Annotated in this window: 50 protein-coding genes, 1 tRNA gene and 3 pseudogenes (1 of these 54 running past the window's edge); 25 read left to right on the forward strand and 29 right to left on the reverse strand. The window is 40.9% G+C overall.

Annotated features, from left to right (window positions below):
- From FE394_RS04835 to FE394_RS04865, 7 genes are all read right to left on the reverse strand, one after another.
- The coding region (locus FE394_RS04835; RefSeq protein ID WP_319925275.1) for a hypothetical protein at positions 1-1,039 on the reverse strand (1,039 nt) is incomplete at its 3' end.
- 396 nt (positions 1,040-1,435) lie between these two features.
- Positions 1,436-1,849: a hypothetical protein gene (locus FE394_RS04840; protein ID WP_000361846.1), complete on the reverse strand. Its 414-nt coding sequence runs from the start codon at positions 1,847-1,849 to the stop codon at positions 1,436-1,438.
- Positions 1,850-1,946: 97 nt separating this feature from the next.
- Entirely contained in the window at positions 1,947-2,345 is a 399-nt protein-coding gene (locus FE394_RS04845; RefSeq protein WP_001052044.1) for a hypothetical protein, read from the reverse strand.
- Positions 2,346-3,977, reverse strand: coding sequence for a DNA-binding protein (locus FE394_RS04850; RefSeq protein ID WP_319925276.1), 1,632 nt, complete (start codon positions 3,975-3,977; stop codon positions 2,346-2,348).
- Positions 3,977-5,287, reverse strand: coding sequence for a tyrosine-type recombinase/integrase (locus tag FE394_RS04855; RefSeq protein ID WP_319925277.1), 1,311 nt, complete (start codon positions 5,285-5,287; stop codon positions 3,977-3,979). The genes FE394_RS04850 and FE394_RS04855 overlap by 1 nt, the downstream gene beginning before the upstream one ends.
- 1 nt (position 5,288) lies before the next feature.
- A complete protein-coding gene (locus FE394_RS04860; protein ID WP_319925278.1) occupies positions 5,289-6,494 on the reverse strand; it encodes a tyrosine-type recombinase/integrase in 1,206 nt (401 codons plus the stop codon).
- A gap of 381 nt (positions 6,495-6,875) precedes the next feature.
- On the reverse strand, positions 6,876-7,079 hold the full coding sequence (locus FE394_RS04865) for a helix-turn-helix transcriptional regulator (protein WP_016190490.1): 204 nt from the start codon (positions 7,077-7,079) through the stop codon (positions 6,876-6,878).
- Between the two features lie 422 nt (positions 7,080-7,501).
- Here FE394_RS04865 and FE394_RS04870 point away from each other — a divergent pair, with 422 nt between their 5' ends.
- Positions 7,502-7,927 carry a hypothetical protein gene (locus tag FE394_RS04870; protein WP_319925279.1) on the forward strand — a complete coding sequence of 142 codons (426 nt, stop codon included), beginning with the start codon at positions 7,502-7,504 and terminating at the stop codon, positions 7,925-7,927.
- Between the two features lie 16 nt (positions 7,928-7,943).
- Here the strand turns inward: FE394_RS04870 and FE394_RS04875 are convergent, their stop codons facing one another.
- The 5 genes from FE394_RS04875 to FE394_RS04895 all read right to left on the reverse strand — a co-directional run bounded on the left by FE394_RS04875 (position 7,944) and on the right by FE394_RS04895 (position 12,465).
- Complete coding sequence (locus FE394_RS04875; protein WP_319925280.1) at positions 7,944-8,900, reverse strand: sce7725 family protein; 957 nt, start codon at positions 8,898-8,900, stop codon at positions 7,944-7,946.
- Between the two features lie 46 nt (positions 8,901-8,946).
- The gene (locus tag FE394_RS04880; RefSeq protein WP_249213344.1) at positions 8,947-9,816 is read right to left on the reverse strand and encodes a sce7726 family protein; all 870 of its coding nucleotides are present in this window, start codon (positions 9,814-9,816) and stop codon (positions 8,947-8,949) included.
- 146 nt (positions 9,817-9,962) lie between these two features.
- Positions 9,963-10,832 (reverse strand): DUF6387 family protein, encoded by an 870-nt coding sequence (locus FE394_RS04885; protein ID WP_319925281.1) that lies wholly within the window; start codon positions 10,830-10,832, stop codon positions 9,963-9,965.
- A gap of 111 nt (positions 10,833-10,943) precedes the next feature.
- Positions 10,944-12,191 carry a tyrosine-type recombinase/integrase gene (locus FE394_RS04890; protein ID WP_319925282.1) on the reverse strand — a complete coding sequence of 416 codons (1,248 nt, stop codon included), beginning with the start codon at positions 12,189-12,191 and terminating at the stop codon, positions 10,944-10,946.
- Between the two features lie 189 nt (positions 12,192-12,380).
- Positions 12,381-12,465, reverse strand: a tRNA-Leu gene (locus FE394_RS04895).
- A gap of 385 nt (positions 12,466-12,850) precedes the next feature.
- Between FE394_RS04895 and ampH the strand changes: the two genes are divergently transcribed.
- Positions 12,851-14,068, forward strand: a complete 1,218-nt coding sequence (gene ampH / locus FE394_RS04900; protein WP_319925283.1) for a D-alanyl-D-alanine-carboxypeptidase/endopeptidase AmpH — start codon at positions 12,851-12,853, stop codon at positions 14,066-14,068.
- A gap of 709 nt (positions 14,069-14,777) precedes the next feature.
- Here ampH and lptG read toward each other — a convergent pair.
- On the reverse strand, positions 14,778-15,881 hold the full coding sequence (gene lptG / locus FE394_RS04905; protein ID WP_319925371.1) for an LPS export ABC transporter permease LptG: 1,104 nt from the start codon (positions 15,879-15,881) through the stop codon (positions 14,778-14,780).
- Positions 15,881-16,981, reverse strand: coding sequence for an LPS export ABC transporter permease LptF (gene lptF, locus FE394_RS04910; RefSeq protein WP_319925284.1), 1,101 nt, complete (start codon positions 16,979-16,981; stop codon positions 15,881-15,883). Before lptF ends, lptG begins: the two co-directional genes overlap by 1 nt.
- Positions 16,982-17,261: 280 nt before the next feature.
- Between lptF and pepA the strand changes: the two genes are divergently transcribed.
- The 3 genes from pepA (at position 17,262) to FE394_RS04925 (ending at position 22,338) form a co-directional block, all read left to right on the forward strand.
- A complete protein-coding gene (pepA, locus tag FE394_RS04915) occupies positions 17,262-18,770 on the forward strand; it encodes a leucyl aminopeptidase (RefSeq protein ID WP_319925285.1) in 1,509 nt (502 codons plus the stop codon).
- 162 nt (positions 18,771-18,932) lie between these two features.
- A complete protein-coding gene (locus tag FE394_RS04920) occupies positions 18,933-19,427 on the forward strand; it encodes a DNA polymerase III subunit chi (RefSeq protein WP_319925286.1) in 495 nt (164 codons plus the stop codon).
- A gap of 13 nt (positions 19,428-19,440) precedes the next feature.
- The gene (locus FE394_RS04925; RefSeq protein ID WP_319925287.1) at positions 19,441-22,338 is read left to right on the forward strand and encodes a valine--tRNA ligase; all 2,898 of its coding nucleotides are present in this window, start codon (positions 19,441-19,443) and stop codon (positions 22,336-22,338) included.
- A 76-nt stretch (positions 22,339-22,414) separates the two neighbouring features.
- Here FE394_RS04925 and FE394_RS04930 read toward each other — a convergent pair whose 3' ends face one another.
- Positions 22,415-22,747: an AzlD domain-containing protein gene (locus FE394_RS04930; RefSeq protein WP_319925288.1), complete on the reverse strand. Its 333-nt coding sequence runs from the start codon at positions 22,745-22,747 to the stop codon at positions 22,415-22,417.
- Positions 22,744-23,451, reverse strand: coding sequence for an AzlC family ABC transporter permease (locus tag FE394_RS04935; protein ID WP_319925289.1), 708 nt, complete (start codon positions 23,449-23,451; stop codon positions 22,744-22,746). The genes FE394_RS04930 and FE394_RS04935 overlap by 4 nt, the downstream gene beginning before the upstream one ends.
- A gap of 313 nt (positions 23,452-23,764) precedes the next feature.
- Between FE394_RS04935 and FE394_RS04940 the strand changes: the two genes are divergently transcribed.
- The 4 genes from FE394_RS04940 to FE394_RS04955 all read left to right on the forward strand — a co-directional run bounded on the left by FE394_RS04940 (position 23,765) and on the right by FE394_RS04955 (position 27,241).
- The gene (locus FE394_RS04940) at positions 23,765-24,538 is read left to right on the forward strand and encodes an amino acid ABC transporter substrate-binding protein (RefSeq protein ID WP_319925290.1); all 774 of its coding nucleotides are present in this window, start codon (positions 23,765-23,767) and stop codon (positions 24,536-24,538) included.
- Positions 24,539-24,974: 436 nt separating this feature from the next.
- Positions 24,975-25,676, forward strand: coding sequence for an amino acid ABC transporter permease (locus FE394_RS04945; RefSeq protein WP_319925291.1), 702 nt, complete (start codon positions 24,975-24,977; stop codon positions 25,674-25,676).
- Positions 25,654-26,418, forward strand: a complete 765-nt coding sequence (locus FE394_RS04950) for an amino acid ABC transporter ATP-binding protein (RefSeq protein ID WP_319925292.1) — start codon at positions 25,654-25,656, stop codon at positions 26,416-26,418. Before FE394_RS04945 ends, FE394_RS04950 begins: the two co-directional genes overlap by 23 nt.
- 49 nt (positions 26,419-26,467) lie before the next feature.
- Entirely contained in the window at positions 26,468-27,241 is a 774-nt protein-coding gene (locus FE394_RS04955; protein WP_319925293.1) for an amino acid ABC transporter substrate-binding protein, read from the forward strand.
- A 182-nt stretch (positions 27,242-27,423) separates the two neighbouring features.
- Here the strand turns inward: FE394_RS04955 and FE394_RS04960 are convergent, their stop codons facing one another.
- The 3 genes and pseudogenes from FE394_RS04960 to FE394_RS04970 form a co-directional block, all read right to left on the reverse strand.
- A complete protein-coding gene (locus FE394_RS04960; RefSeq protein ID WP_319925294.1) occupies positions 27,424-28,110 on the reverse strand; it encodes a GNAT family N-acetyltransferase in 687 nt (228 codons plus the stop codon).
- Between the two features lie 243 nt (positions 28,111-28,353).
- Positions 28,354-28,545: pseudogene (locus tag FE394_RS04965) on the reverse strand (2Fe-2S iron-sulfur cluster binding domain-containing protein); the annotation flags it as partial.
- 454 nt (positions 28,546-28,999) lie between these two features.
- A complete protein-coding gene (locus FE394_RS04970; protein WP_319925295.1) occupies positions 29,000-29,398 on the reverse strand; it encodes a TetR family transcriptional regulator C-terminal domain-containing protein in 399 nt (132 codons plus the stop codon).
- Between the two features lie 22 nt (positions 29,399-29,420).
- Here FE394_RS04970 and FE394_RS04975 point away from each other — a divergent pair.
- A pseudogene (locus FE394_RS04975) lies at positions 29,421-29,696 on the forward strand (hypothetical protein); the annotation flags it as partial.
- A 75-nt stretch (positions 29,697-29,771) separates the two neighbouring features.
- Here the strand turns inward: FE394_RS04975 and FE394_RS04980 are convergent.
- The 5 genes and pseudogenes from FE394_RS04980 to FE394_RS05000 form a co-directional block, all read right to left on the reverse strand.
- Complete coding sequence (locus tag FE394_RS04980; RefSeq protein WP_319925296.1) at positions 29,772-30,737, reverse strand: PDR/VanB family oxidoreductase; 966 nt, start codon at positions 30,735-30,737, stop codon at positions 29,772-29,774.
- Between the two features lie 82 nt (positions 30,738-30,819).
- The gene (locus FE394_RS04985; RefSeq protein ID WP_319925297.1) at positions 30,820-32,268 is read right to left on the reverse strand and encodes an NAD-dependent succinate-semialdehyde dehydrogenase; all 1,449 of its coding nucleotides are present in this window, start codon (positions 32,266-32,268) and stop codon (positions 30,820-30,822) included.
- A 53-nt stretch (positions 32,269-32,321) separates the two neighbouring features.
- Positions 32,322-33,440, reverse strand: coding sequence for an aromatic ring-hydroxylating oxygenase subunit alpha (locus tag FE394_RS04990; protein ID WP_319925298.1), 1,119 nt, complete (start codon positions 33,438-33,440; stop codon positions 32,322-32,324).
- A gap of 13 nt (positions 33,441-33,453) precedes the next feature.
- Positions 33,454-34,998: a BCCT family transporter gene (locus FE394_RS04995; protein ID WP_319925299.1), complete on the reverse strand. Its 1,545-nt coding sequence runs from the start codon at positions 34,996-34,998 to the stop codon at positions 33,454-33,456.
- A gap of 505 nt (positions 34,999-35,503) precedes the next feature.
- Positions 35,504-36,586 (reverse strand): annotated as a pseudogene (locus FE394_RS05000) (tartrate dehydrogenase); the annotation flags it as partial.
- Between the two features lie 104 nt (positions 36,587-36,690).
- Between FE394_RS05000 and FE394_RS05005 the strand changes: the two are divergent.
- Positions 36,691-37,617, forward strand: coding sequence for a LysR substrate-binding domain-containing protein (locus tag FE394_RS05005; RefSeq protein WP_319925300.1), 927 nt, complete (start codon positions 36,691-36,693; stop codon positions 37,615-37,617).
- A gap of 125 nt (positions 37,618-37,742) precedes the next feature.
- Positions 37,743-38,246, forward strand: coding sequence for a GNAT family N-acetyltransferase (locus tag FE394_RS05010; RefSeq protein ID WP_319925301.1), 504 nt, complete (start codon positions 37,743-37,745; stop codon positions 38,244-38,246).
- 87 nt (positions 38,247-38,333) lie between these two features.
- Here the strand turns inward: FE394_RS05010 and rraB are convergent, their stop codons facing one another.
- The gene (gene rraB / locus FE394_RS05015) at positions 38,334-38,759 is read right to left on the reverse strand and encodes a ribonuclease E inhibitor RraB (protein ID WP_319925302.1); all 426 of its coding nucleotides are present in this window, start codon (positions 38,757-38,759) and stop codon (positions 38,334-38,336) included.
- Between the two features lie 233 nt (positions 38,760-38,992).
- Here rraB and argF point away from each other — a divergent pair, with 233 nt between their 5' ends.
- The 4 genes from argF to FE394_RS05035 all read left to right on the forward strand — a co-directional run bounded on the left by argF (position 38,993) and on the right by FE394_RS05035 (position 44,217).
- Entirely contained in the window at positions 38,993-40,006 is a 1,014-nt protein-coding gene (gene argF, locus FE394_RS05020; RefSeq protein ID WP_319925303.1) for an ornithine carbamoyltransferase, read from the forward strand.
- 603 nt (positions 40,007-40,609) lie between these two features.
- Positions 40,610-41,731: a trans-sulfuration enzyme family protein gene (locus FE394_RS05025; protein ID WP_319925372.1), complete on the forward strand. Its 1,122-nt coding sequence runs from the start codon at positions 40,610-40,612 to the stop codon at positions 41,729-41,731.
- Positions 41,732-41,774: 43 nt separating this feature from the next.
- Positions 41,775-43,199 (forward strand): Na+/H+ antiporter NhaC family protein, encoded by a 1,425-nt coding sequence (locus tag FE394_RS05030; protein ID WP_319925304.1) that lies wholly within the window; start codon positions 41,775-41,777, stop codon positions 43,197-43,199.
- Between the two features lie 22 nt (positions 43,200-43,221).
- Positions 43,222-44,217 carry a D-cysteine desulfhydrase gene (locus FE394_RS05035; protein WP_319925305.1) on the forward strand — a complete coding sequence of 332 codons (996 nt, stop codon included), beginning with the start codon at positions 43,222-43,224 and terminating at the stop codon, positions 44,215-44,217.
- A gap of 178 nt (positions 44,218-44,395) precedes the next feature.
- Here FE394_RS05035 and FE394_RS05040 read toward each other — a convergent pair whose 3' ends face one another.
- Together FE394_RS05040 and FE394_RS05045 are read right to left on the reverse strand one after the other, a co-directional pair.
- Entirely contained in the window at positions 44,396-45,019 is a 624-nt protein-coding gene (locus FE394_RS05040) for a LysE family translocator (RefSeq protein ID WP_319925306.1), read from the reverse strand.
- Between the two features lie 19 nt (positions 45,020-45,038).
- Complete coding sequence (locus FE394_RS05045) at positions 45,039-45,593, reverse strand: RNA 2'-phosphotransferase (protein ID WP_319925307.1); 555 nt, start codon at positions 45,591-45,593, stop codon at positions 45,039-45,041.
- Between the two features lie 194 nt (positions 45,594-45,787).
- On the opposite strand from FE394_RS05045, the gene FE394_RS05050 reads away from it, so the two are divergent.
- Positions 45,788-45,952, forward strand: coding sequence for a hypothetical protein (locus tag FE394_RS05050; RefSeq protein ID WP_319925308.1), 165 nt, complete (start codon positions 45,788-45,790; stop codon positions 45,950-45,952).
- Between the two features lie 65 nt (positions 45,953-46,017).
- On the opposite strand, the gene FE394_RS05055 is transcribed toward FE394_RS05050, so the two are convergent.
- Together FE394_RS05055 and FE394_RS05060 are read right to left on the reverse strand one after the other, a co-directional pair.
- Positions 46,018-46,827 (reverse strand): nucleotidyltransferase domain-containing protein, encoded by an 810-nt coding sequence (locus FE394_RS05055; protein ID WP_319925309.1) that lies wholly within the window; start codon positions 46,825-46,827, stop codon positions 46,018-46,020.
- 20 nt (positions 46,828-46,847) lie between these two features.
- Positions 46,848-48,089 carry an RtcB family protein gene (locus tag FE394_RS05060; RefSeq protein WP_319925373.1) on the reverse strand — a complete coding sequence of 414 codons (1,242 nt, stop codon included), beginning with the start codon at positions 48,087-48,089 and terminating at the stop codon, positions 46,848-46,850.
- A gap of 254 nt (positions 48,090-48,343) precedes the next feature.
- Between FE394_RS05060 and rtcR the strand changes: the two genes are divergently transcribed.
- The 8 genes from rtcR to FE394_RS05100 all read left to right on the forward strand — a co-directional run.
- Positions 48,344-49,921 carry an RNA repair transcriptional activator RtcR gene (rtcR, locus tag FE394_RS05065; protein WP_319925374.1) on the forward strand — a complete coding sequence of 526 codons (1,578 nt, stop codon included), beginning with the start codon at positions 48,344-48,346 and terminating at the stop codon, positions 49,919-49,921.
- 12 nt (positions 49,922-49,933) lie between these two features.
- A complete protein-coding gene (gene rnz, locus FE394_RS05070; protein WP_319925310.1) occupies positions 49,934-50,851 on the forward strand; it encodes a ribonuclease Z in 918 nt (305 codons plus the stop codon).
- Between the two features lie 37 nt (positions 50,852-50,888).
- A complete protein-coding gene (locus FE394_RS05075; RefSeq protein ID WP_319925311.1) occupies positions 50,889-51,317 on the forward strand; it encodes a carboxymuconolactone decarboxylase family protein in 429 nt (142 codons plus the stop codon).
- Entirely contained in the window at positions 51,301-51,555 is a 255-nt protein-coding gene (locus FE394_RS05080) for a hypothetical protein (RefSeq protein ID WP_319925312.1), read from the forward strand. Before FE394_RS05075 ends, FE394_RS05080 begins: the two co-directional genes overlap by 17 nt.
- Positions 51,556-51,613: 58 nt before the next feature.
- Positions 51,614-52,555: an aspartate carbamoyltransferase gene (pyrB, locus tag FE394_RS05085; RefSeq protein WP_319925313.1), complete on the forward strand. Its 942-nt coding sequence runs from the start codon at positions 51,614-51,616 to the stop codon at positions 52,553-52,555.
- 314 nt (positions 52,556-52,869) lie between these two features.
- Complete coding sequence (locus FE394_RS05090; RefSeq protein WP_319925314.1) at positions 52,870-54,180, forward strand: DUF4123 domain-containing protein; 1,311 nt, start codon at positions 52,870-52,872, stop codon at positions 54,178-54,180.
- Complete coding sequence (locus tag FE394_RS05095; protein ID WP_319925315.1) at positions 54,177-57,491, forward strand: toxin VasX; 3,315 nt, start codon at positions 54,177-54,179, stop codon at positions 57,489-57,491. The genes FE394_RS05090 and FE394_RS05095 overlap by 4 nt, the downstream gene beginning before the upstream one ends.
- Positions 57,492-57,493: 2 nt before the next feature.
- On the forward strand, positions 57,494-57,671 hold the 5' end (the start) of the coding sequence (locus FE394_RS05100) for a hypothetical protein (protein WP_319925316.1). Its footprint extends 1,718 nt past the window's final position; only the first 178 of its 1,896 coding nucleotides appear in the window; its start codon is at positions 57,494-57,496; its stop codon lies beyond the right edge, outside the window.

The following is a 57,671-nucleotide window of genomic DNA, read 5'->3' on the forward strand; positions in this document are numbered from 1 at the left end:
GCTCTGGCTCTGGCTCTGGCAAAGGAGAACTAAAATCTAATGAAGTTTCAATATTATATTCATGATTTTTATGGTCTATATCAGATAATGAAATGGGTTGTTCATTCAATGATGATACAGACAGATCATTTTCAATGTAATAATTACTATCATTATATGAGCTTTCAAATTTACCCAAGAAAGCCACATATACTAATTTAAAGTGGTTTGTCTTAAATAGAAACTTATCATTTTCATCCGGCATCCCAAAAAAGAAAACCGTCAGGTATTTTTTAGCATTCCTTTTATCTTTAAGTCCCTTATAATACCTATCAGCTTCCTTCCTTTGCTTTTCATATTCTTTCCAAAACACATCCTTCTGACTTTTATTCCAGTCAGAAACATCAATTTCAAGCGTAAATGGTTTTTGGGTCTTCTTATCCCTTGCGAGGAAAGTAATACAATGTTTATCTGAATCTTCATGCAGACGAATATTAGACTGGACTACACCATAATAAATAGCAGGTTTGTAATAACGTATGTTGTTTTTGTAAAAAATAAGTTGAAATGTATCTTTATAAGATCGCGTGCCATATGGAGGGATTGATAGCTGTTCATTATGATTGCTATTATTTATGTAATAGTCAACGACTGGCTTAATACTTGATGAAGATACAGGATGTTCATTACCTTTTTTTTCATCCTTGTGATTTTCATTTTTACTTTTTCGGGCATTTTTAACACCACCTCTTGGTTTCACATCAATATTTAATAGTGATATAACCGGAGCAGGTGGCGAATTATGTTTTCTTTCGTCATTTGAAGTATGATTGTTTTTATATCGTGGATCATGAATACCACACCCATCCTTATGTTTATCACCATATCTAAAATATGATTGATTAACATGTTTCATAGTAAAACTACAAGGTGTGGCTTTAATTTTACATAGCTCGTATGGGCATTCAAAACTCGTTGTCTTAATGTAAAAATCATCCATTCCACGGAGATCATTTCCATGAATGATTTCATCAGTCGAACTATCCTTCGCAATCGTCATATCTTGACCCTATGAAAATCTATGTCCTTCTAAGGATTCTAGCTTTTTCTTATTGACGATCCAATCAAAAAATTGTACTCCAACTTACCAAAATACACTATCAAGTAGAAGTTATTAACTTAAGAGGTAGAATTAGTATTTTTCAAAAAAAATTAAATGTTTGACAGAACGATGCTGAATAATATCGCTAACCTTAGTAAGGTCAGGGGGTTGTTATACACAACTCCCCTCTATTATCGTTTGTTAAAGGTTCTGGGTATGTATGCATAGTAACAGTAAAAGCATCTTAGAGGATGCTTTTAAGCATTAATTAGATTCATAGAATTATAGATTTACGAATCTAATATTAAAATTTAGACTATAGATTAAGTAAGTTCAATGAAAACCATACAAACACTACAACCCATATCTTTTCCTTTTATCCTTTTTCGATAATTCTCTTTTTAGAGTTGAAGCCTCATATTTCCTTTTCTCATTAGCATAGACTTTCTCTGTTCGGCTACCATTACTGACTATAAAGTTAATCAATGAAGAACATACATGCTTCATACGCTCTTTGTTGATCAAATCATCATCCAGTTTATTTATATGACTATAATATGAAAGTAGCAGAAAGGTTAAAACAACCTCCCTGTTGGAGAAGGTCATTTTTTCGATACCACTTTGGTATTTGATATAAAATCCTGCACAAAAAAGATATGATTGTTCTATAATTCTTTGCTCTGAGAAACCTGATTCAGCGAGTTTATCAACGAATCGATCAAGCAGAAGTAGATACCTTTCCATTAAGTTAATATTTGTTTTATCCATAATATGCATCCTTGCAATAGTGAAATTTTGTCGTCCTGACAAGAAAATAAATAACATAATATTTTACCATGTCAATAGCTAAAACCTATCAATTCTATTAAAGGTATTTTGCAGGTAACGGATTATTAAGTTCTTCAATCGTGATTTGTTTAAGGTGAGCATTATAAAGCCATACTTTGAACTGCTCTAAATAGCGTTCATTTAATGCCTTCAAAGCTTCATTTTCTGCTTCAAGTCTTCTAATTCGTTGAGAAGCCACTTTTAAATTAGCAGGTTTTACAGTGTGTATTGCACCAGATTTGATAGTGGCTTTTTTCACACTGAAGCTTTCTGCAATCCTTACATGACTACTCAAGGATTGTCTTGATGGTCTTTTCCCAATAATCCTTACTAACCTGTCGCACAAAGCATCCCAGGTTAGTTTTTCATCTATAGACCATGTGTTAATAACATCTACAATCTTCTTCTCATGATAACCATTTATATGCTTAGCCATTTATTCTCCTTTTTTTATTCTCTTATGGAATTCATACCATCTATCAGCATTTATGTTCCCATCATTTTTATCATACAGTGTTCTTTTTAAAATTTTATCGTGAATGTTTGAAATCGTTTCGTTATCTAAACCAGAATTCTCAATCGGATAATGTTCACACGGCTTAAACGCATATGAGTGTTTGCAGTAGCCATGTTTTGATACAAGTACTGCACCACTACTAAGTGAATCAAACTCATTGAGATCCACCACTGGAATATCCTTTATTCTGTGCTCATTAACACACACTGATAACTTTTGTTCTCTTATTGCTTTAGACATTTGAAGATGCGATCTGTGGTCATAAGAAACATTTTGAGAAATAAGCTTACGTCCAGACCAGCGAGCAATACTAAATTCATCCATGCTATTTATTTGAGCAAATGTGTTGAGAAGATGCCTCAGTTGATGTGTTCTTAGCAAATATGGGCTACCATCTTCATTTATATAACCATGTCTTTTAAAGATATTAAAATGTCCTTTTATATAATCAGAATCAACAATGTCAGTTTTAAAAAAACTCATTGTAGGTCTGAATAACTTATCTAACATTTTCTTTTTGTTTTGATTTAACTGTCCTTCAGTTAACAAGCAAAGCGCATTAGAATATTCAATTTTCTTCTCTCTATCATACCAAGGGAAATCTTGAGGTATATTCTCTTTAAGGGTTCCCATCGTTGAATTAGAGTGATTTTTTTGTAATTCAGCAGCCAATAACCTCGCTTGACTTGATAATTCTTTTAATCTGCTAATAGCCCTTTTAGCTACAGGTATCATTAAAGTTGGAATCCATTTTATATTACCTTCATACCCTTTTGCTGAAAAAAATCTCAATCCGTATCTTTGAATACCCTTTCCATCACATTCTGTAATTTCACAATCCGCTGGCAAAGCTAAAATTTCTGATATCCTACTTGGTGCGCACATAAGTAAAGCAAGCACAGATGTAGTAAATATATCTCTTGAAGATAATTGTTCATCCCGCTTTGAAAAAATCTCAGCAATCGCAATAACTGATTTGATATCAGGCAATCTAGGATGGCCTTCAAGTGAAGAATCATAACCAGTCCAAGACTGAGTAATCCTATACCTAATTGGATTTACCCAAAATAAATAAGATGAGTTAGTCATCCTATTATCACTTAAAAATGAACTCAATTTCTCAAGTTCTTTCCCAATAGCAAATGCATGTGCTTTAGAATACTTTTCAGAGGCTATTCTTATGCATTCATCAAAAACTGAATTGTTGCAATAGCTTACATTAGCTTCCATATTGATTTTCAGTAAAACGAATTCTACAATCTTCAACATTGATAATGTTGAGTGTTTCGTCTTAGATTTATTGAATGAATGCACATGCAACATATATGCTTTAGCAAAATTAATAAAACTATCATCTAAGCGTTCCTTGCTGCTTAGGTTGTTTTTTAAGTTAAACTTAGTAAATCTATATAAACCTTTCCATTTATTGCTTTCCCAGGAAGTTGTTAAATTATTATTAGAAATGGTATCCTTACAAAACTCGATGAACTTAATAACATTATCGTGTGGGTTGTTTTTATTACTTGGTTCAAAAATAAATATATTATTCATTATGTTCTCCAGGGGTTGAATTTTTTACAAGATAAACATTTAAATTCCTCTTTCGTATCTTCTAATAATAAAAATGAATCTAAAACATACTTGATAAAAAAGTTCTTGTTTTCTTCAATCTCTACGCCCATAAGTATATTAGATAAGGGGTTAAAAAATGCACTTAGTTTCTTATCGATATCATAAACACTGTCAGGATTATTTTTTATATAAATCATAGAAGAGTTTGCTGATTTATGATCTAACGCTTTAGCAATCACCTCAATTGAGGCTCCTTCATTAGCCAGTCGACTCCCTAATGTATATCTGAATCTTCTGGCATTAAGCTCTATATAGCTGTTAGTCCTTTCTGATCTAACATCGAATTTTGAAGGAAAGCGTTTTAATAGCTTTGACATGACTGAATTTTTCATATGGAAAAAATCTGTTGTTAAATCAGATAGAAAACCCTCAATCCTTTTTATTTCCGTAATCTTGTCTAAATCCATGAAGATTGGCAATTCGCCTCTATAGTTATTAATCCCAACACTAAATTTATCTTCTACAAACACCTGATTTTCATTAATTAGCATTGATAAGCTGTCATATAAGAACTTTTCTATCATTACCATGTTAAATTCATTTCTGAATGATTTCCTTTGTTTTACTTTTGGTACATTTAAAAAATACCCTTTCTCATTTTTAATGAGATCCTTAGCTTTTAGAGAGATTAATTGTAATGGCCTTCTTCCTGTTATTGCCAACAGAAGAATATAACAATATAAGAAGCGTTGAATTTTCTTCTGAAGATAAAATTTGCTAACAGAGTTAAGGATATAATTTAGTTCCGTTTCAGTTAAAGGTCCTTTATTTGGATCTCGTCTTTTAACTGCCTCTCCTGTTTGGTTTGGAATGATTTTTATTTTCTCCAACATTCTAAGGGCAGTCGCTTCTACTCCAGGGTAATTGAGTTTTTTCCATTTAGTGATGAAGGCCTTAACTATGTTTAGCTTGTAGTTTCTCGCTGAACCTAAATGAACATTCAATTGATATATGGCTTTGTCATCAATAGTATCGATAGTCATCGCACCAAACCACTTATAAAATAGATTGTTAATGCTTTGAATATAAAAAGAACTATATTCAGACGCATAGTAAGCCAATGTTTTTAAGTAGCTAAGTTTCATTTTTGTAGGCATTCTATCTACAACTTTATGAGGGTATACGCAGTTTTCTTTATCCAGTTGCCATTTCTTATCTGACAGTTTGAAACTATACCTATTCATCTTAGCAAAAAAGATTTGCTCACTTTCAATACATTTGTTTTCCATACTAAACTCCACTAATTATTTTACTTACTGATTTATAGACCTTTAGGACGACATCCTTCTCTTGTTGTGATATATATTTATAGTTGTATCTATCACACATTATTGACTCCTTTGACCAACCCATTAGATAATTCCTTAAATCTTTCCTTCTACTATATTCTAATTCAGCACCTTCTATTCCTTTAGAATACATATAATTCCAAGAGTGCCTTAACCTATGGCCTGAAAGATTATATAGCTCTGGACTTGCTCGTTTCAGTGTTGATATCACCTTCTCATAAGCTGAAATGCTTAAGGGTTCTCCTGCATTTTTCCCGGTGCAATGAGCCACAAATAAGAAATTATGTTTTTTCCTTTTTGTCATTTTTTCCCTGCTATTGCTTATGTAATCAAAAATTTCACTGGCTAATTCATCAGATAACGGAATAATCCTTTCGCCAGTCTTTACTAATGGTTGATAAGATCTTCCATCCTCTTTTGAATCATGTCTTCTGACTACACTTAGAGTGTTGTCTCTGAGATCAAAATCATCTATTTTAAGGTTGAGCAACTCTCCAGCCCTTAAACCTAAATTCAAGAGCAAGGTAAATATTAGTCTGTTCCTGACCTGTACTTCCTTATGGAAAGGGTTTTCAATCCCGCCAATTTCCAAAAGCCGGAAAAGTACTTTGATCTCTTCTTCATTTAACGATTTTTCAGATATTTCATTCATATTCAATGAACTGTTTCTTGGAATATGTGCTTTGATACTTTCAATAAATACTTCTACTTCATACTTTGCATGAATCCCTTTTGACGAATGAACTAATCCACATAACCACTTAAGATAGCGTGAAAAAACGTGTATTCTATAACTAAAGGTTCTCTTCGCAATAAACCTATGATTTGCTGATTTTATATTTATAATTTTTTGTCTGTCGAATCTTTGTTTCGCATATCTTACCAGATCATCTATTTCTGCAACGCTGAGATATTTTTTAAGCTCAACTCTCTCAATTATATTAATTCCCCTACCATCCAAGAAATTACTGAAAATTAGTAAGTTAGTGGCAACTATTTCCATCGTTGAGGCCGTTGCGCCTCTATTCCTTATATCTGTAGTAAGAAATAGATTTTGGTAGTAAGCTGGTAGATTACTTTTTTTATCAAGGATCAGGCATCCTCGCTCCCCACTACTCATGATGAATTTCTTTACTTTATATCCCATTTTCACCTCAAAATTTACAAATTAATATCACTCTCACTTATTAAATATATTGCAATTCAAAATAATTCAAATTTTTTACAATTAATCTTGTCTATTTTGTATATGAATTAATGGCTTGAAAAATTTTATTTGACGTCAAATAAACAGGTACGGCTAGTAAATTGTATCCATACCCGATATTAAGAAAACCATCTCTAAGTCTTATAGCAAAAGCTCTGCCAGAAAAAAGGTAAAGAATTACGTCAAATATATTCTTTTTTTCAGATGCAAACTTTACAAAGCCTCGTTGTTTCAAACCCACTACGTAAACTCACAAAATCTGTAAATTTCTTTTTCTTAATACATTATCAAAAGTTAAAAATCGATGAAGCAGCATTTTTGTTAAGCGACATGCTTTCTTGAATTTTCGATAATTAATTGAATCCATTCATCGATTTCGCTTTCGACAAAAGCGGTAGCACGAACACCAATCTTTACTGGCTGTGGAAACCTATTTTGGCTGATAAGACGATAGATCCACGCTTTACCAAATCCAGTTTTCTTCATGACTTCTGGTAAACGGATGAGACGAGCTTGATTTTCCATATGTATGTCCTCTGTTGTTTCTACAGGGATACAGTACAAATGAATTTCGAATGGATGAAGCGAGATTACGAACACCAGAGCCATCCCTGGTTCGAAACTATGAGTCTCTGGAGATTCATATCACTCAGAATCTGAGAGTTTCATAACATCCGAAACCCTCACATCAATAGGCTACAGGTAGAAAACAGTTCTTTCATTCACCTAAATTTTCACAAGATCGAAAGCCTTTACTCACTAGATTTGAGCTTAGAGAAGATAACTATCTGTTCAATTGCGTATAAAGGCACCCTCTAATTATGTTTTTTCTTCAATAAGCAGTTAGATTGAAAAATCTATTTTTATAATAAAAACCTTCTAAATTCTATTGCATAATAGTTTTGACATGTTATTTTATTATAACAATAATTATTAAGGACCCAAAAATGATTGATATAAAAGGGAACATAGACCACATTAGAGTGTATTATTATAGTAATGAGCATCTTTTCAGAAGTGAATTAATCAAACTTGGTAGTTATGAATTCTATGATAAATACCTATGTAATCTAACACCAAGAGAATATCTTGATTTCTTACAACTTCTAATTGATGATATAATTGAACGAACAACGATAATACCAGATGAAATAACCTCTTTAATTAGTTATATGCTCGGCAAAGAAATATTAACAAAACAGGAAGATAATTCATTTGCTATATCTGAAAATATATTCACAGAGAACTATCAAGATCTGACAAAAAAATCCATTACATTAAATAACATACACACTGCTAAAAGAGAAAAAAATATAATCGAATCTAAAATTCATAACAAAAAAGCTCTAAACAAAACTAAAAAGAGGCTATAGAATAGCCTCTTTACTGTCAGATTTTTCCTGATATTACATCAATTATGTGCTGTATGTGGTGTCTAATCTGGTATTCTTTATTTTTCCCCAAACCGGGAAACGTTCTGCTTTTATAATGCTCGTTATATTTTTCTAATGCTTTATTAGAGCCGTACTCTGTGGCCCTTGTTCTAACTTCCTTTTCAATTTTATCTGTCATTTGTAAGAATTTTGACGCTACATCGCCAATGTCTCTATCAGTGTCATTCGAAACAAAATGTTCTATCCATATATCACCGCTTGCAGGATGTTTATAAATTAAATGAGATGCAACGGCACCAGCCTTGCCACCACCAATCTCAAGTTTTTTCCCGACTATAGTGAAATCACCGATACCTAATACTGTTTTACCAATTTTTTTATGTTTATCCGTGAAAACTTCTTGGCCAGAGTAATCTGCATTCTTATCTAATTTGACGAAGTTATCTTTCACTTCAATAAGTTTATTTTTAGGGATTTCATTAAATTGAAAATCGGTAACATTACCATCAATAGTGATATGAAATTCAATAAATTTTAATTTTGTTAACTTGGAAAATTCCACATCGCTAATACTTGGCTTGTTGTATATTAAAGCAACATTTGAACCTTCAAATGCTTTTAAGAAACCATTAAGGGTTTCAATTGCTACACTTGAGTCAACTATAAGGGTGGGGATAAGCGTTTTACATTTATCTAAATTATTTTTAATCGTTGCTACAAATTTTCTTCGAGCCTCTATATCTTTACTAAACTCATGTTGTTTTGGATTGATGACTAACATGACCCTCTTGTTTTTCTCTGAAAGTATCTCTAAACAACGTATAAGTTTATCGGTTTTGGTTAGCACAAGTTCAATTATCGGTATAAACAACTCAGCATTAGTACAACTTGCTGCCAATTCTCTTAGCGCTAACAGCTCAGAACCACGACCATATAGATATGGACTATACATATGACTCCCTCCAGAGAGAAAAATGATCACATAAAGTTAAGCATCTCTACACTATCCCCAAAACCGTGAGGATCTTTTTACGTTGAACACTTGATAAAGCAGATGACATTCCCAACACACGAAGGCAACTAGGAAGGCAATTAACAAAGCTTACAATATCATCACTTGTCGTTCTGCCTCTCATTGCATTAATGTAAATATTGTGAGCTATATCCTGAGGGATTTTTTTAAATATATCCTCGCAGAATGCATAAATAAGCCCGTTGGGTAAATTGATCTTCTCGCCAATGAATTTTTCTATTGCTGGAAGGTATTCACTTCTTTTCAGCATACGAAAAATATATAATATATCAACATTAGCTAAATTTGACTCAGCATTTTTCACTATCTTAAGGCTACCTCTATTATTTAATGCAATAACACCAACTTTATCTGGAACAATCTCAGCATATTTTTCAGATAAATTTGGATGAGTAACCACATAAACTTTATCGAATGCTTTTAAATAATCTGGGGTTTGAGTTTGCAATCTACGCGGGGTATCATATTCCGTTTTAATTTCATACGCTGTAGATGTTCCGTTAAAAATTGCAATATCAACAATAGACTTTCCGACATGAAGCTCACTTAATAAGGATGAGGTCCGGGGACTATGCCTCCCAAAAACTATTCGATTGGCTACTTCTGTTTTGTAAACATACTCATTTCTATAATTTCTGGATAACTCTTTATAACATTCACTAAAAAATGTATGTAATGGTTGCCCATCCTGCTTCATTTCATCAGAGAAAGACACAAAATCCAAGACATTAGACGGTTCTCTTCCCTTGGCTAAAGCCTCGAAAACTGGGCGGCTGAACACCCTTGAAAAAACTCTTATATTATCGATACTTAGCGCCATTGGAAAATCCATCATAATATTCACTGTTATATAATAGCACAATCATACCGTGAAAAAAATTGTCATATCTCGCATAATCGTTACTGCATTTCAAATCATTAAAATACTCTATTTCCAGTAAAATCTTTCTTAAAATATATTTATCAACCATTACAATATAATCAATCGGCGTCTGTAATTTTCATTACATCATCAACGCTCATCTCTTTAATATGTCTGTTTTTATTTATAAAAAAGTAGAATTGGCGTAAAAAATCATTTTCTACTACTTTCATAGCTAAAGGTCGGTCTGCATCTCTAATATGATACCCTTGTCTAATTACCTTATCGTCATCTTCATCTCTATAAATCAATCGTGATATTCTATCATCTGACAGAAGCACTTTTTTTCTTTCTGACCAAGCAAGTAAATCAAGCATTGGTATTATTCTATAGCTCATTAACTTTTTTATTGTCCCATAACCAAATCTTACTGCATCAAGCGGTGCAGGTTTTACACCCTTAACTTTTCGCCATTGTGGTAATGATATTCGCAGTGCCTCTGCTATCTCATCATCACTTCCAGCCGCAAGATCGATTTCTAACATAATTGTAGTAGGAAACTGTTCAGGGATTTTTTCGGATATGTATTCGTTCTCAATAGTGGAATCAATCTTATATTGTTCTGAATTTGCTCTTATGAATAAAGCCTTTTTCATACAAGCAAAACTGATATTTGCTATTCGATCTACCGTGGTTATAAAAAAGTATGGCGGTTGATAAAGTTGATTTTCAGCATCCATATAATTCAAGTCTTTCTCTTTGATGAGAAAAGGATTACCTTCTAATATCTGCATATAATTTTTCAATACTGTTTTCTGCATTCCTTCTTCTATTACTGGTTTGAAGAAATATGTCCTCGCCCATATTTCATGGTAAAGCATATTAATTGAAATGTTTTCAAACTCTCGATATCTATCCAAATCAAACCATGTTTTCACTGCTTTGGTGTCTTCTGATGTCCAACTATTCATTTTTACCCAAGATTTCATTAATGCCACTCCGTTGTAAAAAGTTTTACTTCGTAATAGCACATAAATCGAAAATAAAAAAATAGCGCCTCAGTTTTTTATTGAGCACGCCATTTTATCAATTAAAATCAGTTAGTTATCAAAATCAAAAGGTGCAATTCTTCTCTCAGTTGTTTCATCAAGATAATCAGCCCACCACTGCAACATCAACCTACGCTCGTCCAAATGCTCAGCTTTATGAATGTATGCGGCGCGAACGGAGTTCCGCTCCTGATGGCTCATCTGCCTCTCAACAGCATCTCTCGACCACTTTCCTGACTCGATCAAAGCACTACAAGCCATCGCTCTAAAACCATGCCCACATACCTCAACAGTTGTGTCATAACCCATCGACCTTAGTGCCTTGTTCACTGTGTTTTCGCTCATAGGTTTTCTGAAATCATGATCGCCAATGAATACAAGGTCGCATTCACCGCTGATTTCTCTGATGGCTTTTAGAAGTTCTAAGGCCTGACGACTTAACGGCACGAGGTGTGGGGTCTTCATTTTTGAGCCTCGATGGGAATGTTTGACCCCTGGCAGTGGCTCGCGTTCTCCAGGGATAGTCCACATCGCATTTTCAAAGTCGATCTCCGACCATCTTGCGAATCGGAGTTCACTGGAACGGATAAAAATGAGCAATGTCAGCTTCACAGCTAATTTAGTAAGTTTCCTACCTTTAAAGCTTTCGATGCGCTCTAAAAGCTCTGAGAACCTATCAAATGGTAAGGCTGGTCTATGGGTTCGTTTCGCAACTGCAATTGCCCCAGACATCTCTTGTGCTGGATTGTAGTCAATTAAGCCATTCTGGACGGCATATCGCATTATTGCTGTGGTTCGTTGTTGCAGACGAGCAGCTACTTCTAGTCGTCCAGAAGCCGCAACAGTTTTGACTGGAAAGAGAAGATCCTTAGTTTTAAGCTCGGCTATTTTTCTCTGTCCTATGGAAGAGAAAAGGTTGTCTTCAAGGCTCTTTAAAACCCTTTCACTATGGGAATCTGACCATTTCCTTTTACAGGCAGTATGCCAGTCCCTTGCAACAGCTTCGAATGTCAGGGCTTCGCTTTGCTCAATCTTATCTGCTTTTTTCTTCTCAGAAGGGTCGATACCATCAGATACCAACTTTTTGGCTTCATCTCGCTTCCTGCGGGCTTCACCAAGAGAGACCATTGGATAAACACCCAATGCTAAAACTTTCTGTTTGCCCCCGAAACGGTATTGGAGTCGCCAGTATTTTGAACCATTGGGATTGATCAGCAGGTGCATACCCTGCCCATCGGTGAGTTTGAAGGGTTTGTCGGAGGGCTTGGTAGTCCTAACTTTGATATCGGTGAGAGCCATCAGTTGATACCTCCAGTGTTGGTACCAAAATCAATCGAACCGGGAATACCATCAGTTATACCATCATCAGTTGGTATATGTTCAAGGAATTGAGTAGACGTGGACAGACTAAGAAAAGCCAGAAACCTGCTTAACTTACTGTTTTTATGTACTAAAGTAGACGTTAGTAGACTTAAAAAAAGCTTTGTATGGTGCCGAAGGCCGGACTCGAACCGGCACACCCGAAAGCGGTTGATTTTGAATCAACTGCGTCTACCGATTTCGCCACTTCGGCACTGAAGGGTTCGGAGAACGGGGGTCATTATACCTGTCAGAAGAGCGTTCGCAACATTTATCCTTTCAATCTCGTTCAAGTGTCGAAAAAAGAATCATTAATGCCATTTTTCAACCAACTCCGTTCAGAACACGGCTTCCCTTACCTCCGCACAGCACAAATTTCCCTGTCATAATTCGCTCTTGCCAATAGACAACCTATGAACTCCTTATATAATTCAAAACAATACACTGCTATGAGGGAAATTATCATGACTATTATCAGTTGGATTTTTATAGGTATTCTGTTGGGTGTCGTTATCGGTGCCATCATGATGCTATTTAAGAAAAATAAATAGCGGTTTTATTCTCCCCACTTAGGCACTCTCTGATTGGTTAATCCAAAAATGAAAAAACAGCTATATAAACTGTGTGCAGTTTCCGCCCTGACATGGGCGATTTCGGCTTGTGCTGATTCTGGCAATTCATACCAGAATAAATTTCAACAATCTAATGCGCAATCTGCAAAGTGGGAAGTTTTTGAAGGCGATGACACTATCAAGAAAATGGCTGCTTCGCTGGTCGATCAATATTCACAGTCCATCTTTGATGAAGGTAATCCTTTAGGGATGGCAATGGTCGTGATCGATAATAATCAGGTTGTACATCGCAGTTTTGGGGAGACCTATCCGGGGAGTGGCGTTCGTCCGCGTCAGGATTCTTTGATTCGTATCGCTTCTATTACTAAGTTGATGACCAGTGAGGTCATGATCAAGTTGGCACAGAAGAAACGTATCAAGATTACCGATCCGTTGCAGAAGTATTCTCATTACGGTGTTCATGTACCGGATTATGGTTCAGGTCAGCCAATCCGTCTGTATCATCTGGCGAGCCATACCAGCGGGTTACCACGCGAACAACCGGGCGGAAAATGGGGACGCCCCGTGTTTATTTGGCCAACTCAATCTAACCGTTGGACTTGGCTGAAAACCGCAGGAATTGATGCCGTGCCCGGAACAACAGCTTCGTATTCAAATCTGGCCTATGATTTATTGGCTGACGCTCTTTCCAAAGCCACCGGAGAATCTTATGTGCGCCTTCTGCAAGAGGAGATCACCCGGCCTTATCGCATGAAAGATACAACGCTGATGCCCACGCAATCCCAATGTACCCGTTTGATGGCTGGAATTAAACCCAGCCCTTGTGTCAATACTATTGCAGCAGCAGGCAGTGGCGGTATTTATTCCACCCCCGCAGATATGCAACGCTGGATGCAGCAGTTTTTATCTTCACAAAATCAGTTGAGGAAACAGACGGCCAGTCGTGAACAGGGCATTTATTTTAAACGCGCGGATCTGAAATCCATAAAAGGGATGGATGTTGCAGGTCTGGCGGATGGCATCGGGCTTGGTTGGGTGTATATGGATGCCAAAGACGATATTCCCGGTATTTACCAGAAAACTGGCGGTGGCGGCGGGTTCAATACCTATATGGCGATGATCCCTGAGCAAAATATCGGCGTGTTTGTGGTAATGACTCGCAAAGAACAAAGTAAATTTAGTCGTGTGACGAATGGAGTTAATGAGTTAATTGCTGCATTGGCACGTAATCATAATCAGGTTTAGAACAAGATATTGCTGACGGTGGAAATAACAAACTGAGTTTTACCCCAATGTAAGGCGCAGTTTGTTATAATAATAAATAGTTGATCATAGATGATTTATCTTATTCGAATCTCTGACGCGCTCATAAACGATCCTTCTTGTTCTGACATTACCAATATAACTTTCTATATAACTGTATGGACACAGTTTAGAAAAATGGCAGGCAAAGGAGTTTTACCAATATGATGCTCATTGACATCAAGACACAGCATAAAACCATTTTCGTAATAGCCGACATGTCCATCAACGTTCAATCGTTTGATACCCCGATATTTATCTTCAAAGGTATAAAAATCTTCTGGATAATACTTTAACTCCCTCGTTATTATTCACCTTCTGTTTTTATCTAAAAACATATATATGCCATGAGCCGATATAGTCAACCGTCGCTCTTTACGGGCATCGTTACGAACATCTTCAAACACATGAAACCCTTCTGAGAAAAATCTACGATATCTCATGCTACAAGCCTCCTACCAATCAATGAACAACAAGTAAGCTCAAGATGTAAGTGCCACCAAATAGCCGTAATATTTCGTGTAAAACAATTAGTCACTAAAGTAAACTAACTTTTAGCTAAAATTAAAGGCGGATATAAAAAAATCCAAAAAAAATCGCCCCGACCATTGAAGGTAGAGGCGATAGATAGGCTTGATATGATATCAGTTTGTCAGGTCTTTTTATTCAAAAGTAAGTAAACACTCAGGCCAAAAAACAACAAACTTGGCAGCAGTGCCCCCAATATCGGTGGCATGCTATAAACTAAGCTGAGTGGGCCGAATATTTCATTCAAGACGTAGAAAAAGAAGCCCGTACTGATACCCACAACAACTCTGAATCCCATCGGTACGCTACGCAGCGGGCCGAAAATGAAGGAGAGTGCCATCAGCATCATCACCGCGACCGATAATGGTGCGAAAATTTTCTTCCACATATTGAGCTGGTAACGTCCGGCATCCTGCTGGCTCTGTTTCAGGTATGTGATGTATTGATGCAGGCCACGAATGGAGAGTGCGTCAGGATCAAGAGCAACTACACCCAATTTTTCAGGGGTCAGCCGACTTTGCCAATCCGCAGAAATACGCTGTGAACCGGTGATCTTGTCAATTTGATTCGAATCAGGTTTTTTAAATTGATTTAAATCAGACTCTTCAACCTGAGATAATTTCCAAATATTATTATCCTTATCATACACCGCAGAAGCTGCGTATTTTACGGATAACAATTTTTTGTTGTCATCAAAATGGTAGATACTGACACTATTCAGGGCATTATCCTTACCTACGCTCTGAATATAAATGAAATCCTGACCATCTTTCGCCCACAAGCCTTTGTTTGTGGACATCAGAGAACCGCCATACATTTTTTGCGAGCGGTAATTACGGGCCAGTTGCTCTCCTTGTGGAGCAACCCATTCACCAATGACCATCGTCAGCAAGACCAGCGGGATTGCTGTTTTCATCACAGAACCCGCCACTTGCAGACGGGTAAAGCCAGAAGCCTGCATCACCACCAGCTCACTGCGCGTTGCCAGTGCACCCAATCCCAATAGCGCCCCAAGCAGAGCAGCCATTGGGAAGAAGATCTGGATATCTTTCGGAACACTCAGCAGTGTGTAAACACCGGCGGAAAATGCATTATAGTCCCCTTGCCCGACTTTACGCAGCTGATCGACAAACTTGATGATGCCGGAAAGAGAGACCAGCATGAATAACGTCATCAGGATGGTTTGCAGAATTGTCCGACCGATATATCTATCCAATACCCCAAACATCATGACGCTCCTTGATTCTTAAAGCGTGAACGCAGTTTGCGCATTGGTACGGTATCCCACAGATTAAGCGCCAGAGCCAAGACAAAATACGCGCCATTGACCAACCACATCCAGAACATAGGATCAAGTTTACCTTTGCTGCCGTTGGAGCGCAGGGAGCTTTGCAAAAGGAAGAAAATCAGGTAGAGCAGCATAGCTGGCAACATACTGAGTATGCGCCCCTGACGCGGGTTCACGACACTCAGCGGAACCACCATCAACGCCATAACCAGTACAGAAACAATCAACGTCAGACGCCAGTGAAATTCTGAGCGGGAATCATTGTCAGTATCATGCCAAAGCTGTTCAATTGATTTTTGCTCGACTTTGTTACTGTCAATGTCTGCTTTCTGGTGCCCGATGACCACCTGATAGTTGGTAAATTCGGTGATACGGAAGTCACGCAGCATTGCTGTGCCTTCATAACGTGTCCCTTGATGAAGTACCGCGACCTGATTACCGTTCGGCCGCTCTTCCATATGACCACCATCCGCAATCACCACGGAAGGACGCTGGTCATCCGACGGACGGAGCTGAGCCAGGAACACGTTCTCAAAGGTATTGCCCTTCACGTTGCCGATATAAAGCACCATGTTGCCATCTCTGGAAGGTTTGAACTGCCCTTCCATGATCGCAGCAAGGCTTGGATTGGCCTTTGCATCGGCCAATACCTGCGCCTGATATTTAGAAGACCACGGCGTGAGCCAAATAACGTTAGCCGCCGCCAACATTGATGTCAGTAATGCCAGAATAAGGGCTGATTTCACCAATACGCTTTTGCCCAACCCGCAGGCATGCATAACGGTAATTTCACTTTCGGTATAAAGTTTGCTGAACGTCATTAATACCCCGAGAAATAAACTCAGGGGTAAAATAAGCTGCGCCATATCCGGCACACCTAAACCTAATAACGATAGAACCAAATTTGCGGGAATACTTCCTTCAACAGCCGCCCCCAATACCTCAACTAATTTCTGACTGAAAAAGATCAGCAATAAGATGAAAAGTATTGCGATTTGGCTTTTCAGGGTTTCCCGTACTAGATATCTAATGATGATCACGCTTATTACGCCTGTGAAAACTTGTCTTTTTGCAGGAAAGTCGCTAACTTCGTCGTATATCTACCATTTATATGCATCAGTTTGGCTTCCCCATTGCTAGAATGATACCAAAGCATCCCATATATTGGTTCCCAATTAGAACATACTTATCGTTAGCTAAGTACCAAAAAATAATGCGCTTAGCTTAACATAACAGTTACTTTTCTTTGGGATTAATTAATGCGCAACGTGATATTTTAGCGATTGTATCCGTCTTTGTCTTTAAGATTCAGGAGAACGCATGGAGTTCAGTGTAAAGAGCGGTAGCCCGGAGAAACAGCGCAGTGCCTGTATTATTGTCGGCGTGTTTGAACCGCGCCGTCTTTCCCCTATCGCAGAGCAGCTTGACAAAATAAGTAATGGTTATATCAGTGCTTTATTGCGCCGTGGGGAACTTGAAGGCAAGGTCGGTCAAACCTTGTTGCTGCATCATGTCCCTAATGTGCTATCTGAACGTATTTTACTGGTTGGCTGTGGAAAAGAGCGTGAACTGGATGAACGCCAGTATAAGCAAATTATCCAGAAGACGATCAGCACCCTCAACGAAACCGGTTCTATGGAGGCAGTTTGTTTCTTGACAGAACTGCATGTGAAAGGGCGCAATAACTACTGGAAAGTACGTCAGGCGGTCGAAACAGCCAAAGAATCACTGTATGTTTTTGATCAACTCAAGAGCAGTAAAAATGAACTGCGCCGCCCACTGCGCAAGATGGTGTTCAATGTACCGACCCGCCGCGAATTAACCAGCGGTGAGCGGGCCATTCAGCACGGACTTGCCATTGCATCCGGTATTAAGGCAGCAAAAGATCTGGCCAACATGCCACCCAATATCTGTAATGCCGCATATTTAGCTTCACAAGCGCGTCAGCTTGCTGACAGTGCCGATAATCTGGTCACCAAGGTCATTGGTGAAGAGCAGATGAAAGAGCTGGGTATGAATTCCTATCTGGCGGTTGGTCAGGGTTCGCAGAATGAATCCTTGATGGCAGTGATGGAGTATAAAGGCAGCAAAGACGCCAATGCGAAACCAATCGTACTGGTGGGCAAAGGCCTGACCTTCGACTCCGGCGGTATCTCCATCAAGCCAGCCGAAGGCATGGATGAGATGAAGTATGATATGTGCGGTGCAGCTTCAGTTTATGGCGTCATGCGCGTTGTGGCTGAACTTCAACTGCCGGTCAACGTCATCGGTGTTCTGGCAGGCTGTGAAAACATGCCGGGCGGACGGGCTTATCGTCCGGGAGATATCTTGACCACGATGTCAGGCCAAACCGTTGAAGTGACTAATACCGATGCGGAAGGCCGTCTGGTTCTGTGTGATGCGCTGACTTATATTGAGCGTTTTGAGCCTGAGCTGGTTATTGATGTCGCAACTCTGACAGGTGCCTGTGTCATTGCATTGGGTGGTCATTATACCGGTCTGATGTCCAACCATAATCCATTGGCACACGAACTGCTGAATGCCTCAGAACAAGCAGGAGATCGTGCATGGCGTCTGCCGCTGGGTGACGAATATACCGAACAGTTGGAATCCAATTTTGCGGATATGGTCAACTCATGCGGACGTTCTGGTGGTGCCATTACCGCAGGGGCTTTCCTGTCCCGCTTTGCGGGCAAATACAACTGGGCACATCTGGATGTCGCTGGTACAGCATGGCGTTCAGGTAAGGCGAAAGGAGCAACAGGTCGCCCGGTTGCACTCCTGTCACAATTCCTGTTAAATCGTTCAGGTTTAAATTCTGATGATTAATGCCCGGCCACACATTTCGTTTAATGCATCGTTTAATGAATCGTTTAATGAATCGTTTAATGAAAATGTGGCATAAAGGTAAGGGAATAAATGGAATTAAGGGTATTGCGAACGCAATACCCTTTTCCGTCACAGTTCCCATAATCTTGTAACCAATAAACTATGAAAAACGCCACCTTCTATTTATTAGAAAAGCTGCCATTAGAAAAACTGCCATTAGAAAAGCGGTCACCAGAACAATCATCATTTTCTGATGATTTACAGTCCCATGAATGGCTGGCATGTCAGCTTGCTGCTGACCAATGGCGAGCAGGTAAGCGGGTTCTGATTGCTTGTGAAAGCCAGCAACAGGCCGAAAAATTGGACGAAGCATTATGGCAACGAGAGCCGAGTCAATTTGTACCGCACAACCTTGCCGGAGAAGGCCCTCGCTATGGCGCTCCTGTAGAATTGTGCTGGCCGCAAAAAAGAAGCAATGCTCCCCGCGATGTGCTGGTAACACTGCTTCCTCACTTTGCAGACTTTGCCACAGCTTTCCATGAAGTGATAGACTTCGTCCCTATTGATGAAAATCTGAAACAGTTAGCGCGCGAACGATATAAATCTTATCGTATCGTCGGCTTTAATTTGACCATGGCAACCCCGCCAACCTATTAAATATCAAGACACAATGGAAAAGACACCCGCTAATCAAACGCAATCTGAGCCATCTCTCGATAAAACGTACAACCCGACAGAGATAGAGCAACCTCTTTATAAGCACTGGGAACAGAGCGGTTATTTCAAACCGAACGGCGATACCAGCCGTGAAAGTTTCTGTATCGTCATTCCGCCGCCAAACGTTACCGGCAGCCTGCACATGGGACACGCATTCCAGCAGACTATCATGGATACGATGGTGCGTTACCAGCGCATGCAGGGTAAAAACACGCTGTGGCAATCAGGAACTGACCACGCAGGTATCGCGACACAAATGGTTGTTGAGCGCAAGATCGCGGCAGAAGAAGGTAAAACCCGCCACGATTATGGCCGCGACGCCTTTATCGACAAGATCTGGCAATGGAAAGCGGAATCGGGTGGCAATATCTCCAACCAGATGCGCCGTATTGGCAACTCCGTGGATTGGGAGCGTGAACGTTTCACTATGGATGAAGGCTTGTCCAAAGCGGTTAAAGAGGCTTTCGTTCGTCTGTATCAAGAAGATCTGATTTACCGTGGCAAGCGCCTCGTAAACTGGGACCCTAAACTGCGTACTGCAATTTCCGATTTGGAAGTTGAAAACCGTGAAGTAAAAGGTTCTATGTGGCACTTGCGCTATCCGCTGGCTGACGGTGCAAAAACCGCTGAAGGCAAGGATTACCTGATTGTTGCCACAACCCGTCCTGAAACCATGCTGGGGGATACCGGTGTTGCCGTTAACCCTGAAGATCCGCGTTATAAAGATCTGATTGGCAAAGAAATCCTGCTGCCTCTGATAAATCGTCGCATTCCTATCGTTGGCGATGAGCACGCGGACATGGAAAAAGGCACTGGCTGTGTGAAAATCACGCCTGCCCATGATTTCAATGACTATGAAGTCGGTAAGCGCCACAGCCTGCCAATGATCAACATTCTGACCTTTGACGGTGATATCCGCGAAGCCGCAGAAGTGTTCGATACCAACGGTGAAGTTTCTGATATCTGCTCAACCGACATTCCTGCCGAATACCGTGGCATGGAGCGTTTCGCTGCCCGTAAAGCGATTGTGGCTGAGTTCGAAAAACAGGGCCTGCTGGTTGAGATCAAACCTCATGACCTGACCGTACCTTATGGCGACCGTGGTGGCGTGGTTATCGAGCCAATGCTGACTGACCAATGGTACGTCCGCACGGCACCACTGGCAAAAGTGGCGATTGAAGCGGTTGAAAGTGGTGATATCCAGTTCGTGCCAAAACAGTACGAAAACATGTACTACTCTTGGATGCGTGATATTCAGGATTGGTGTATCTCCCGTCAATTGTGGTGGGGTCACCGTATTCCGGCTTGGTATGACGCACAAGGCAACGTCTATGTTGGTCGCGATGAAGACGAAGTCCGCCGTGAAAACAACCTTGGCGCAGACATCGTTCTGACTCAGGACGAAGACGTACTGGATACCTGGTTCTCCTCTGGCCTGTGGACATTCTCTACCCTCGGCTGGCCTGAGCAGACCGAAGCACTGAAAACTTTCCATCCAACCAATGTGCTGGTCAGTGGTTTCGACATTATCTTCTTCTGGATTGCCCGCATGATCATGATGACCATGCACTTCATCAAAGATGAAAACGGCAAACCGCAAGTGCCATTCAAAACGGTCTACATGACGGGCCTGATCCGTGATGATGAAGGCCAGAAAATGTCAAAATCCAAAGGGAACGTTATCGATCCGCTGGATATGATCGATGGTATTTCTCTGGAAAACCTGCTGGAAAAACGTACCGGCAATATGATGCAGCCACAGCTGGCTGAGAAAATCGGCAAGCGTACTGAAAAACAGTTCCCGGAAGGCATTGAAGCCCACGGTACTGATGCCCTGCGTTTTACGTTGGCGGCACTGGCTTCTACCGGTCGTGATATCAACTGGGACATGAAGCGTCTGCAAGGTTACCGCAACTTCTGTAACAAACTGTGGAACGCCAGCCGTTTCGTGCTGATGAACACAGAAGGACAGGATTGTGGACAGAACGGCGGCGAAATGTCGTTGTCACTGGCCGATCGCTGGATTCTGGCGGAATTCAACCAGACCGTTAAAACCTACCGTGAAGCGCTGGATACCTACCGTTTCGACATCGCCGCGAATATCCTTTATGAATTCACATGGAACCAATTCTGTGACTGGTATCTGGAACTGTCAAAACCAGCTATCAACAAAGGTTCAGAAACGGAAGTCCGTGCAGCTCGCCATACTCTGGTTGAAGTATTGGAAGGTCTGCAGCGTCTGGCACACCCCATCATTCCATTCATCACCGAAACCATCTGGCAGCGTGTGAAAGTCGTTAAAGGCATTGATGCAGATACCATCATGCTGCAATCTTTCCCTGAATTCGATCCGGCGAAAGCGGATGAACTGGCGCTGAACGATCTGGAATGGATCAAGGAAGCGATCATTGCGGTACGTAACATTCGTGCCGAAATGAATATCGCACCAAGTAAGCCACTGGAAGTTATGCTGCGTGATGCCAATGAAGATGCACAACGCCGTGTGGCTGAAAACCTCAACTTTATTCAGGCAATGGGTCGTCTTTCTTCTGTTACCGTCTTGGCCGCAGATGAAGAAGCCCCTGTTTCTGTCACCAAACTGATCAACGGGGCGGAAATACTGATCCCAATGGCAGGCTTGGTCGATAAAGATGCGGAGTTGGCGCGTCTGGATAAAGAAATTGAGAAACTGGATAAAGAGATCAGCAGCATTGAAGGCAAACTGGCTAACGAAGGCTTTGTCAGCCGGGCACCAGAAGCCGTCGTCGCAAAAGAGCGTGAACGTCTGGCGACTAACAATGCAGCAAAAGAGAAATTGCTGGCGCAGAAAGAAACTATCACTGCACTGTAATTTATTCTGATTGAAATTTATTCATGTAAACCACTGCAATTACAATTGCAGTGGTTTTTTTCATCTTATATATCTTTTAATTAAATAACCCCTGCACCAACATAAAAAAAATCAATGAACAGCCCAAACTCTTTAATATTGAGCCTGTATATTTGCTGATAAAATAAGCCAGAACAACTGTTACCAATGCAAACACATATTTAATATCAAATTGCTCAATTAATTCACTCAAGGATAAATTACTCAGAGAAATATTGACAATAATGGTTCCTAAAATAAAGCAGATAGCATAATCCAGTGAGGTGATCAGTAAACTTTTCCCTTTAAACAGCCGATTATTATTTATCAGAAAAGGAGCTGCCCTTAACACAAAACTGATTAACCCCATGACTACGATCAGCAGTATCATGATGTTTTATCCTTTCTCATGTTCCGTTCAATCAATGCAATCACAACCCCACACAGAATCGGGATCGTCAGATCCATTAATTTCATATCTATTTCATTCAATAACGGAGCGCATACCCCACCCGTCACCGTTGCCAACACAGACATATCTTTACCCGCTCGCTTGGCGGTCAGGGACGCAAAATGAATAGGAACCAACATCACTAAAAACAGAGAAAGAGATTCATAATTCAAATGTTCTGCTGAAATATATCCCAGCAAAGTGGCACAAAAGGTAATCACAAAACAAGGGATGGCAACCCCCAGATAAAAATGAAACTGGGATTTCCCATCCACAATATTTTCTGCAGAAATATGTGAATGCGCCACAGTATACGTACTGGCACTAAACCCCAGCATCGACAGTAAAATATTTCGCTTTGGTATGCCCTGAAAATATTGCGTCATCACCATGGCCATCAGGAAAAAACGAAAATTGACCAACAAAGCCAAAATGATCACGGAAAACAGCGCACCATCAGCCAGATAGCCTACCGCAGCCACCTGCAATGGGGCGGCATATATCAATAATGATCCGACCAATGTTTCCAATAATGGAACGCCGTGGCTTTGATAAAGTGCGCCAATCGACGCAAAAATAAGAAAGAAGGAGATGCAGACAGGCAGAGAGTGAACCATACCCTTTCTGAATAATGGATTTAACACTTGGCACCTATATTGACAATCGGGTTTAACGTAATGGAGTAATCGATAAATCCCTAATGGATTTCATATGAATAGAAAGGCAAAAATATATCAGGCCCTATGTCATGACAATTTTTTCAGAAATATTTGTGACATACTTCTGTTAATTAAAATCAATCAACGAATAATAAACTTTATTTACTATATGTATTAGCCATAAATTATAGGTTACTAATCCACTATGATATAACATTATCTTATATATGAGGACTTTGATATTCCCGTTATAGTGAAAATAGTTTTAAAAATAAATGTTTCCTTTCGGAGAAATAGAATGAAAATCATCCTCAATATCTTACTGGCGGGTATAGTCCAATTTGGCTTCACTCATCTCGCTTATGCACAATCTACTCTTGATAACATTCAATCCACGGGAATATTCAAAATTGGGACCGAAGGTGCCTATGCCCCATTCAGTTATCATGATGCTTCTGGAAAACTGACCGGATTTGATGTGGAAATCGGCCGTGAAATTGCGCTGCACATGAAAGTGAAACCCGAATTTATTGAGGGTAAATGGGATGGCCTGATCGGTGGCCTTGATGCCGGACGCTCCGATGCAGTGATGAACCAAATCGCCATTACGCCAGAGCGCGAAAAAAAATACATTTTTTCCCTGCCTTACGTGATTTCAGAAGCGGTATTGATTACCCGGACAGACAATAACGACATTAAGACGTTCAGCGATTTAAAAGGAAAAAGATCAGCACATACCCTGACCAATAACTTTGCCCAGATCGCCAGACATTATGGTGCAGACATTATCAGCGCCAACGGTTTTAGTCAGGAAGTTGAACTGGTGAGCACAGGCCGCGCCGATGCCACGATTAACGATAAACTTTCTTATCTCGATTACAAAAAGCATCGCCCTGATGCATCGGTAAAAATTGTTGCCGCTGATACTCAGGCAGCAAAAACTGCCGTACTGCTTCGCAAAAATGATACGGAATTAAAAGCCGCAGTAGATAGAGCCGTCAATGAGATAAAAGCAGATGGGACTTATCAGAAAATTTGGGATAAATATTTCTCTGAAGGAAATGCTGAATAATTAGAATAAGAGCCTAAGGGAGTAGGCTCTTAGAATTCGTCATCAAAACACAAACTTACTGCTTTACACTCTATTTATGAAACCTATCAATAGCGTCACAAAAAACTAAATATATCTACCATCACTTAACCCCAAAATAAAAAATGATATTCTATCCACTCTTTTATTTATTAGAATAGAATATATCAATAAATTGTGTTAACAAGGTAGACTTGCAAGTAATAAAACGCTACTGAATATATTATCAATACTTTGAAATCACTACTTTTTATTAGAGTTCATACGATATAAAAAAGATGTCATACATATTTTGACCCTAAAGTTCTAAGCTATAACTTTATTGTATATAACGTTCTCCTTTTCTTGCCATATCATCATTAAAACAACCTTATAAAAAATAAACATATTTTTAATATCAATCGATTAGGAAGGTTCTATGACCCCATCATGGCTCAGTTTAGCGCTGGATTCCTTATGGCCGATGCTTTACGCTGGCCTGACATTTACTATTCCCCTCACGCTGATTACTTTCGCTCTGGGGATCTCACTGGGGTTTATCGTTGCTTTAATCAGGCTATACGGGCCTAAACCGCTGGTTGCTGTCGTTCGGTTTTACGTCTGGCTGATCCGTGGTACGCCGCTGTTGGTGCAACTGTTTTTGATCTTCTACGCCCTGCCCAGCGTGGGTATTACATTGGAAGCTTTCACCTCCGCCGTTATCGGCTTTACCCTGAATGTCGGCGCTTATACTTCCGAAGTGATCCGTGCTGCATTGATTTCAGTTCCCAAAGGGCAATGGGAAGCCTCCCACTCTATCAGCATGAGCTGGTGGCAATCACTGCGCCGGATCGTATTGCCACAGGCAGCACGGGTTTCTATTCCACCTTTATCCAATACTTTTATTTCGCTGGTCAAAGATACTTCTCTGGCTTCCGTCATTACCGTACCAGAAATGTTTCTGGCGGCACAGCGCATTGCCGCCGTTACTTATCAGCCACTAATCCTGTATACCGAAGCCGCCATTCTCTATCTTCTCCTGAGTTCGGTGTTGTCCGCACTGCAAGTCCGGTTGGAAAAGAAATTCGCCCAGCAAAATAGCAATAAGGAAGTTAAAGATGATTCAGCTCACCAACATTGAAAAAAGCTTCGACGGGCAAAAGGTGCTGAAAAATATTAGCCTGACGATTAAGGAAGGCAGCCTGACCGCGCTTATTGGCCCTTCCGGCAGCGGGAAAAGCACCTTGTTGCGCTGTATTAATCTGTTGGAGATCCCGCAGGCGGGCAAGCTGGATATTGGCAAAGAACAGATTACCTTTAATGGTAAGGAACGGCTGCCGCATCGTGAAATTCAGCGTTTTAGCCTACAAACGGGCATGGTATTCCAGAATTTCCAGCTTTTTCCGCATCTGACGGTCATTGAAAACATTATGGAAGGGCTGATTTGGGTACAAAAATGGCCCCGGGAACGCGCCAGAGCACGGGCACTGGAGTTGCTGAAAAAAGTCGGATTGTCCCATAAGGCAGATGTCTGGCCGAGCACACTATCGGGCGGTCAACAACAGCGAGTGGCAATCGCCAGAGCAATGGCGCCTTCTCCCAAAGTACTGTTGTGTGATGAACCGACCTCGGCGCTTGATCCTGAATTATCCAAGGAAGTTGTTTCAGTCTTGAAGCAACTGGCGGGAGAAGGCACCACTATGTTAATGGCAACGCACGATTTGCGCTTGGCCGCTAATCTTGCCCACAATGTCGTCTTTCTCGAATCCGGTGAAATTATTGAATCGGGTACGGCAAAAACTATCTTCACCCACCCCAGTAAAGTGCGTACTGTCGAGTTTATCTCAACCCTGACAGAAACCTTACCGGACTGGGAAATATAGTAATCAGTCACGTTTAGCATCAGCAACTTTATTTATTCGGAGAAATGTAATGAAAAAACTTTTGAGTCTGTTACTGGCAGGCGCGACTGCCTTTGTTATTTCTGCCCCTGGTTATGCCGGTAAAGATTTTGACGCCATAAAAGCCTCTGGCGTCTTTAAAGTTGGCACGGAAGGCACTTATCCCCCTTTTACCTATCATGATGCCAGCAACAAGCTGACCGGCTTTGATGTGGATATCGCACGGGAAATTGCTAAACGTTTAAATGTGAAACCTGAGTTTATGGAAGTCAAATGGGATGGGTTGATTGCAGGGTTGGATGCCAAGCGTTTTGATGCTGTTATCAACCAAGTGGGTGTAACCCCGGAAAGGGCTGCGAAATACAGTTTTTCTATTCCTTATACAACGTCCCAAGTGGCGTTGATCATTCGTGATAACAATAGTGATATTAAAACATTCGCGGATATTAAAGGAAAACGCTCGGCCCAGTCACTGACCAGTAACTACGGACAACTGGCAACTTCTTACGGCGCGAATTTGATCAGTACGGATGGTTTTAACCAAGCCATTGATCTTGTCGTCACCGGGCGCGCTGATGCCACATTGAATGATCGCCTGTCGTTTCTTGATTTCAAAAAACAACGTCCTAATGCGCCAGTAAAAATCGTCGCTCAGCAAGCCGATGCCAGTAAATCGGCTGTATTGGTGCGCAAAGGAGATGCTGAGCTGGTAGACGCTGTTAATAAAGCCCTGCAAGAGATAAAAGATGACGGCACCTATGCCCGTATCTCTGAGAAGTATTTTGGGGTGGATATTTCTAAGTAAAAAACAGCTTTCAATTTATAGACTACAACTTATAACCATAGATTGTAGTCTATAATATTGGAAGATTGAAACTCTTTGCCGATGGTGAAATTAAGTTGTATCCGACTCTTTTACATAGCTTATATAATTAAGCAATACAGCCGAATCAACTAATAAACAACACGCTATAAGAAATTCAATATTCAATAAGCACAACCCGCTTTAAAATAGTAGCCGTCTTTAAAAATTCCCCATTTATGGTTCTGGCTTGGTTCTAATACCATATAACCTCCTTTAAATTCAAATCCATATTTAAAGTAAACAGATATGGCGTCACGTGCTGGTATCAATTTAACATTACCATTTTTACCAAGTTCTTTTGATTTATTTACTGCATATTCCATCAAAAACACACCGCTGCGCCTCATCCCTACGTGTATGGCGAATTCTTCAATTTTAGCTGGTTCTGTTATTTTTGTCGCATCATTGGAGAACACCAATATACCAATCGGTGTTTCTTCATAAAACATAACAAAAAAATAATGTTCTCTTGCGTCTGAAATATCTTCAAAGCCGCTATACAAAATATCATTAATTTGACAAAGTAATTTATATGTAGAATAACATCGTGAGTACCACTGCACCTGATCCTTATCTAGCGGTGTCGTTTGATTAGGCTTTATGCACCAATTACCGTTAATCATATTAGCTCTTATCCGATTAACAAGAGATAAAGCATCCTGAAGTCCAACTTCTCTGATAGTGATAGAACCTTTAATATTAACGATATCAGGCGCTATATCTGGACTTGAGCCATAACGAGCCATTCGAGTCAGTGATCCTTCTATTCCTGAATCTAATATACTGAAAAATTTTGATTTTAGAATCATGATGCACCTCCTGATAAATATAAAAATATATTTATTTTTCTTTGTATTTTATGGAAATAGAACAAAAATATTTAAGCCGGATTTACATTAGTCTTTACTTTCATCTGTCATTATCTGAATCTAAAATAACCTCTGTGGCCCACTATGAAAATAGCGAGCCACAGATTAATAAGAAATAATAAAACCGTTTTTAATGATTCAAACAATTAATAATGCATTTTCTACCTATTGCATCAATGTGTTACCTTTCAAAATCATGGTTTCACAAGTTCCGCATACCCCTTCATGACACAAACATTCAACAGATGCCACGTTATTCCTTTCAATAAATTGTAGGATTGTTGATTCGCTATCAACTTCCAGTTCAATCGCCGATTTCGCCAAAACAAGAGTAAATGCATCACCTGTTTTTTCTTCAACAGTAGATGGCTCAAAATCACAGCGGAATTTAAGTCATGCTCCCCAAAGAGAAATGGGATCGGACACTGTTTCAGGCCAACCTACAGCACCAAAATAGATCGCATCAAACTCCTGTCTGGAGAGCATAAAAATCTGTGGGGCACTCAATTCATTTTGAGGAAAAATTGTAACTTAACCAGACTGTTACCTGTTATCGATCTATGAATGTTTATATTTTGTGGTCCTCTACAATGCGAGTCCTTTAGTTTAGCGGTGTTTCCAGTTGCCAGGCGAAACCCCTTTAGCTGCTTTATCGCATAAATGCCCCACACTTTTTAAACGCTTTTCTTCTTCACTATGCCTCCATTATCAACCAACTAATCTGACCGTACCGTTTGCCTATGCGCTCAAAACAGGGTGTGCTGAGTTTGCATGATATAGAGTTGGATGATAGGGCGTGACGATGCATGGAGAGCCGGGGTGTCCGTTTTCAGTATGATCGACTCAGGAGTTGTTGCAGCAAATATCTTAGATCTTCTTTGGCTTCCTGGCAGCGCGGGCCAGAGGGGTTGACGCTCAGGATATCGGCGTAACCGTTGACGGCTGCGGCAATGATTCGGGTAATGCGCGCAGTACTGATTTCACGATAAATACCTTGCTGGACACCTGCCCTCACAATGCTATCAATCAGTGCAGACCAACGGTTCATAATGCCTATTACCATATCGGCATAGGCGTCGTCATACGCTGCTAATGTCCAGACGGAGTTATAAAGCTGCCAGTCAGCATAGTGGGAATCAGGTAAATGGTTGGCGATAAGAGCCTCAAGTGCGGCCTCTGGTTCGTATCCAGCAATTTCATACCGGAAAGCGTCCAGTTCTGACAGCATAAAACGCTCAATGGCCTCCAAGCTGAGGGAACGCCTGTCCGATCGTGAGGCGCTGGGCTATCTGGCCATCGGCGCGGTGACCGCGCTGCTTTTTGCTTCAACCATCATCTATATGACCGTTATAGGTATAAGCGATGCAGGACATATCTATTCAGTTATGACCTATATGTGGATGTTTGCTATGAGTTTGGATGATGGACCACCGCTCCTTGAAAAGTATTCCCAGCTCAAAGATATTGGTCGGCGTGTTAATACGGGGCAGGTCAGAGACGAAAATAATCAACTTCTCACTATGTAAGTTAGATAACCCTTACTATGGAGTAGCATAAATTCCCACACATTTTTATGCTCTCCAGTCACTTTTATTTTTTCATCACAAATCAAGTACCAGTCGTTTTCCTTTCGCTCTGGAGCAACAAATCAGCATTGATGTCTGACTCTGCTTTTCTTCATCACTAAGATATTGATCACGGTGATCCGCTTCTCCTTCCAAGATCATGGTTTCACACGTCCCGCATACGCCTTCACGGCACATACATTCAACATGTGCGGCTTTATTTCTTTCAATAACCTGAAGAATTGTCGCTTCACTATCAACTTCCAGTTCAATGCCAGATTTCGCCAGAACAACTGTAAACGCCTCACCCGTTTTATCTTCAACCGTAAATTGCTCAAAATGCAATTGGTGATCAGGAAATCCGGCATTTTGTGCAGCTTGTTTTACCCCATGATTCAATGAGCCTGAACCACAGGTATAAACGTGGCTTCCGTCCGGCAATCGGGAAATAAGTGTATCAAGTTCAAGGCGAGTCCCTTCAGATGAAATATGACAATCGATTTTCTCCTTAAATCCCGCGGCCATTAACTCTTGCATAAACGCATTGTCATCGGAATTGCGGTAGCAATAATGCAGTTCATACCCAGCATCCTGATGTTTCAATTCATGCAGATGAGACATAAAAGGTGTTATCCCGATCCCACCCGCTATTAATATATGTTTTTTCGCTTCAGGCACTAATGCAAATAAATTATTTGGTTCAGAAATAATGAGTGTACTGTCAATAGCCACTTTATCGTGCATAAATGCAGAACCACCGCGGGACTGCTCTTCTCGCTTGACGGCAATTTGGTAGCTATGTTTATCAAAAGGCGAACTTAATAAAGAATACGCATTACTATAGCGTTTATCACCATCCTGCATCTGGACAAAAATGTGACTTCCGCCAGTAAACGCGGGCAATTGCGTGTTTTCATTCGGTATTAATGTAAATCGCTTAATATTCGGCGTGATAGCCTCAATATTGCTGACAATCACACTAATCGTCTGATATATAGACATAAGCTATTCCTGATTATGATTATCCCCGTCGTCTTTCAAGTTGCCGCTTTGTTGGCGGCAACTTGAAATTCATGGGTATCCGTTAAAACCCCTGACAGAGATATTTAAGCTCTAAATAATCTTCAATACCGTGGATCGAACCTTCACGCCCCAGCCCCGATTGTTTTATTCCGCCAAACGGTGCAACTTCATTGGAAATGAGCCCCGTATTAATACCTACCATGCCATAGTCTAATTTTTCTGAAACACGCCAAATACGTTGCGGGTTTTCAGTATAAAAATAAGCAGCAAGCCCATAAATAGTGTTGTTGGCAGAGGTGATAACACTCTCTTCATCATCAAAAATAACCAAAGGTGCAATGGGTCCGAATATTTCTTCTTCTAATACCCGGCTATTTTCAGCGACATGACCAAGTACAGTCGGTATAAAGAAATTATCTCCTAAAGCATGGCGCTTACCGCCATATAATAAATCTGCGCCCTTATTTAGTGCATCATCTAAAAGGGACTGGACGTTATCCGCTGATTCAGCATTAATCAGCGGGCCTATCTGTACTTCCGGTTCAAAACCATTACCGACTTGCAGTTTTTGCACTTCTTCAACAAAACGCTGACTGAACGCCGGATAAATATCTCTGTGAATATACAAACGATTTGCGCAAACGCAGGTCTGTCCCGCATTACGAAATTTGGCAACCATCGCCCCCTCTACCGCTTTTTCAATATCAGCATCTTCAAAGACAATAAAAGGGGCATTTCCTCCCAATTCTAAAGAGACTTTTTTTATGCTGTCCGAGCATTGTCGCATTAATAAACGCCCGACCTCAGTGGAACCCGTAAAACTCAGTTTACGTACGCGATCATCGCTCGTAAGTATTTCACCAATAATACGGGAATGGCCCGTGATGATATTGATCACCCCGGCCGGAATACCGGCTTGAATGGCTAAGTTCACCATTGCCAACGCTGTAAATGGTGTTTCATTTGCCGGCTTTATTATCATGGTACAACCCGCCGCAAGCGCGGGTGCAGCTTTGCGGGTAATCATCGCAGCAGGAAAATTCCAGGGTGTGATGGCGGCACAAACACCGATGCCCTGTTTAATCACCATCAGCCGTTTATCCGCCGTCGGAGAAGGAATAATCTCTCCGTTTGTACGCTTTCCTTGTTCCGCAAACCACTCAATAAAAGAAGCTGCATAGGTGATTTCACCTTCAGCTTCCACCAGCGGTTTACCCTGTTCCAGCGTCATGATTTCTGCCAGCCGTTCTTTATTTTCACTGATTAAGCGAAACCAATTTTGTAATAACTGAGCACGTTGATGACCCGTCAGTACTTGCCATTTCGGTAATGCGTCGTATGCAGCTTGAATGGCTTTTTTCGCTTCACCGGCTGCCATATTGGGTATCTGCCCGATGACCTTTCCGGTTGCCGGATCAGAGACAGTTAACGTCTCTTTATTATCAGCATCGCACCACTGTCCATTGATGTAAGCCTGTTGACGGAAGAAAGGATTTTCTGAAATATTCACTTAATGACCTCTTTGACTAAGACTATACAGTCGCTTTCTTACCCAATTTCATCTTATTCGTGGTACGTCTGAGCAATAAGGTGGTGAAAATAAGCAATTCCGTGCTCACTAATTCCACTTCCTGTACTATCCGCCATGATGCGCCCCTGACCACGATAGCCACGTGATTTCAGCCCCTTTTGCACACTTTCAACCAAACGCAGGTCTTCCGGACGAAAAACGTCACGATACCATTCGATCAAAGATTTCTGCTCTTCTGTAATATCTTCATTCGTAAAGTAAATATCGTAATATTGCAGTGTTGTCTCGGCATCCACGGGAAATTCATAGATAACCGTCATCATGCCCTTAATCGGCGTAACGTTATACATAGTACAAGGCCATAACCAAAAGCCATGAAATGAAGATTCGCCTTCAAACTTGAAAGATTGATCGGAAGGAATGGCATAACCAAATTGCAATGACCATTTCTCATACATGGTATGCCAATAGCGATCGACCTGAACAGAAGTTGAAAATCCCGGATGTGCCGGGCCGCAGTGGTAGCATTCCAGATAGTTATCAACAATGCTTTTCCAGTTAGCCGGTGTCGCTGTCGTGAAACGCGCTGCCAGTTTTAAATCATAAACGTCAGGGCAGGATTCTAATACTTTGGTGCTTAATCCCGGTAATTGCGCTTCAACTGTTCCTGCATTCATGTCCATATTGATAAAAACAAACCCGGCATATTCTTCTAATTTCACAGGCGTTAATTGCGCTAATCCTTTGTCGAAATTAGCCACATTCTCACAGTTACGCGCATGTGCTAAAGAACCATCAAGTTTGAATGTCCAGGCATGATAGGGGCAAGTGATGACGTTTTTCGCTTTACCTTCACCCTTCAATAGCTGATGACCGCGATGAGGACAGACGTTAAAAAAGGCACGCAATACGTTGTCACGCCCACGGACAATCACAATACTCTCACCAATAATTTCACGCGTGACATAATCATTGGCATTAGCAAGCTCACTACCGTGCGCAACACAAATCCAACTCTTGGAAAAAATCGCCTCTTTTTCATAATCAAAGACGTCCTGAGAAGTATAGAAACGTGCGGGCATGGTGTACGCTTCTGCTGGATCTGCACAAAAATTTTTGGGCAGCGTAAAATAAGGGTCTTGGATGCTCATATCAATTCCTTAATCATTTAGCGAAATGGGTGTCTTGGATAAGATGTGCCGGAACCTGTGCATAGTCTCGTTTTATCCAACAGATAAAACCGTATGTCTTAATTAATAAGATGACTAAAAAAGGCAGTGCAGTAAGCACTACGCTGGTTTTCATCGTTTCTAGCGAGGCTTGCGTAAAGAGAATGGAAAGTGGGATCAGTGTAATCACGACACACCAGAAAAGGCGCAATTTCCGGCAGGGATCTTGGCCTTCCCGTAAATTACGCGTACTGGTTGCCGCCATGGTATAGGCCACTGCATCCATATGCGAAGCCAAGAAAATCACCATGATAAAAAGATAGGCTGCAAGGAAGAATTGGCCTAATGGCAGCGCACTCAATAGCTGATGAACTGCTGTTTCTCCGCCCAATGTATTCAATATTTCAGGCACATTGATAGCACCGGTAATAAATTGGTGCATTGCGTAGCTTTCCAATACCCCAAAGAAGAACCAGCAACCAAACGTACTCCCCAATAATAATGCCCAAATAACCTCCTTAATTTTGCGCCCATGGGAAACACGGGTCACGAACATAGCGACACCGGGTGTGTAGGAAACCCACCATAACCAGTAGAACACCGTCCAGCTACGTGTGAATTGACCGTCTCCCATCGGATCGGTAAATAAGCTCATTTGCAGGAAATTCTGGGTTGTCAGGCCAACTGCGTTAATCATATTGTTAATGGTAAATTCCGTCGGCCCGACTATCAGTACCAGCAACGCAAAACCCAATGCTCCCCATCCCACCATTTGGCTTAAACGCTGCATACCTTTATCAATGCCGATATAAGAACTCAGACAAAAGATCACGGCGGCTAATAGGGTAATTCCAGCCTGAACGGTAAAATCATTAGGCGTACCGATGAGTGAAGAAAGCCCGCCACTTAATGTGGCCGCAGTAACCACTAAAGAAATAGTTAATGCTCCCACCGTCGCGATTAAGTACGTCATATCAATCAGGCGTCCCCAAAAGCCATAGGGATTAATTTTTATAATCGCGGAAATAATCCCTGATAAGCTCAGTCCTTTATTTTTTCTGACATGAAAATGGTAAGCCATAATCAGTGAAGCGAGTGCATAAGTTGCCCAGGCACTTAAACCCCAATGAAAAAAAGAGTAGCTGATACTATATTCCAATGCCTTGGGCGTTTTAGGGGAAATATTCAGGCCCGGCATTTGATAATAATATGCCCACTCCATGACTCCCCAGTATAAGGTCGAGGAACCCAGGCCTGCACAAATAAACATAAATAACCAAGGTACTGTGGCATATTTTGGTTTTCCTTCACCCAATCGAATATTGCCGTATTTACTTATCGCTAAATAAAGTACAAACATCAAAGCGGCAAGGACTAATATTTGAATTGTTGATCCCAGTAAACGAGTCAGCCCATTAAAAATTGAATTAGCAATAACACTTACTTCTTCAGGAAATAAACTGAGTGTTATTGCTATCACAACTATACAAACCAGACTTATTGCTATTAAGGGAATATCTTTCTTTGTACTGCTCAACATGAACCCTCCGTTTCGTCACTTTATATATACCCATTTTGCGTTTGGGCGATAACAGCAAAGTGCCTGTTATTGTTGTTATGATTACGTTGGTATAGATACGACTAAGAGGAAAGCATGCAACAAGTGAGAACGTACTTATCGCGTCTTTTTATTAACAATTCAAATATAGTGCTGATACATAATTTAAACAATTGGCCAAATGGTAAATAGATAAAACACATATCGTAATGAATGTTTTGTGATGTTCATTAAGAATTAGGCAGATGAGAGTTCAGAGAGAAATTAAATCGTTTCGTTAATTCTCCTCATTTTTTGAGTTAGAATCACAATAAAAGTGAATAGGGCATAATTCGATGAATTATGCCCTTAGTTTGAATTATCAAATTCTGACAAATACCTTATTCGAGTACCCAATCTTCAACTCTTAATCATCAAACGATTCCCTTTGACTACTCACCTGTTCAGGACGCTCAGATAAAAAATCATCAGTCACAGGATACACAACTCGTGACAAATGCCGAATAATGGCGTCTCCGACCTGCTGTGTTGATGCTTCTCCTTTCATGTCAGGCGTCACTGTTCCTTCAGCTATCACAGCTTCAATGGCAGATAAAATATCATCATGAGCATGTTGGTAACGTTCATCATCTTCGCCCAAGAACTGGAGCATCATGGCACCAGACCAAATCATGGCGATTGGGTTAGCAATATTTCTGCCATAGATATCAGGGGCTGATCCATGAACCGGCTCAAATAAGGAAGGGAAATTTCTTTCCGGATTCAGGTTGGCAGAAGGCGAAAGCCCGATGGTTCCTGTACAGGCAGGCCCAAGATCAGACAGAATATCGCCGAATAAGTTGGAAGCGACAACGACATCAAACCGTTCCGGCTCCAGCACAAATCGCGCACAAAGAATATCAATATGCTGCTTATCCCATTTAATCTCCGGATATTGTTTTGCCATCGCCTCAACCCGCTCATCCCAGTAAGGCATACTGATCGCAATACCGTTTGATTTAGTCGCGGATGTCAGTCGCTTACGGGGGCGGCTTTGCGCAAATTCAAACGCATATTTCAATATGCGATCAACGCCACGGCGGGTAAAAACCGATTCCTGGATCACCACTTCATGTTCCGTCCCTTCATGCAGACGGCCACCAATCGCTGAATATTCCCCTTCGGTATTCTCCCTGACGACATAAAAATCGATATCTTCCGGTTTTTTATTGGCTAACGGGCAAGGTACTCCCGGTAAAAGACGTACCGGACGTAAATTGACATATTGCTGAAATTCACGGCGGAATTTAAGTAATGACCCCCAAAGAGAAATATGATCAGGCACTTTTTCAGGCCAACCGACAGCACCAAAATAGATCGCGTCGAACGCCATTAACTGATTAAACCAATCATCAGGCATCATGGTGCCATGCTTAAAGTAATAGTCACAGCTGGCCCATTCGAAATATTCAAACGATAAATGGAGATCCCACTTTTCAGCTACAGTTTGTAATACTCTAATTCCTTCCGGAAGCACTTCATGACCAATTCCATCCCCAGGGATCGCCGCAATCTTGAACTGTTGTTTCATTAGATATCTCTCATTTATCAGGATACAAAATTGACTTTTCAGCTATCTTATAATTGACTGAATTGTATTCAATCCAAAAAATGTAGAAACATAATTTACGATATATGAATAATCTGCCTATTTTACAGGATCTCCGTGTTTTCCTTTTAGTCGCCAAGAGAGCAAGTTTTGCCGCTGCGGCGGAAGAAATGGGAGTTTCTCCGGCTTTTATCAGTAAACGCATCGCAATATTAGAAAGTGTATTGAATGTTACCCTATTGCACAGAACGACACGCAGGGTATCCATTACGGAGGATGGCGAGCGGATATACGAATGGGCACAACGTATTCTGAATGATGTCAATCAGATGCTTGATGAGCTTTCTGAACTTCGGCAAGAACCGCAGGGAACAATCAGGATTGTCAGTAGTTTTGGCTTCGGACGGCAATTCGTGGCCCCTGCGCTATCTGCACTCGTCCAAGCCTATCCCCAATTAGAGATCCGGTTTGATGTGAAAGATCGCATTATTGATTTAGTCACAGAAGGCATTGATTTGGATATTCGTATTGGCGATGATATTGATAATAATCTTATTGCACGAAAGCTCGCATCCAATCGTCGCATCTTATGCGCAGCGCCCTCTTATCTCGCCCGGCATCCGATGCCAAAATCACTGAATGAGTTGCCCTCTCACGCCTGTCTGGTCATCAAAGAGCGGGATCATCCTTTTGGCATCTGGCAGTTACAAAGCAGTGCGGGATACCAATCCGTGAAAGTTACCGGGCCTATGTCGTCCAACCATGGTGAAATTATCCACCAGTGGTGCCTTGATGGGCACGGTATTACTTTACGTTCCTATTGGGATGTCAGGAAAAATATCAAATCAGGTGCATTAGTTCATATTCTGCCTGAATATTATCAATCCGCGAACATCTGGGCGGTTTATGTCACTCGTCTGGTGATGTCTGCTCGCATCAGAGTCACCATTGAGTTTTTAGAACGTTATTTTCAGCTTCACTATTCAGATCAAATTGAAGTCAAATCAGGTTAATGCACCAGACAGCCAAGTTATCAATGTAGTGAGACAGGGTGACTAAAACATCAACACAATATAATATATTCAGTGCTGTATTATTTACCTCCCTATTAATCAATAAAAATTATAAAGAAAATACAATGACAACAGAAACAACACACAACTACGTGATTCGCCCTATTACCCGCCAAGACAACGCAGGCATTGCGGCTGTTATCCGCGAGGTATCCGCTGAGCACGGCTTAACCGCAGACAAAGGTTTTGCCGTTGCTGATCCGATTCTGGATACTTTGTATGAAGTTTACAGCCAGCCACGCAGCGCTTACTGGGTTGTTGAAATGGATGACAAAGTCGTCGGCGGTGGTGGTATTGCTCCACTGGCGGGGGGTGATAACGATACTTGTGAATTACAGAAAATGTACCTTTCGTCGGTACTACGCGGAAAAGGGATTGCCAAACAAATCGTCGAGCAATCTCTCTCATTCGGTACAGAACAGGGCTTTAAACGTTGTTATCTTGAAACGACGGAAGATTTGAAAGCTGCCATTACCCTATATGAAAAATTGGGTTTCAGCTATCTTGATGAGACTCTTGGCAATACAGGCCACAGCGACTGCGAAGTCAGGATGATAAAAGCGCTATAAGCGATAGATATCAATAGAGAGTCATCAATAAATCAAGCCCCACAGATCAAGTGGGGCGTTTGGCTTTAACGCTGTCTGCGAAAAATCTTAATGAAGTCTGGGTTCATCTTCCTCTGGCGGGAAGAGATCACCGTCATCATCTTCATCATCCGGCGCGTTGGGATCTTCAAAGTATGTTCCCCAACCATCATAATTCACACCGATCTTTTCAGCCAGATCCATCAGTTGCTCAACCTGTAGGTTGATGAGTTCAGCTTTAAGATGACTTTCACTGATCACATCACAACACATCAGAACAACACGATCTTCTGTTTCCAGCTCTTCCGCATCTGTTACTTCATAACCTAGCTTAAACGCTTCAAGCGCGGCCTTCTCCAGTTGATCAAAGTCTTCTGCCGAGAAGTGGTGCTCAATAATATAAAGCGCATCAGGATCGCTGCCATCTTCCAATAATTCTTCAATGATCAAGCGAGTCTCTTCACGCTGTTCTTCTAAAGCATGTGGGTCTGCCATGCAAATCCCCTCCGTCAGTTGGCTGTCCTGTTTTGCATTCTCCCATCTTTTCTTTACAAAGGATATATCTATCCAATTTTGTTCAGGGAGAAGTATAAACCGTAAGAGGCTGATCCATAATCAGTCTTAATCCCATCACTCTTACAGGCATCGAGCATGGAACTTGCAATCTAATTTTTTATTGATATATAGTGCATATAAATTCACTATTTCATTAATGGAGATAATGCGTAATGAACCCATTTTTTAAACGCTCTTTCCTAAGATTACTCGATGTTACGCCGACAGAAATAAATACACTTTTAACATTGTCTCATGAATTGAAATCGAATAAAAAATCAGGTATGGAGTCTCCCTTACTCAAGGGAAAAAACATTGCCCTTATTTTCGAAAAAGACTCCACGCGTACACGCTGTGCGTTCGAAGTTGCCGCGCATGATCAAGGTGCCAATGTGACCTATTTAGGTTCAAATGGCAGCCAGATCGGCCACAAAGAATCCATCAAGGATACCGCGCGGGTACTTGGTCGCCTGTATGACGGTATCCAATACCGTGGCTACGGTCAGCATATTGTCGAAACACTGGCGCAATACTCAGGCGTTCCGGTCTGGAATGGCCTGACTGATGAATTTCACCCAACCCAATTGCTGGCTGATTTACTGACGATACAGGAGCACAGCCAAAAAACACTGTCTGAAATCAAATTCGCCTATCTGGGTGATGCCCGGAATAACATGGGCAATACTATGCTGGAAGCTGCTGCACTAACGGGTATGGATCTCCGTTTGGTCGCACCAAAAACGTTCTGGCCGAACGCGAACTTGGTTACAGAATGCCAAAAATTGGCAGAGAAAACGGGTGGTCAGATCACTCTGACAGAAGATATTGCGCAAGGCGTAAAAGAAGCCGATTTTCTGTATACCGATGTTTGGGTATCAATGGGAGAACCTAAATCAATCTGGCAAGAACGCATTGCATTGCTGAAACCTTATCAGGTCAATATGGATGTTATAAAACTGACGGGTAATCCAGAAGTGAAGTTCCTGCATTGTCTGCCTGCTTTTCACGATGAAGAAACGACGCTTGGTAAGCAGCTGGCAGAAGAATTCAATTTATATGGCGGGCTGGAAGTCACTAATGACGTATTTGAATCAGAACACAGCATTGTGTTTGATCAGGCCGAAAACCGAATGCACACCATTAAGGCCATGATGGTGGCAACACTGGTGGAAAATCTAGTTTTATAATTGTTGATTCAAATTGTGTCCGCTCATGCGGTGAAGCAATCACTGCCACCACAGTGACCGCCGCCAGTACTTCAGGAAATATCTTGATAGGATTAGGTGATGGATGAATTGAATTCCGAGAATATCATGTGCTATCTGCGGGTGAACTGATGCCACAATGTCCAAAATAGCAAGTGTTGAAGAATCTTGAGGTGGCAGTGGGGCATGGCTATTGGAGGACTGTGCACTGGATACTGTTAATAATAAAAATGATTGTACCCTTCATTACGGATGACTTTATTGACATTCTGTCTGCATGTATACGCGACCAAATCTCCACCGACTTCCGTTAAAAACCTGAAAATGACGTTATCAATCCGCACAATTTTTCAATATATTGATAATCATCACATTAAATAATATCAATTTAATTATTTGATTTATATAAAAAATTTCAATTTTCGGAAAAAATATTCTCTTAATTAAACAAATATAGCTATTTTTTGGAAAATTTTTTTTATCTCTTTATGCCATATTCTTTTTCAACAGTGCAATTTTTACCCCTAAAGAACATTGATAATTAATTTATAGGACTGCAAAAATGATAAAAAATATAGCTACGGCATTAATTCACGGTGGAAAACAGCAAGACAAAGAAAACCACGCTATTTTTCCACCAATTACCACAGCCAGTACTTTTATACAAAAAAATTATCTGAACACGGTGAATACTGTTATTCCCGTTGCAGTAACCCGACGCGCCATGCCTATGAAACATTATTAGCCGAAATAGAAAGTGGTATTTACGCAACTGCAACCGCGTCTGGTGTAGCAGCCACTGCTTTAGTTTTAAACTTACTCCCCAAAGAATCCCATATTATTGCGATGAAAGGGGTTTATGGTGGCACGTTTCGTTTATTTGAACAGGTAGCAATTGAAAATAATGGTCATCAATTTGATTATACCGATTTAAATAACCTCACTGAAATTGAATCTAAAATAAAAGATAATACTCGTTTAATTTGGATAGAAAGTCCAACTAATCCATTATTAGAATTGGTTGACATCAAACGTATTTGTTCATTCGCGAAAAAACACAATATTTTAACTTGTGTTGATAATACATTTGCAACCGCATGGAATCAAAAACCTCTTGAATTAGGTGCAGATATTGTGATGTTATCTGCAAGTAAATATATTGGCGGCCATTCAGACCTTATTGGAGGAGCGGTTATTACACACCGAAATGATTTAGCCAATAGATTAAATTTCTTAAAAACAACTATCGGTGCCATTGCATCTCCCTTTGATGCTTATTTAGCACTACGCGGATTAAAAACATTAGCGTTACGAATGTCAGCACAATGTGCTAATGCGCTTGAAATCGCCAATTTTCTTAAATCTCATTCAAAAATTGAACAAATCTATTATCCCGGCTTAACCACTCACCCACACTATTCCATTTGTCAGGAGCAAATGCGCACAGGCGGTGCTGTCGTCACGATCAAATTAAAAGGTGATCTGGAGGATACAAAAAAATTTTTAAGTAAATTACGCTATTTTGTTTTGGCAGAATCTCTCGGTGGTATAGAAAGTATGGTTAACCATTCTGCAACAATGTCACATGGCTCAATGACAAAAAAAGCGCGTGAAGAGATTGGTATTTATGATACTGTATTGCGTTTATCAGTAGGAATTGAAGATATTCGCGATTTATTAGCTGACCTCAGAAAAGCATTAGAGTAAATTTACTTGATATAAAAAATAACAAGAAATAAGGTAAGTAAAAATGAATGATTACGGAGTTTGGGCTATCATCACCCCTGTTGTTACAATTATTTTAGCTATATTTACACGCCAGGTTATTTTATCATTACTACTCGGTATATTAGTCGGCTTTACTGTCATTAATGACCATAATTTTATTTTAGGTATACAAGGAACCATTGAAGGTATTATTGATACATTTTCCTCTCCCAGTAATACCAAAACCATCATCTTTATGTTAATGATTGGTGGAATAATGCGGCTTGTGGTAGTTACAGGTGGCGTGCGATCCTTAGTCCATTTATTAATGGAAAAGACGCGACTTATTGAAAATAAGAAATCCGTTCAATTTTTGGCAATGATTATTACATCATTAATCTTTATTGAAAGCTCTATTAACCAATTAATCGCTGGAGCAACAACAAAAAAACTAGCCAAAAATTATGGTATTCCACCAGAAAAAATGGCTTACATTATTCAAACATCCTGTGTTTCTGTTTGTTCTTCTGTCATGATTAATGGTTGGGGAGCCGCAATGATGGGTGTCATCGGTGTACAGGTTTCTAGAGGAATAATCAACGGTGAGCCTTTTGATATTCTAGCTGGTTCTATGATTCATAATATTATGGCTTGGTTATCTCTGGCTTCTGTCCTATTTTATATTTTTTCTAATGCATCTTGGGGACCAATGAGAACCGCTGAAATGCAGGCCTTACATGAACATTTAAATAATGATCCTGAAAACGAGCACAGTGAATATAGTGATGATATTATTGAACACCCCAAATGCCATTCTTCATTAAACTTTTTTATTCCTATTTTATCGACTGTATTCATGCTCCCCATTGCCCTCTATATCACAGGTGATGGTGATTTTAGTAAGGGCAGCGGTTCAACTTCTATCTATTGGAGTGTTATGTTCGGAACCACAGTGTCTTTTTTCTGGTTCTTAATACGTCGTATTTTAACTATCGAAACCTTTTTTAAAGAGCTTTATATTGGTTATGCCAGCATGATAAAAATAAGCTCTGTCATGATATTAGCATTCTTAATGGGTAGCGTTTCTGCTGATTTAAATATCGGTGCTTATATTGCACAAATCACTTCTGGAGTTATTCCAGCAGGTTTTTCCATAGGTTTTATTTTCCTGATTAGTGCCATCATGTCATTAGCAACAGGAACCTCATGGGGTACATTCGCAATTATGATCCCCATTGGAATACAATTAGGTCTTTCAGTTGGTATGCCCCCTGAATATATGATTGGTGCCGCAATTTCTGGTTCTATCTTTGGTGATATGACATCGCCAATTTCCAGCGATGCTATCGTTGCATCAATGGCAACAGATTGTAACCATATTGAACATATTCGAACTCAAATGCCATATGCGTTGGTTACCGCAAGTTTCGCCCTCGTCATCTATTTTTACTTAGGCTTTACTTATTAACTCACAATCCGCTGGAGATAATATGTCTTTACAAAAAAACTTAGCAAAATTTGCTCGAATTGATTTACTAAAAACTGAGACTATGATGAATAAATTGGAAAATCTATCTCACTATTTAGGGCGTGATATTTATATTAAGAGAGATGACTTAACCCCCTTGGCGATGGGTGGGAATAAATTACGTAAATTGGAATATCTTATTGCTGACGCATTACAAAAAAAGGCTAAAGTTATTGTTACCGCTGGAGCAATTCAATCAAATCATGTACGGCAAACAGCGGCTATTGCTGCAAAGTACGGTCTAAAATGTGTCGCCTTATTAGAGAATCCAATCCGGAATCAAGATAGTAATTTTCTGAATAATGGCAATAAACTGCTGACGGAATTATTCAATACCCAATGTGTCATGTGTGATGAGTTGACCGATCCCAATGTGCAAATGAAGGAATTGATTGACCAGCTCAATCTCGAAGATGCTTATATTGTTCCCATCGGCGGTTCCAATGCCCTTGGTTCATTGGGTTATGTGCGTTGCGCATTAGAAATTGCTGAACAGCGACCAAAAGATGTCGAATTTGCTGCCGTTATTGTCGCCTCTGGAAGTGCAGGAACACATGCAGGACTGGCTATTGGATTACAATCTGCACTACCACAAACACCTGTTATTGGTGTTACCGTCTCGCGTGTTACCGCCGAGCAAACACCAAAAGTGAGTCAATTGCAGCAAGAAATAAACTCGCTTTTAGGTCAGACAACCTGTCCAGATGTTCTTTTGTGGGATAATTATTTTGCTCCCATGTATGGCATGCCAAATAAAAAAGGGTTAGACGCCATTACGCTATTGGCACAAAAAGAGGGCATTTTATTAGATCCCGTCTATACCGGAAAAGCGATGGCCGGCTTAATTGATAATGTCCTGAATAATACCATTGACAGTCAGAAGCCATTGCTCTTTGTTCATACCGGTGGAGCACCTGCGTTGTTTTCCTATTCTGGAATCGACGCAATAGTAGATTGATTTATAAATCATTACATACAGGATATTAAAAATTAAGTTTTTCAAGACACCACCCAATATATTTCTCTAATTTTCTCTATGGTGTCTTGAAAGCGTTTTGGGACAAATATGACCTTGCCTCATCCAGACAGAAAACGAATTATGACCCTGTACCTTATATAAACCCGCACTGACCCAATCATCTTCGGCTACTCAGCACTAATTTAAACGCAAAAAGCAAAAATAGCCCGCCTGTCGCGCGGTTCATCCACTTAATGACATTTGCACGACGTAAGATATGAGAAAGAGGACGTGTAGCATAAATCAATGATAATGACCACAATGTGCCCAGCAATGAATGGATAGCGACCAAACCGAACGTCCATAAAATGGGAGAATGCCCTTGGGGAATAAACTGCGGCAAAAATGAGACGTAAAACACACCCATTTTCGGATTGAGTACATTGCCCAACATGCCTTTGATAAACCAATTCTGGCTTTTAACTGAGGAAGAGGTTTCCCCTCCAAGATCCTGTTTGGGATGCCAGAACATTTGAATACCCAGCCAACACAAATACAGTGCACCACACCATTTTAATATGTTAAATGCCAGCTCTGATACAGCAATTAACGTGCCAAGGCCAAAGGCCACCATCGCTCCCCAAATAAAGCACCCTGCATTTATGCCAAGAGCTGCTTGGAAGGCTTTTTTACCGCCCTCTGCCGTTGCGGTTCTCAGAACAAGCGCAGTATCCAGACCGGGGGTCAATGTAAGCAATGCGGCCGCCACCGTAAATGCAAGCAGGGAATCCATAACGGTCATGTTATCTCCAAAAGCCTTATCAAGAACGCGAAATGATACTCATATATGCCACAGGCACGGTTTTCGTCAACCAAACACCGTTATCCGCCTGATGGAATTTAAAGCCCTGCTCATACATCAATCGCGCTTCAATTTTCAGGATAATAACTTTGCCATGACGTTGCCCCACTTTAATGGCTGTCGATTCATCTGCCGATAAATGCACGTAATGTCGCGTTCCCGCCACTAATCCCTGTTTAACAATGGAATCCAAAAAACGGGTGGCTGTGCCGTGATACAAAATAGCGGGCGGGATTTTCTCTTGGTAGCAAATATCGACTTTCTGGGTTGAGTGTCCCTGAACTGCCCTGATACGTTTCTGATCCGCAGAAATAGCAAAGCGTTTTTTGTCATTGATCTCAACAATTTTCTCAATAAGTGAATGATTCAATCGCTTGCCGTGCTGAGAGGCACATTTTATCAGCGTGCCAATATCTGCCCATCCTTCACTATCCAAGGTTAATCCAATGGATTCCGGTTGATGGCGTAATACATAACTTAAAAACTTACTGGTTTTGGTATCAGTTTGGTCCATGTTATTCACCTGTTGTCCTGAATTCCTTATGTTTGATAAAGAGTTTATCCAACTCTAATTTGACAAAGAGTGGCTGAGATTACATTTTACCGATTATTTAACATATACCAGCCACTTTTATTTAGAGATTAATGATGGAAAGGATTGTAAAAATACTCAACAATAGACGTAACAAAACCATCAGGTTATTCGTTATGTCTGAATTTGAGAATGAGGATGTTATTTTGTCGAAAAAGGACTCTAAACGAGATAATTGGAATTTCTTCTTGAATATGTTAGATAACTTTCCTGTTCCAAATGATTTTTTAGATACCAATGAACGCTATCAGGACATAGCAGAACGAGATCCATTTGATTAACAGATGAGACCGTGGTCCACTTAATCAACTAATTATCCATACCTTGTTGGTACATGATAATTAAATCAACTCCTCATCACCCAACGTTTTAAATAATTATCCAACAATTCAGGGCTGCGCTCGCATTGACCTTGAAGTTCACAACGTATCCGTGTCTCATCCAATTCCGATTCAATAAAAGCATGAACCCTTGCTTTACGCGGACCATATTCTGCTTCATTTGCATTCCGTTTAATTCGCAACAGATCATCAATTTCCATTTTTAATTGCGGATCATCCACGGTTTCTGCCACCAGCGTTTCAAAATCTATCGGTGGCACACCCTTTCCCATTTCAATCCAGCGAACAGCAAGCAAAGGGCGCAATACATAAAAGTATTTTTTCAGCCGGACTTCTTCACTTTGCAAATAACCACGAAAGTTTTTCTTCGCCATCGAAAGATAGTGATAGCGTGCTTTAATATCCGAAAAGAAATGTGGCACCAGCGTTTTCAGTCCATTGGTTGCCGCCGGATCAGCATGATAAATAACAGGCGAATCCAACCACTCCATTAATGTTGGGTTCGCCTGTTTCAGCAATTTTAGCGTTTTGCGCAGTTCCCAACCGTTGATATCCAGTTCACTATTGATCGGCAGCTCAATGACATCCCGCTCCGCTTCTACTTTGAGATACCAATCAATCGGATGGACGTAGATAAACCGTACATCGTAATCGCTGTCTGGTGAGGCAAAGCCCCACCCACGACTACCAGATTCACAAGCGTATAATATCCGTATACCATAATTCTTCTCTATACCTGCTAATTTACGTTTGATACGCAAACGCATAGCAGGGCTGACAGCACTGGTTTTTATTTCCCTTTCCATTTCTTCCATTTTTCCTATTTTTTTAATCCTTATCCTTTTACACACACCACCTGACGCAAGGTATGCACAATTTCCACCAGCGATGACTGCGCTTGCATCACAGCGTCAATATCCTTATACGCCATTGGGATTTCATCGATCACATCGCTGTCTTTGCGGCATTCCACATGTGCTGTTGCGCGTTTCTGATCGCTTACAGTGAAACGTTTTTTCGCCTCAGTACGGCTCATCACGCGACCTGCTCCGTGACTGCATGAACAGAAGCTCTCTTCATTTCCAAGACCACGGACGATATAGCTTTTTGCCCCCATTGATCCCGGGATAATTCCCATCTGGCCCTTACGGGCAGATACCGCACCTTTACGTGTAACCAAAACGTCTTCACCGTAATGCTGTTCACGCTGAACATAGTTATGGTGACAGTTCACCGCCTCCTGCTGTGTCGTGAAAGGTTTTGGGATCTCGCGGGACAACGCTTCAAGCACACGATGCATCATCACTTCCCGATTCTGGCGCGCATAATCCTGCGCCCAACCGACCGCTTCCATATAATCGTCAAAATAACGGCTTCCCTCCTCGAAATATGCCAAATCGCGATCTGGTAAATTCGCGATATGCTGCTGCATATCCTTCTTTGCCAACGAGATAAATAAGTTACCAATAGCGTTACCCACACCACGGGAACCACTATGCAGCATCACCCAAACACGATCTGCTTCATCAAGACACAACTCGATAAAATGGTTTCCCGTTCCCAATGTTCCTAAATGGTTATGATTATTGGTATTCAACAGTTTTGGGTGTTTATCGGTAATACGCTTAAACCCGTCCGCCAGCGTCGCCCAATGTTGATCCACAATCTCCGGTGCTTTATTCCAAGACCCTTTATCGCGACCGCCACGGTTTACTGTACGTCCGTGCGGTACGGCCGCTTCAATGGCATGGCGGATATTCAACAAGCTATCCGGTAAATCAGATGCCACCAGCGAAGTACACATCGCGATCATTCCACAACCGATATCCACCCCAACCGCCGCCGGAATAATCGCGCCGCGTGTCGGGATCACACTACCGATAGTCGAGCCTTTACCGACATGGACATCCGGCATTACCGCCAGATGTTTAAAAACGAAAGGCATCTTGGCCATATTCTGCAATTGGATAATGGCTTTTGGATCAACGGGTACGCCATTCGTCCACATTTTTACCGGAGCACTATTTTCTTGGGTCAACTTTTCGTTGATCAAAAAACTATAAGCGTTGGTTTTCATTTCAGTTGTCGTCATTTTTGTTCTCCTTTAATTTGTACCAGTCCATTTAGAACCTTTTCTTTTTTCAGCATATAATGCTCTAGTTATTGCCAGTTACGTGCCAACGTTGAAAAAAAGCAGAAATATTTTTTATCTGTTTGAAAAATAGTTGTTTTTATTTTCTACTAATTTTGCTGATTGTTTTTACAGCCAAAATTTCTTATCTTTTTATATCGTTATTTATAAATTTAGATAATCTGAATACAGGGAAGATGATGAAACGCAAAGTTGCCATTGGCATTTTAGGCTCAAAGTTAGATAGACGAGGTAAGAATGCCAATCGCTGGGCAAAATGGCGCCCCACTGTTGGAATGTGCCAACAGCCAGAGTTACCGATTGACAGGCTGGAATTGCTTTATCAATCCAATGACTCAGTTTTAGCCGAGAAGGTAAAAGAGGATATTGAACAGGTTTCACCGCAAACAAAAGTAGTGTTGAATGAAATTCAAATCGAAAATCCGTGGGATTTCGAAGAAGTTTATACCACTTTGCTGGATTTTACCGTTCGTTATCCTTTCGAGATTGAAAACGAAGAATATCTGGTGCATATCACAACCGGTACTCACGTTGCACAAATCTGTTGGTTTTTGCTGACCGAAGCCCGTTATCTACCCGCTCAATTGCTACAGACTTCCCCAAAAAATGAGGGGGAGAAAAACCATCCCGAAGGCGTTTACGCCATTATCGATTTGGATCTCAGCCGTTACACCACCCTGACCAGCCGCTTTCTGCGTGAACAGCAGGAACAGGTGGCGTTTCTTAAATCCGGCATTGCTACCCGCAATGCCAATTTCAACCATCTGATCGACCAGATTGAACGCGTCGCCTTACGTTCCACCGCCCCCATTCTGCTCACAGGACCAACCGGCGCGGGTAAATCCTTTCTCGCACGCCGAATCTACCAATTGCGGCAATCTCGTCATTTAATCACAGGGCGATTTGTGGAAGTGAACTGTGCAACCCTGCGCGGTGATAATGCGATGTCCACATTGTTTGGTCACGTTAAAGGAGCATTTACGGGGGCGATTCAGCCACGTACCGGATTGCTGCGTGAAGCCAATAACGGCATTCTGTTCCTTGACGAAGTGGCAGAACTCGGTTTGGATGAGCAAGCGATGTTGCTGAAAGCCATTGAAGAAAAGAGTTTCCTGCCTTACGGATCGGATAAGGACGTTCACAGTGATTTCCAATTAATTGCCGGTACACATCGCGACTTGCGTGATTGGGTGACTCAAGGAAAATTCCGCGAAGATTTATACGCCCGTATCAATATGTGGACTTATCAACTGCCGGGCCTGGCACAACGCCGCGAAGATATTGAACCCAATATCGATTATGAACTTGCCCGCTATACCCAAATGCAGCAGACACAAGTTCGCTTCGATAAGGAAGCACGGCAGACTTACCTGCATTTTGCCTGCTCCGAACAAGCGCAGTGGCGGGGAAATTTTCGTGAACTCAGTGCGTCTGTCGCGCGAATGGCAACATTTGCTGAAAATGGGCGGATCAATCAATATTTAGTTGAAGAAGAAATTACACGGCTCAAACAGAATTGGCGTGGAGAGGGGGATTCCTCCCTGCTGCCGGATCATTTGTCCGAAATTGATTTGTTTGATCGCCAACAATTAGAAACGGTGATCAAAGTCTGCCGCGAATCCTCCAGCTTATCAGCAGCGGGCCGCAAATTATTCGCGGTTTCCCGCCAACAGAAGAAACAGCCCAATGATGCCGATAGATTACGTAAGTATCTTGCCCGATTCGGTCTGGATTGGGAAAGCATTCAACATCATTAGAAGAACAACAATATGGAACTGAAATTCTTAGGCACCAGCGCAGGCATTCCCACAAAAGAGCGCAACGTCACCAGCCTGATCCTCGATTTACAGGGCATCCGCAATGCACTGTGGATGTTTGATTGCGGTGAGGGAACACAGCACCAGATCCTCCACTCCCCGATCAAAATATCCAAACTGGAGAAGATTTTTATCACTCACCTGCATGGAGATCACATCTTCGGTTTGCCCGGTTTATTGTGCAGCCGCTCTATGGGAGGTTCTACCGATCCCCTTACTTTGTATGGCCCAATCGGCATACGCCAATTTGTGGAAACCTCATTGCAATTGAGCAGCTCTTTTCTGACCTATCCGCTCGAGATTATTGAAGTTCAGTCTGGACAGTTATTTGATGACGGTGAACTGAAAGTGACGGCTTATGCCCTGAACCACCGTGTGGAGTGTTACGGCTATCGCATTGAAGAACATGACAAACCCGGCGCATTGGATGCCCAAAAGCTCAATCAGGATGCTATTCCCCGTGGCCCATGGATGCAGGCATTGAAACAAGGCGGTACAGTAACACTGGAAGATGGCCGTACAATTTGCGGCAAAGATTATTTAGGTGCGCCAATCCGTGGCAAGTCACTGGCTATTTTCGGAGATACTGAACCGACGCCGGAAGCACTGAAAATGGCTGCCAATGTTGATGTGATGGTGCATGAAATCACGCTGGAAGATGCGTTTGCCGCGAAAGCCAATGAACGAGGACATTCCACCACCAAACAGGCCGCAACACTGGCGCGTGACGCCAAGGTAAAACACTTTATCGCCACGCATATCAGCGGACGCTATGGCGTTGAAGATTGCCCTCGATTATTAGCGGAATGTCGGGAAATATTCCCCAATACTGATCTGGCGAAAGATTTTGCGGTGTTTGTAGTGAAATAACCCCTTTAAACAAAAAATAAAAGTTCTGGAGATAGAAATGAATTACGCAAAAGTTTCACCTGCCATTATTAATCCGTTATACAAAAGCTATGAAGAAATCCATGCCTCTGAACTGGATCAAGCACTTATTCTGCTGGTGGAAACGCGGGTATCCCAAATTAATGGCTGTGCCTATTGTTGTCGCCTTCATGCTGAAATGATCCGGCAAGATCACGGCATAGAGCAGGTTAAACTGGATAAATTGCCCGCGTGGTTCAATTCCAATATTTACAGTCCAAAAGAAAAGCTGGCGCTGGAGTGGGCAGAAGCCCTGACGACAAATCCCAGACAAAGCGTGTTGGATGAGATCAAAGTCCGCCTTGATGATATCTTTACGGAAAAAGAGATTGTTGACCTGACTGCGACTATTTCCCTAATGAATGCGCTTAACAGAATGGCTGTCAGTTTGGGTGACAGAAGCGAATAGTCTTACCAATATTCCGGTCATTACGTTTGACGAAGTATTAAAACAAAAATTTCTTCCGGCAATCCTTGCGGTGAATGCTATCGTGAGTATAATGCGCGACGATTTGCTGGGAGAAAACATGAAAAATCACGCGGTGAAGGCCGTAAAATATCAAGCTAACGAAAAACTGTCTGCTGGCAGCGTGGGCGTATTGTTTTTCCCATTGCATAACCAAACATTTAAAAAGCCCCTCAATTGAGGGGCTTTTTTTTGTCTGCCCAGTCCAAGGCTAAAAGTCATAAAAGAGGAACGTAAACATGGCTAACCCGTTATATCGCAAACATATCATTTCAATTAATGATCTGAACCGCACAGATCTGGAACTGGTATTGCAGACGGCAGCTGCATTGAAAGCCAATCCACAGACCGATTTACTGAAACACAAGGTGATCGCAAGCTGCTTTTTTGAAGCTTCCACGCGCACCCGTCTCTCTTTTGAAACCGCCATTCAGCGACTCGGTGCTTCCGTAGTTGGCTTTGCGGACAGCAGCAATACTTCATTAGGTAAAAAGGGAGAAACTTTGGCTGATACCATTTCTATCATCAGCCAATATGCCGATGCGATTGTTATGCGTCATCCACAAGAAGGCGCTGCGCGACTGGCTTCTGAGTTTTCCGGTAATATCCCGATCATTAACGCCGGAGATGGTGCAAACCAGCATCCGACCCAGACTTTGCTCGACCTGTTCACCATTCAGGAAACGCAGGGCAGACTGGAAAACCTGAAAATCGCCATGGTGGGTGATTTGAAATATGGGCGTACCGTGCATTCACTGACACAAGCACTGGCGAAATTTAACGGCAACCATTTCTGCTTTATCGCGCCAGATGCACTGGCAATGCCAAGCTATATCCTGCACATGCTGGATGAAAAACAGGTGAGTTACAGCCTTCACAATGACTTTGAAGATGTGATGCCTGAACTGGATATTCTGTACATGACCCGTGTCCAGAAAGAACGTCTTGATCCTTCAGAATATGCCAATATCAAGGCTCAGTTCGTTCTGCGCGCGGCGGATTTGGAGAATGTTAAAGAAAACCTGAAGGTACTGCATCCGCTGCCACGTATTGATGAAATCACAGTTGACGTCGATAAGACCCCTTATGCTTACTATTTCCAGCAAGCGGGTAATGGTATTTACGCCCGTCAGGCATTGTTGTCACTGGTATTGAATAAAGAAGTTGTTATAAAAAATTAATCAAAATAAATAGCTATTAATATTATGAACAAGGATAATTATCCTTGTTCATAATATTATTTTATTCAAGAAGCGTTTTTATTTTCCATCACAGAAAAAAATAACCAAGAGCAATAATTAAATCCTCAACAATTAACTTCAAATATATGTGTATTTGAAAGTCCTTTTCTTATTTTAACCTGCCATAAAATTAAGCTATTATCATCCGTTTCGATAACGTCGGTTTTTAATCGTTATCTTGATGAGTAATAAAAATAATCTGCCAAGTTTCCAAATATTCCGGCTAAAAACAAACAAATTGACGATATTAAATCATGCACAGGCAAGAAAATTACCATCAACTGTATAAACATATTTGGGTAGCCGAATTTTCATATGGTTATAAAGGTTCAGAACAGCAAAAACCGCGACACTACTGGGCGCAGGCTCTCATTCAGGCCAAAAATCAGCATCAGGCATTAGTTCAGTTATCTGATCATATGTTGTATTCATTGCAGGCTGACGAAGGCCAATACGAGAAAATTTTACCTTTTCTGCAATATCTGGATACCTGTAATCACCTGGAAAAACAGCTAATCCTGAACCTTGAGAAAATCAATGGAGAACAGCCGATTATTGTGCTGAATACGCAGGATACCAGCGAGCCATTGCCAATTGATACCGGTGATCTGGAGATTACCCTATATCCTTGTCCTCCCTTTACTGGCGAAAATCCCTTTAATCGATACTGGATCAGTGATGATTTATATTCCCTGCTTTATCAGCAAAGCCAAAATACAACGAAATATTCCCGTTGTTATATGGTGATTGATGCAGGGGTTTATCATAAACACGCCGGTCATTTTATTATTCCTTCATTAATGGCTTCTGGATTGCCTTATCGTTGCCTGTTTAAAGGAACAACACAAATCACCCTTGAAGACGCTGCGCCTTATTTGGTCGAACTGACAGGCCATGAAGATAAAGAGTTTCTGCGGCAAATATTCATCACTCACTACACGCCGGATATCGGGATTTTTATCCATACTGACAGTAAATTTGATGAACTGTATAACCACCTGCGTAAATTCCCTTACTTGCAACAAGAACATAACAGGGAATGGGTATTTTTCCGCTTCTACTACTCACTGACACTGGATTTAACCCTGAAAAGCCTGTCCCGTGGGGCTCTTGCTTCGTTTATTCGGCATATTGGCGCCATTTACGGTTTCAATCATGAAAATCACCTGATGAAAGCCAGCGTAACGGAAAACATCAGGGAGTCCAAAATTGAAACTGTCACCATCAATGACAGGATGCACCTCAATTTTGAACGGTACATGCAGCAAAAGTACTTCCATAAGGTGAAGGCATTCATCAAAAAGCACGTTCAAAAACAGTGTCAGGTTCCAGAAGACCAACTGCTGCCCTTTATTACCAAACAGGCCAATTACGCCTATCTGAACGGATTCACCCTTGAGCTGACGGGGCTTTACTATATTGTGGCACGTGCTATCACCGCTAAAAATGATCCACTCTGGAATCATACGCTGGAAACCGTCTTGTCTGAACCTTCCAATCAGGAAGCCCGAGCTTACAAACTTCTCAAGGAATGTCTTACCCCTACAACATGGAGTCAGTCATGACATCTTCAATCACAGACATGAGTGAAAGTGCGAATCAATCCGTATCCAGACTGGATATGGGGAGTGCTAAACACCCGTGCGACGGGAATATCAAACCCATCTATCCTGTCCGTTATGCCTATGTGAATTTTTTTGGATCAGAGCTGGAAAAACCTGAAGTACCACCTGACATTCACACACTCATGTCTGCGAAAACGCTAAAAGAGAGTAAAGGCTATGCAGCCCGCCTGATGCGTCCGGGTTGGATTTACATCCGGGAAGAAGACATCATGGAACATAGGCCCAGCAAAACGGCCTATTTTCATATCTTCAAATACGAACCGGATAAAGATCAGCAAATCGAGAAATTCAGAAAATTCACCTACCGAAATAACAAAGATGCACGTGATGGTGTCATGCCGGAGTCGGGTTTAAATGGTGAAGGGTATCCTTTTTTATTTGTTGCAAAAGATGTCTCGAATATCAGCATTGCTTACAGTGAACATCTCTGGCATCCGGATGTGATCGCTCGTATGAACAGGGATAAAAAACTGCGGGAAAAAACCATGCAGTTCATTAATCTTGATAATGATAATCAGCCCCATGCCATTGAGGCCAACGAAGCCAACTTCGCCAAACTGATTCAGGATTACAAAACCCGCAAAGAGCAATTCGCTGCGGCTAAAGCCAAAATTGATGCCGAGAATTTCGGTGAGCTGGATTTAGACACCATCAGGATCGATGAACTGACTACTCAGTTATCCTATGAAATGGATGCGGACAAGATCGCACTTGAGATCCGGAATAAGCTCTGTTATCAGGAAAAATCACGGATTGTGATCCTGCATGATCCCGTTGGGCGGCAGAAAGAGATTCTGGAGGCTCACCGTCTTTTAACAGTATGGCAGCAATATAATGCGGAGCTCAATGTCTACCCCATGACAATTGGGATGTATATTGATGTCCTGAAGGAATCTCGTAAATCAGCGATTCAGCACAGTAAATTCCAACGTGCCAAAAATCAGAAAGATATAGATCAATATTGGCCATCAATAAAAAACGAATATCAAGAATTTGAGAAGAGGCAAGAAACTTTTTCTAAGATTTTTAAGGCATTTGCCAGTGAAAAGGCTGTAACTGCTCAAGTAGGAAGCCTTGACAACTATTTCAAGTATTTTTTCTCTATTTATAATAATAAAGAAACCATACAAGAAAATGACATTCAGGAAATTGATATTTTTGTCGACCTGATCACTGATACTTTTGATGGATTACAACATACCGTCGTATCAGAAAAAATGCTGGAAGAATTGATCTCACAATCAGTTGAAAATTTTGAAACTGAAGAAATACAGACAACTCCCTCTAATAATCTTCAGCCGCCAGAAAAACAAGAAAACTCAAAAATCAATGCTTCTGTCTCTACTGCCTTCGACATACATAATCTCCAATATAGTACCAATACTTGGGAAATTGCAGCAACGGGCGTAGTAAAAATTGTCACTCACAGCTATACGAAAGATGCGACCAATACTCTATCTGATATTCTAAAGAGAGTATCAGACTGTTTCTTAAGTGTTTTTGGCAGAATTTTTGGCAAAGCAATGGCTTTTATTGAAACTGGTGCAATTGCTTTAAAAGGCTCATTAACTCATTTGAGCAATGCAGCTATTCAATTTATTTCCAACAAAATTGTACCCGCTCTATTAAAACCATTTAGTTTCACGATTGACTACCGTCAAGGAATTCCGCTGACTCGTAAAGAATTCGAATATATTTTGACAAGGCTTGAAAAAATAGCGAATAAAAAACAGTATACAGGTAATAAAGGCCCCAGAATGCCCAAATTCAACCCTGTATTCAAAAAACTTCGTCACTTAGAATCTCTTTTTTTAGCAAAACAACAGCAAGCCTTACCAGTAAGTAATATCGAGAGAAAAGTAGAAGATGTTATCAAAAAAGCGGGAGATTCAGCAAAATCCACAACAATTCAAGCTGGCAGATACATTAAATTAAGTGCAATCATGAGCATTGATAGTTCTCTTGATTTTCTCAAGATTGGAGCTCAAAAAACATCAATATTACTGGATAAAACACTTCCGGGTGTTAGCTTATTTCTTAATGTTAAAACAGCAAGCTCTGTTATTATTCAATCGAAATTTGATCAAAACAACCCACTAGACCAGCATAAATATAGTGCTACTTATGATGCAATTAAATTCAGTACCGCTTTGATATCCTTAACAGCAGATATATTCTCTGTCACAGCAACAGTAACTGAGTATGCTCCCAAATTATTGCCTAAAGCTACCCCTGCTTTACTCCACAATCTAGATAAAATTTCAACTAAATATAGTGAACTAGGAAAACATATTGCAACAAAAACAATTCTCGGGTTAGTCAGTATTATCGGTGCCTTTATTTCCTTTATAGACGGCCAAAAAGCAGGTGCTATCGGTAATACGGGAGCACAATATAGCAATTATGCTATGGGATTGGGAGGCGTTGCTTTAGGCATCACAAATATTTTAGGTGTAGCCTCAACATTATTATTAACCCTTAACGTTATTGGATGGTTATTCATTATAGGTGGTACGATTGGATTAATGATTTTTAATAGATCCAGTATGGAAAATCTAATTTCAAATTGTTTTTGGGGATCAGGAGAAATGTATCCATTTTGGGGTATAGAAACACGACCAGATATGGATTCGCAATTAAAATCAACCAGAGACATGAGAGAAATGAAAGACACGAGTTATGACACTTGGAATGCGTTCCATGTTGAAAAACAAGAGTTTTTAAATATTCTTTTTATGCCACAATTAACCATAAAACGAACATTACATCACTTTAATATATATAATAATACATATACTTTTATTTTACCTGCATTTCAGGAAGGAAGTTCTGACCTCCATTATGCATTTTATAAACCTCTACATGAGCCAGTTGATCAGTGGAGAGCGGGTACATACGCACCTGCTGAAAATGTTCAGGCATATATGAAAGTTATCCAACAAGAAAAAATACATTATAACGCCCAGAAAGAAAAAGCAGAAAAAATCGGTAATAAGTATTATCTCTATGATGAGGAAATGACAGAAAAATTCCGTCAGGCATTTCAAACTGCTTCATCAGAGATTAAAGATGGTTCACGCCACCTAACCATCACTTTTGAAGATAAACACCCTTCTCCCTATAAAGAAGAGGCGGAACTATTTTGGCATTACATCCCATTTGAAGACACTATCGTACCACTACGGTATCTAGCAGGCGAAACTGTACAAAAAGTAGCAACCATAGGATTTAAAGGTCAGGAGATACTATAACAATGAGTTTGACAAAAAAATTACGTTACTCCATACATGATGTCACACCGACGCCATTGATTGACCAGCAGGGATCCCTGCTGGCCATACCGTTGGAGAAAAAAAGTCAGGAAGATCTGAAAAGCTATCTGCCATTACACAGTATTGACGATAATCAGTGTGCCTTACGCAATCAACAGC

This window comes from Xenorhabdus littoralis (assembly GCF_033949345.1).
GTDB lineage: Bacteria > Pseudomonadota > Gammaproteobacteria > Enterobacterales > Enterobacteriaceae > Xenorhabdus > Xenorhabdus littoralis.

What these genes read in the sequence shown, in the direction of transcription:
- FE394_RS04840 (WP_000361846.1), bottom strand. Translation starts at nt 1,849, where the DNA reads ATGGATAAAACAAATATTAACTTAATGGAAAGGTATCTACTTCTGCTT.
- FE394_RS04845 (WP_001052044.1), bottom strand. Translation starts at nt 2,345, where the DNA reads ATGGCTAAGCATATAAATGGTTATCATGAGAAGAAGATTGTAGATGTT.
- FE394_RS04850 (WP_319925276.1), bottom strand. Translation starts at nt 3,977, where the DNA reads ATGAATAATATATTTATTTTTGAACCAAGTAATAAAAACAACCCACAC.
- FE394_RS04855 (WP_319925277.1), bottom strand. Translation starts at nt 5,287, where the DNA reads ATGGAAAACAAATGTATTGAAAGTGAGCAAATCTTTTTTGCTAAGATG.
- FE394_RS04860 (WP_319925278.1), bottom strand. Translation starts at nt 6,494, where the DNA reads ATGGGATATAAAGTAAAGAAATTCATCATGAGTAGTGGGGAGCGAGGA.
- FE394_RS04865 (WP_016190490.1), bottom strand. Translation starts at nt 7,079, where the DNA reads ATGGAAAATCAAGCTCGTCTCATCCGTTTACCAGAAGTCATGAAGAAA.
- FE394_RS04870 (WP_319925279.1), top strand. Translation starts at nt 7,502, where the DNA reads ATGATTGATATAAAAGGGAACATAGACCACATTAGAGTGTATTATTAT.
- FE394_RS04875 (WP_319925280.1), bottom strand. Translation starts at nt 8,900, where the DNA reads ATGTATAGTCCATATCTATATGGTCGTGGTTCTGAGCTGTTAGCGCTA.
- FE394_RS04880 (WP_249213344.1), bottom strand. Translation starts at nt 9,816, where the DNA reads ATGATGGATTTTCCAATGGCGCTAAGTATCGATAATATAAGAGTTTTT.
- FE394_RS04885 (WP_319925281.1), bottom strand. Translation starts at nt 10,832, where the DNA reads ATGAAATCTTGGGTAAAAATGAATAGTTGGACATCAGAAGACACCAAA.
- FE394_RS04890 (WP_319925282.1), bottom strand. Translation starts at nt 12,191, where the DNA reads ATGGCTCTCACCGATATCAAAGTTAGGACTACCAAGCCCTCCGACAAA.
- ampH (WP_319925283.1), top strand. Translation starts at nt 12,851, where the DNA reads ATGAAAAAACAGCTATATAAACTGTGTGCAGTTTCCGCCCTGACATGG.
- lptG (WP_319925371.1), bottom strand. Translation starts at nt 15,881, where the DNA reads ATGTTTGGGGTATTGGATAGATATATCGGTCGGACAATTCTGCAAACC.
- pepA (WP_319925285.1), top strand. Translation starts at nt 17,262, where the DNA reads ATGGAGTTCAGTGTAAAGAGCGGTAGCCCGGAGAAACAGCGCAGTGCC.
- FE394_RS04920 (WP_319925286.1), top strand. Translation starts at nt 18,933, where the DNA reads ATGAAAAACGCCACCTTCTATTTATTAGAAAAGCTGCCATTAGAAAAA.
- FE394_RS04925 (WP_319925287.1), top strand. Translation starts at nt 19,441, where the DNA reads ATGGAAAAGACACCCGCTAATCAAACGCAATCTGAGCCATCTCTCGAT.
- FE394_RS04930 (WP_319925288.1), bottom strand. Translation starts at nt 22,747, where the DNA reads ATGATACTGCTGATCGTAGTCATGGGGTTAATCAGTTTTGTGTTAAGG.
- FE394_RS04940 (WP_319925290.1), top strand. Translation starts at nt 23,765, where the DNA reads ATGAAAATCATCCTCAATATCTTACTGGCGGGTATAGTCCAATTTGGC.
- FE394_RS04945 (WP_319925291.1), top strand. Translation starts at nt 24,975, where the DNA reads ATGACCCCATCATGGCTCAGTTTAGCGCTGGATTCCTTATGGCCGATG.
- FE394_RS04950 (WP_319925292.1), top strand. Translation starts at nt 25,654, where the DNA reads ATGATTCAGCTCACCAACATTGAAAAAAGCTTCGACGGGCAAAAGGTG.
- FE394_RS04955 (WP_319925293.1), top strand. Translation starts at nt 26,468, where the DNA reads ATGAAAAAACTTTTGAGTCTGTTACTGGCAGGCGCGACTGCCTTTGTT.
- FE394_RS04960 (WP_319925294.1), bottom strand. Translation starts at nt 28,110, where the DNA reads ATGATTCTAAAATCAAAATTTTTCAGTATATTAGATTCAGGAATAGAA.
- FE394_RS04970 (WP_319925295.1), bottom strand. Translation starts at nt 29,398, where the DNA reads ATGCTGTCAGAACTGGACGCTTTCCGGTATGAAATTGCTGGATACGAA.
- FE394_RS04980 (WP_319925296.1), bottom strand. Translation starts at nt 30,737, where the DNA reads ATGTCTATATATCAGACGATTAGTGTGATTGTCAGCAATATTGAGGCT.
- FE394_RS04990 (WP_319925298.1), bottom strand. Translation starts at nt 33,440, where the DNA reads ATGAGCATCCAAGACCCTTATTTTACGCTGCCCAAAAATTTTTGTGCA.
- FE394_RS04995 (WP_319925299.1), bottom strand. Translation starts at nt 34,998, where the DNA reads ATGTTGAGCAGTACAAAGAAAGATATTCCCTTAATAGCAATAAGTCTG.
- FE394_RS05005 (WP_319925300.1), top strand. Translation starts at nt 36,691, where the DNA reads ATGAATAATCTGCCTATTTTACAGGATCTCCGTGTTTTCCTTTTAGTC.
- FE394_RS05010 (WP_319925301.1), top strand. Translation starts at nt 37,743, where the DNA reads ATGACAACAGAAACAACACACAACTACGTGATTCGCCCTATTACCCGC.
- rraB (WP_319925302.1), bottom strand. Translation starts at nt 38,759, where the DNA reads ATGGCAGACCCACATGCTTTAGAAGAACAGCGTGAAGAGACTCGCTTG.
- argF (WP_319925303.1), top strand. Translation starts at nt 38,993, where the DNA reads ATGAACCCATTTTTTAAACGCTCTTTCCTAAGATTACTCGATGTTACG.
- FE394_RS05030 (WP_319925304.1), top strand. Translation starts at nt 41,775, where the DNA reads ATGAATGATTACGGAGTTTGGGCTATCATCACCCCTGTTGTTACAATT.
- FE394_RS05035 (WP_319925305.1), top strand. Translation starts at nt 43,222, where the DNA reads ATGTCTTTACAAAAAAACTTAGCAAAATTTGCTCGAATTGATTTACTA.
- FE394_RS05040 (WP_319925306.1), bottom strand. Translation starts at nt 45,019, where the DNA reads ATGACCGTTATGGATTCCCTGCTTGCATTTACGGTGGCGGCCGCATTG.
- FE394_RS05045 (WP_319925307.1), bottom strand. Translation starts at nt 45,593, where the DNA reads ATGGACCAAACTGATACCAAAACCAGTAAGTTTTTAAGTTATGTATTA.
- FE394_RS05050 (WP_319925308.1), top strand. Translation starts at nt 45,788, where the DNA reads ATGTCTGAATTTGAGAATGAGGATGTTATTTTGTCGAAAAAGGACTCT.
- FE394_RS05055 (WP_319925309.1), bottom strand. Translation starts at nt 46,827, where the DNA reads ATGGAAGAAATGGAAAGGGAAATAAAAACCAGTGCTGTCAGCCCTGCT.
- FE394_RS05060 (WP_319925373.1), bottom strand. Translation starts at nt 48,089, where the DNA reads ATGAAAACCAACGCTTATAGTTTTTTGATCAACGAAAAGTTGACCCAA.
- rtcR (WP_319925374.1), top strand. Translation starts at nt 48,344, where the DNA reads ATGAAACGCAAAGTTGCCATTGGCATTTTAGGCTCAAAGTTAGATAGA.
- rnz (WP_319925310.1), top strand. Translation starts at nt 49,934, where the DNA reads ATGGAACTGAAATTCTTAGGCACCAGCGCAGGCATTCCCACAAAAGAG.
- FE394_RS05075 (WP_319925311.1), top strand. Translation starts at nt 50,889, where the DNA reads ATGAATTACGCAAAAGTTTCACCTGCCATTATTAATCCGTTATACAAA.
- pyrB (WP_319925313.1), top strand. Translation starts at nt 51,614, where the DNA reads ATGGCTAACCCGTTATATCGCAAACATATCATTTCAATTAATGATCTG.
- FE394_RS05090 (WP_319925314.1), top strand. Translation starts at nt 52,870, where the DNA reads ATGCACAGGCAAGAAAATTACCATCAACTGTATAAACATATTTGGGTA.
- FE394_RS05095 (WP_319925315.1), top strand. Translation starts at nt 54,177, where the DNA reads ATGACATCTTCAATCACAGACATGAGTGAAAGTGCGAATCAATCCGTA.